Origin of the sequence: Actinomadura rifamycini DSM 43936, from assembly GCF_000425065.1 — a bacterium.
Taxonomy (GTDB): domain Bacteria; phylum Actinomycetota; class Actinomycetes; order Streptosporangiales; family Streptosporangiaceae; genus Spirillospora; species Spirillospora rifamycini.
On the sequence record NZ_KE384300.1, the window covers coordinates 378,573 to 434,203 of the forward strand.

The 55,631-nt window shown below is 73.2% G+C and carries 55 protein-coding genes and 2 riboswitches (1 of these 57 only partly in view); of the genes, 31 read left to right on the forward strand and 24 right to left on the reverse strand.

The features are described 5' to 3' along the window. Both H505_RS0135140 and glnA read right to left on the reverse strand, forming a co-directional pair. On the reverse strand, positions 1-492 hold the 5' portion of the coding sequence (locus H505_RS0135140; RefSeq protein ID WP_084551164.1) for a phosphatase PAP2 family protein. The gene continues 312 nt to the left of window position 1, outside the view; only the first 492 of its 804 coding nucleotides appear in the window; it begins with the start codon at positions 490-492; its stop codon lies off the left edge, out of view. A 385-nt stretch (positions 493-877) separates the two neighbouring features. Beyond that, positions 878-2,302: a type I glutamate--ammonia ligase gene (gene glnA / locus H505_RS0135145; protein WP_026405681.1), complete on the reverse strand. Its 1,425-nt coding sequence runs from the start codon at positions 2,300-2,302 to the stop codon at positions 878-880. A gap of 165 nt (positions 2,303-2,467) precedes the next feature. On the opposite strand from glnA, the gene H505_RS0135150 reads away from it, so the two are divergent. Continuing rightward, on the forward strand, positions 2,468-2,938 hold the full coding sequence (locus H505_RS0135150) for an RDD family protein (protein ID WP_026405682.1): 471 nt from the start codon (positions 2,468-2,470) through the stop codon (positions 2,936-2,938). A gap of 95 nt (positions 2,939-3,033) precedes the next feature. On the opposite strand, the gene H505_RS0135155 is transcribed toward H505_RS0135150, so the two are convergent. Further along, complete coding sequence (locus tag H505_RS0135155) at positions 3,034-3,729, reverse strand: DUF4191 domain-containing protein (RefSeq protein WP_026405683.1); 696 nt, start codon at positions 3,727-3,729, stop codon at positions 3,034-3,036. 66 nt (positions 3,730-3,795) lie between these two features. After that, complete coding sequence (lipA, locus tag H505_RS0135160; protein WP_026405684.1) at positions 3,796-4,725, reverse strand: lipoyl synthase; 930 nt, start codon at positions 4,723-4,725, stop codon at positions 3,796-3,798. A 224-nt stretch (positions 4,726-4,949) separates the two neighbouring features. Here lipA and H505_RS0135165 point away from each other — a divergent pair, with 224 nt between their 5' ends. Further along, a complete protein-coding gene (locus H505_RS0135165; RefSeq protein WP_026405685.1) occupies positions 4,950-5,456 on the forward strand; it encodes a YfbM family protein in 507 nt (168 codons plus the stop codon). Positions 5,457-5,511: 55 nt separating this feature from the next. On the opposite strand, the gene H505_RS0135170 is transcribed toward H505_RS0135165, so the two are convergent. The 6 genes from H505_RS0135170 to H505_RS0135195 form a co-directional block, all read right to left on the reverse strand. Then, positions 5,512-6,249, reverse strand: coding sequence for a Type 1 glutamine amidotransferase-like domain-containing protein (locus tag H505_RS0135170; protein ID WP_026405686.1), 738 nt, complete (start codon positions 6,247-6,249; stop codon positions 5,512-5,514). A 159-nt stretch (positions 6,250-6,408) separates the two neighbouring features. Beyond that, positions 6,409-7,902: a 2-oxoglutarate dehydrogenase, E2 component, dihydrolipoamide succinyltransferase gene (gene sucB / locus H505_RS0135175; protein WP_026405687.1), complete on the reverse strand. Its 1,494-nt coding sequence runs from the start codon at positions 7,900-7,902 to the stop codon at positions 6,409-6,411. Positions 7,903-7,943: 41 nt separating this feature from the next. Then, a complete protein-coding gene (gene lpdA, locus H505_RS0135180) occupies positions 7,944-9,338 on the reverse strand; it encodes a dihydrolipoyl dehydrogenase (RefSeq protein WP_026405688.1) in 1,395 nt (464 codons plus the stop codon). Between the two features lie 134 nt (positions 9,339-9,472). Further along, positions 9,473-10,957: a leucyl aminopeptidase gene (locus tag H505_RS0135185; protein WP_026405689.1), complete on the reverse strand. Its 1,485-nt coding sequence runs from the start codon at positions 10,955-10,957 to the stop codon at positions 9,473-9,475. Between the two features lie 64 nt (positions 10,958-11,021). Next, positions 11,022-11,780, reverse strand: coding sequence for an adenosylcobinamide-GDP ribazoletransferase (locus H505_RS0135190; protein ID WP_026405690.1), 759 nt, complete (start codon positions 11,778-11,780; stop codon positions 11,022-11,024). Continuing rightward, a complete protein-coding gene (locus tag H505_RS0135195; protein WP_084551165.1) occupies positions 11,777-12,847 on the reverse strand; it encodes a bifunctional adenosylcobinamide kinase/adenosylcobinamide-phosphate guanylyltransferase in 1,071 nt (356 codons plus the stop codon). Before H505_RS0135195 ends, H505_RS0135190 begins: the two co-directional genes overlap by 4 nt. Before the next feature lie 139 nt (positions 12,848-12,986). Here H505_RS0135195 and H505_RS52585 point away from each other — a divergent pair, with 139 nt between their 5' ends. Then, positions 12,987-13,868: a DsbA family protein gene (locus tag H505_RS52585; protein WP_051301514.1), complete on the forward strand. Its 882-nt coding sequence runs from the start codon at positions 12,987-12,989 to the stop codon at positions 13,866-13,868. A 95-nt stretch (positions 13,869-13,963) separates the two neighbouring features. After that, positions 13,964-14,161 carry a hypothetical protein gene (locus H505_RS0135205; RefSeq protein WP_026405692.1) on the forward strand — a complete coding sequence of 66 codons (198 nt, stop codon included), beginning with the start codon at positions 13,964-13,966 and terminating at the stop codon, positions 14,159-14,161. Between the two features lie 73 nt (positions 14,162-14,234). On the opposite strand, the gene H505_RS0135210 is transcribed toward H505_RS0135205, so the two are convergent. Both H505_RS0135210 and H505_RS0135215 read right to left on the reverse strand, forming a co-directional pair. Next, entirely contained in the window at positions 14,235-15,236 is a 1,002-nt protein-coding gene (locus tag H505_RS0135210; RefSeq protein WP_026405693.1) for an aldo/keto reductase family protein, read from the reverse strand. Between the two features lie 52 nt (positions 15,237-15,288). After that, positions 15,289-15,864 (reverse strand): DUF3043 domain-containing protein, encoded by a 576-nt coding sequence (locus H505_RS0135215; protein ID WP_026405694.1) that lies wholly within the window; start codon positions 15,862-15,864, stop codon positions 15,289-15,291. A gap of 131 nt (positions 15,865-15,995) precedes the next feature. On the opposite strand from H505_RS0135215, the gene H505_RS0135220 reads away from it, so the two are divergent. The 4 genes from H505_RS0135220 to pspAB all read left to right on the forward strand — a co-directional run bounded on the left by H505_RS0135220 (position 15,996) and on the right by pspAB (position 18,674). Beyond that, on the forward strand, positions 15,996-16,799 hold the full coding sequence (locus tag H505_RS0135220; RefSeq protein WP_034521321.1) for a PspA/IM30 family protein: 804 nt from the start codon (positions 15,996-15,998) through the stop codon (positions 16,797-16,799). Next, on the forward strand, positions 16,796-17,074 hold the full coding sequence (pspAA, locus tag H505_RS0135225; RefSeq protein WP_026405696.1) for a PspA-associated protein PspAA: 279 nt from the start codon (positions 16,796-16,798) through the stop codon (positions 17,072-17,074). Before H505_RS0135220 ends, pspAA begins: the two co-directional genes overlap by 4 nt. Before the next feature lie 111 nt (positions 17,075-17,185). Continuing rightward, positions 17,186-18,103, forward strand: coding sequence for a zinc metalloprotease HtpX (gene htpX, locus H505_RS0135230; RefSeq protein ID WP_026405697.1), 918 nt, complete (start codon positions 17,186-17,188; stop codon positions 18,101-18,103). A 1-nt stretch (position 18,104) separates the two neighbouring features. After that, complete coding sequence (pspAB, locus tag H505_RS0135235) at positions 18,105-18,674, forward strand: PspA-associated protein PspAB (RefSeq protein ID WP_026405698.1); 570 nt, start codon at positions 18,105-18,107, stop codon at positions 18,672-18,674. Between the two features lie 73 nt (positions 18,675-18,747). On the opposite strand, the gene nadA is transcribed toward pspAB, so the two are convergent. Next, entirely contained in the window at positions 18,748-19,902 is a 1,155-nt protein-coding gene (nadA, locus tag H505_RS0135240; protein ID WP_026405699.1) for a quinolinate synthase NadA, read from the reverse strand. A gap of 250 nt (positions 19,903-20,152) precedes the next feature. Here nadA and H505_RS0135245 point away from each other — a divergent pair, with 250 nt between their 5' ends. Both H505_RS0135245 and H505_RS0135250 read left to right on the forward strand, forming a co-directional pair. Further along, positions 20,153-20,515: a HesB/IscA family protein gene (locus tag H505_RS0135245; protein ID WP_026405700.1), complete on the forward strand. Its 363-nt coding sequence runs from the start codon at positions 20,153-20,155 to the stop codon at positions 20,513-20,515. 184 nt (positions 20,516-20,699) lie between these two features. Further along, a complete protein-coding gene (locus tag H505_RS0135250; protein WP_026405701.1) occupies positions 20,700-21,686 on the forward strand; it encodes a carbohydrate kinase family protein in 987 nt (328 codons plus the stop codon). A gap of 87 nt (positions 21,687-21,773) precedes the next feature. On the opposite strand, the gene H505_RS0135255 is transcribed toward H505_RS0135250, so the two are convergent. Both H505_RS0135255 and H505_RS0135260 read right to left on the reverse strand, forming a co-directional pair. Then, positions 21,774-22,082: a sulfurtransferase TusA family protein gene (locus H505_RS0135255; RefSeq protein ID WP_084551167.1), complete on the reverse strand. Its 309-nt coding sequence runs from the start codon at positions 22,080-22,082 to the stop codon at positions 21,774-21,776. Between the two features lie 64 nt (positions 22,083-22,146). After that, on the reverse strand, positions 22,147-23,295 hold the full coding sequence (locus tag H505_RS0135260; protein WP_026405703.1) for a cysteine desulfurase family protein: 1,149 nt from the start codon (positions 23,293-23,295) through the stop codon (positions 22,147-22,149). Positions 23,296-23,458: 163 nt separating this feature from the next. Here H505_RS0135260 and ctaC point away from each other — a divergent pair, with 163 nt between their 5' ends. The 4 genes from ctaC (at position 23,459) to H505_RS46460 (ending at position 27,753) form a co-directional block, all read left to right on the forward strand. After that, positions 23,459-24,259, forward strand: coding sequence for an aa3-type cytochrome oxidase subunit II (gene ctaC / locus H505_RS46455; RefSeq protein ID WP_051301516.1), 801 nt, complete (start codon positions 23,459-23,461; stop codon positions 24,257-24,259). Further along, complete coding sequence (ctaD, locus tag H505_RS0135270; RefSeq protein ID WP_026405704.1) at positions 24,256-25,944, forward strand: aa3-type cytochrome oxidase subunit I; 1,689 nt, start codon at positions 24,256-24,258, stop codon at positions 25,942-25,944. Before ctaC ends, ctaD begins: the two co-directional genes overlap by 4 nt. A gap of 3 nt (positions 25,945-25,947) precedes the next feature. Then, a complete protein-coding gene (locus tag H505_RS0135275) occupies positions 25,948-26,358 on the forward strand; it encodes a cytochrome c oxidase subunit 4 (protein ID WP_026405705.1) in 411 nt (136 codons plus the stop codon). A gap of 135 nt (positions 26,359-26,493) precedes the next feature. Further along, complete coding sequence (locus H505_RS46460) at positions 26,494-27,753, forward strand: L,D-transpeptidase (RefSeq protein WP_245592714.1); 1,260 nt, start codon at positions 26,494-26,496, stop codon at positions 27,751-27,753. A gap of 5 nt (positions 27,754-27,758) precedes the next feature. Here H505_RS46460 and H505_RS0135285 read toward each other — a convergent pair whose 3' ends face one another. From H505_RS0135285 to H505_RS0135305, 5 genes are all read right to left on the reverse strand, one after another. Then, positions 27,759-29,162, reverse strand: a complete 1,404-nt coding sequence (locus tag H505_RS0135285; protein ID WP_026405706.1) for a M48 family metallopeptidase — start codon at positions 29,160-29,162, stop codon at positions 27,759-27,761. Next, on the reverse strand, positions 29,159-30,370 hold the full coding sequence (locus H505_RS46465; RefSeq protein ID WP_051301517.1) for a hypothetical protein: 1,212 nt from the start codon (positions 30,368-30,370) through the stop codon (positions 29,159-29,161). Before H505_RS46465 ends, H505_RS0135285 begins: the two co-directional genes overlap by 4 nt. Positions 30,371-30,453: 83 nt before the next feature. After that, positions 30,454-31,356, reverse strand: coding sequence for a CHAP domain-containing protein (locus tag H505_RS48390; RefSeq protein ID WP_051301518.1), 903 nt, complete (start codon positions 31,354-31,356; stop codon positions 30,454-30,456). A gap of 11 nt (positions 31,357-31,367) precedes the next feature. Continuing rightward, a riboswitch (cyclic di-AMP (ydaO/yuaA leader) is annotated at positions 31,368-31,496 on the reverse strand. A gap of 239 nt (positions 31,497-31,735) precedes the next feature. Beyond that, positions 31,736-31,926, reverse strand: a riboswitch (cyclic di-AMP (ydaO/yuaA leader). A 482-nt stretch (positions 31,927-32,408) separates the two neighbouring features. Then, positions 32,409-33,452 (reverse strand): C40 family peptidase, encoded by a 1,044-nt coding sequence (locus H505_RS0135300; protein ID WP_233617739.1) that lies wholly within the window; start codon positions 33,450-33,452, stop codon positions 32,409-32,411. Between the two features lie 188 nt (positions 33,453-33,640). Next, entirely contained in the window at positions 33,641-34,906 is a 1,266-nt protein-coding gene (locus H505_RS0135305; RefSeq protein WP_233617740.1) for an NYN domain-containing protein, read from the reverse strand. A 236-nt stretch (positions 34,907-35,142) separates the two neighbouring features. On the opposite strand from H505_RS0135305, the gene H505_RS46475 reads away from it, so the two are divergent. The 3 genes from H505_RS46475 (at position 35,143) to H505_RS0135320 (ending at position 38,150) form a co-directional block, all read left to right on the forward strand. After that, positions 35,143-36,987, forward strand: coding sequence for a DEDD exonuclease domain-containing protein (locus H505_RS46475; protein ID WP_051301519.1), 1,845 nt, complete (start codon positions 35,143-35,145; stop codon positions 36,985-36,987). Positions 36,988-37,027: 40 nt separating this feature from the next. After that, positions 37,028-37,774 (forward strand): rhomboid family intramembrane serine protease, encoded by a 747-nt coding sequence (locus tag H505_RS0135315; RefSeq protein ID WP_026405709.1) that lies wholly within the window; start codon positions 37,028-37,030, stop codon positions 37,772-37,774. A gap of 88 nt (positions 37,775-37,862) precedes the next feature. Further along, entirely contained in the window at positions 37,863-38,150 is a 288-nt protein-coding gene (locus H505_RS0135320) for an Lrp/AsnC family transcriptional regulator (protein ID WP_026405710.1), read from the forward strand. Positions 38,151-38,218: 68 nt separating this feature from the next. Here H505_RS0135320 and trpD read toward each other — a convergent pair whose 3' ends face one another. Together trpD and H505_RS0135330 are read right to left on the reverse strand one after the other, a co-directional pair. Next, positions 38,219-39,268: an anthranilate phosphoribosyltransferase gene (gene trpD / locus H505_RS0135325; protein ID WP_026405711.1), complete on the reverse strand. Its 1,050-nt coding sequence runs from the start codon at positions 39,266-39,268 to the stop codon at positions 38,219-38,221. A gap of 99 nt (positions 39,269-39,367) precedes the next feature. Then, complete coding sequence (locus H505_RS0135330; protein WP_026405712.1) at positions 39,368-39,790, reverse strand: response regulator transcription factor; 423 nt, start codon at positions 39,788-39,790, stop codon at positions 39,368-39,370. Positions 39,791-39,926: 136 nt separating this feature from the next. Here H505_RS0135330 and ctaE point away from each other — a divergent pair, with 136 nt between their 5' ends. From ctaE to H505_RS0135360, 6 genes are all read left to right on the forward strand, one after another. After that, positions 39,927-40,583, forward strand: coding sequence for an aa3-type cytochrome oxidase subunit III (gene ctaE / locus H505_RS0135335; RefSeq protein ID WP_325052939.1), 657 nt, complete (start codon positions 39,927-39,929; stop codon positions 40,581-40,583). A 51-nt stretch (positions 40,584-40,634) separates the two neighbouring features. After that, positions 40,635-41,549: a cytochrome bc1 complex diheme cytochrome c subunit gene (gene qcrC / locus H505_RS0135340; RefSeq protein ID WP_026405714.1), complete on the forward strand. Its 915-nt coding sequence runs from the start codon at positions 40,635-40,637 to the stop codon at positions 41,547-41,549. Further along, entirely contained in the window at positions 41,546-42,661 is a 1,116-nt protein-coding gene (qcrA, locus tag H505_RS0135345) for a cytochrome bc1 complex Rieske iron-sulfur subunit (RefSeq protein WP_026405715.1), read from the forward strand. The genes qcrC and qcrA overlap by 4 nt, the downstream gene beginning before the upstream one ends. Next, on the forward strand, positions 42,658-44,298 hold the full coding sequence (gene qcrB, locus H505_RS0135350) for a cytochrome bc1 complex cytochrome b subunit (protein ID WP_026405716.1): 1,641 nt from the start codon (positions 42,658-42,660) through the stop codon (positions 44,296-44,298). The genes qcrA and qcrB overlap by 4 nt, the downstream gene beginning before the upstream one ends. Before the next feature lie 168 nt (positions 44,299-44,466). Next, positions 44,467-45,639, forward strand: coding sequence for a glycosyltransferase family 4 protein (locus tag H505_RS46480; RefSeq protein ID WP_051301520.1), 1,173 nt, complete (start codon positions 44,467-44,469; stop codon positions 45,637-45,639). Positions 45,640-45,652: 13 nt separating this feature from the next. After that, entirely contained in the window at positions 45,653-46,459 is an 807-nt protein-coding gene (locus H505_RS0135360) for a hypothetical protein (protein WP_051301521.1), read from the forward strand. A gap of 21 nt (positions 46,460-46,480) precedes the next feature. On the opposite strand, the gene H505_RS0135365 is transcribed toward H505_RS0135360, so the two are convergent. Then, a complete protein-coding gene (locus H505_RS0135365; RefSeq protein WP_026405718.1) occupies positions 46,481-47,665 on the reverse strand; it encodes an MFS transporter in 1,185 nt (394 codons plus the stop codon). A 74-nt stretch (positions 47,666-47,739) separates the two neighbouring features. On the opposite strand from H505_RS0135365, the gene H505_RS0135370 reads away from it, so the two are divergent. Both H505_RS0135370 and H505_RS0135375 read left to right on the forward strand, forming a co-directional pair. Then, positions 47,740-48,333, forward strand: coding sequence for a TetR/AcrR family transcriptional regulator (locus tag H505_RS0135370; RefSeq protein ID WP_026405719.1), 594 nt, complete (start codon positions 47,740-47,742; stop codon positions 48,331-48,333). A 33-nt stretch (positions 48,334-48,366) separates the two neighbouring features. Next, positions 48,367-49,029: an NAD(P)H-binding protein gene (locus H505_RS0135375; RefSeq protein WP_026405720.1), complete on the forward strand. Its 663-nt coding sequence runs from the start codon at positions 48,367-48,369 to the stop codon at positions 49,027-49,029. Positions 49,030-49,032: 3 nt separating this feature from the next. Here the strand turns inward: H505_RS0135375 and H505_RS0135380 are convergent, their stop codons facing one another. Then, on the reverse strand, positions 49,033-50,826 hold the full coding sequence (locus H505_RS0135380; RefSeq protein ID WP_026405721.1) for an AMP-dependent synthetase/ligase: 1,794 nt from the start codon (positions 50,824-50,826) through the stop codon (positions 49,033-49,035). 205 nt (positions 50,827-51,031) lie between these two features. Between H505_RS0135380 and H505_RS0135385 the strand changes: the two genes are divergently transcribed. From H505_RS0135385 to H505_RS0135410, 6 genes are all read left to right on the forward strand, one after another. Further along, positions 51,032-51,730 carry a copper homeostasis protein CutC gene (locus H505_RS0135385; RefSeq protein WP_026405722.1) on the forward strand — a complete coding sequence of 233 codons (699 nt, stop codon included), beginning with the start codon at positions 51,032-51,034 and terminating at the stop codon, positions 51,728-51,730. An 87-nt stretch (positions 51,731-51,817) separates the two neighbouring features. Further along, complete coding sequence (locus tag H505_RS0135390) at positions 51,818-52,585, forward strand: metallophosphoesterase family protein (RefSeq protein WP_026405723.1); 768 nt, start codon at positions 51,818-51,820, stop codon at positions 52,583-52,585. A 101-nt stretch (positions 52,586-52,686) separates the two neighbouring features. Then, on the forward strand, positions 52,687-53,121 hold the full coding sequence (locus tag H505_RS0135395) for an SRPBCC family protein (protein ID WP_026405724.1): 435 nt from the start codon (positions 52,687-52,689) through the stop codon (positions 53,119-53,121). Positions 53,122-53,164: 43 nt separating this feature from the next. Next, on the forward strand, positions 53,165-53,785 hold the full coding sequence (locus tag H505_RS0135400) for a hypothetical protein (RefSeq protein WP_026405725.1): 621 nt from the start codon (positions 53,165-53,167) through the stop codon (positions 53,783-53,785). 54 nt (positions 53,786-53,839) lie between these two features. Then, positions 53,840-54,799 carry an ROK family glucokinase gene (locus tag H505_RS0135405; RefSeq protein ID WP_026405726.1) on the forward strand — a complete coding sequence of 320 codons (960 nt, stop codon included), beginning with the start codon at positions 53,840-53,842 and terminating at the stop codon, positions 54,797-54,799. Positions 54,800-54,884: 85 nt separating this feature from the next. Next, positions 54,885-55,571 (forward strand): endonuclease/exonuclease/phosphatase family protein, encoded by a 687-nt coding sequence (locus H505_RS0135410; protein WP_051301571.1) that lies wholly within the window; start codon positions 54,885-54,887, stop codon positions 55,569-55,571. Positions 55,572-55,631: the final 60 nt, after the last annotated feature.

A 55,631-nucleotide genomic window follows, 5' to 3' on the forward strand; every position in this document is an offset into this window, starting at 1 on the left:
CAGCGCCCAGCCCGCGTGCATCGACGGCATCGCCGCGTACTGGTTCGTCATCGTCGCGGACGCGTCGCTCGCGTACAGGCCGAACGACTGCAGCGCCGTCACCGGGTCGACGAACCCCGCCTCGTGCAGGAACCGCGGCGGCGCCAGCGGGTACAGCCAGAAGCCGAGCACCGCCACCCCGGTCGCGATCATCAGGGACGTCCGCAGCCACCGGTAGTCCTGCGGCCGGCGCAGGTACAGCCACAGCACCATGCCGAGCGTCACGGCGAAGTGCATCGTCGCGTAGAAGACGTTCGCCGCCTTCGCCAGCCACGGCAGGTCCAGCAGCGCGCGGTTGAGCGACAGCTCGACGTCGAGGCCCAGCGCCCCTTCGAACCGCAGGATCTGGTCCGCGTGGGCGAACGCGGACGCGGTGCCGTCCTGCACCAGCACGATGCGCGTCAGCGAGTAACCGGTGTAGAAGACGACGATCAGCAGCAGTTCGCGCCACACCGGGGGTACCGTGAACACCCGGCGCCGCGGCGGGGCGGCCTGCCGTCGCCGCTCACCGCGCGGGGCCGGGTGGGCCGGGACTCGGTGAGCGGCCGGGGGGGCGATCTGGGCCATACCGACCATCCTTCTCCGGCGGCCCAGATATGTGATCACCGCAGCGAACGGTCTTCACCTCAGACCTGAGTAGTACGACCCTGACCCCGTCTCCGGTCTTTGGGTGGAGTTAACCGAACCTTTCCGGTTGATTTCAGGTGACCCCGGCCACACCTCCGGGACCAGACCGCGCGCCCCGCCCGTCCGGCGTCGCGCCGTCGCCCGTCCGGCGGCACGACATCGCGCGGCCCCGGCGGAGAACCGCCGGGGCCGCGCGAATCGGTGGGGATCTTTAGATGTCGTAGTACATCTCGAACTCGTGGGGGTGCGGGCGGAGGCGGATCGGGTCGATCTCGAACTCGTTCTTCATCGAGATCCAGGTGTCGATGAGGTCCTGGGTGAAGACGCCGCCCTCGAGCAGGTAGTCGTGGTCGGCCTCGAGGGCCGCGAGGACCTCGGGGAGCGAGCCGGGGACCTGCGGGATCGCGCGGGCCTCCTCCGGCGGGAGCTCGTAGAGGTCCTTGTCGACCGGCTCGGCGGGCTCGATCTTGTTCTTGATGCCGTCCAGGCCGGCCATCAGCATCGCCGAGAAGGCCAGGTACGGGTTGCAGGACGGGTCCGGCACGCGGAACTCGACGCGCTTGGCCTTCGGGTTGGAGCCGGTGATCGGGATCCGGATGCAGGCCGAGCGGTTCCGCTGCGAGTAGACCAGGTTGACCGGGGCCTCGTAGCCGGGGACCAGGCGGTGGTAGGAGTTCACCGTCGGGTTGGTGAAGGCCAGCAGGGACGGCGCGTGCTTGAGCAGGCCGCCGATGTAGTAGCGGGCGTTGTCGGACAGGCCCGCGTACCCGACCTCGTCGTAGAAGAGCGGCGAGCCGTCCTTCCACAGCGACTGGTGGCAGTGCATGCCGGACCCGTTGTCACCGAAGATCGGCTTGGGCATGAACGTGACGGTCTTGCCCGCGGCGCGCGCGACGCTCTTGACGACGTACTTGTAGAGCAGGAGGTTGTCGGCGGCCTTCAGGAGGGTGTCGAACTTGACGCCGATCTCGGACTGGCCCGCGGTGCCGACCTCGTGGTGGTGCAGCTCGACGTTCAGGCCGACGTTCAGCAGCTGCGCGGACATCTCCGAGCGCAGGTCGGTGTAGTGGTCCATCGGCGGGACGGGGAAGTAGCCGCCCTTGTAGCCGGGCTTGGCGCCCAGGTTGCCGCCCGGCTCCTCGCGGCCGGTGTTCCACGCGCCCTCGATGGAGTCCAGGTGGTAGAAGCCGGCGTTCGGCGACGTCTGGAAGCGGACGTCGTCGAAGATGTAGAACTCCGCCTCGGGGCCGAAGTAGCAGGTGTCGGCGATGCCGGAACCGCGCAGGTAGTCCTGGGCCTTCTTCGCGACGTTGCGCGGGTCGCGGCTGTAGGGCTCCCCGGTCAGCGGGTCGTGCACGAAGAAGTTCAGGTTCAGCGTCTTGTGCTGCCGGAACGGGTCGAGCACGGCGGTCGCCGGGTCGGGCAGCAGCAGCATGTCCGACTCGTGGATCTCCTGGAACCCGCGGACGGACGAGCCGTCGAACATCAGGCCCTCGGTGAAGATGCTCTCGTCGAAGCGCTCGACGGGGAACGTCAGGTGCTGCATCTTCCCCGGCAGGTCCACGAACCGGCAGTCGACGAACCGTACGTCCTCGTCCCTGATATAGCTCAGGATCTCTTCGGCGCTGCTGAACATCCGGCCTCCTTGGCACTCCTTGGCTATCCAAGAGGCTAGGCAGCCGCCGTTTCCCGGCCATGTCCCATATGTTTCGAGCGTGTTACGCGGGTCGCCCTTCCTGTGACGGACCGTCCGGGGCGAGGGCCCGTCGGAACCCGCCGGGGGAGCGGATAGCGTAGGGACATGAGCAGTGGCAAGGGCCCGCGCTGGACGCAGACGTGGCTGAGCGGCGCGCGCGCGGCAGGGGCCGACCTCGGGGACCCCGGGGAGCGGTTCGGTTTTCCGGAGAGCGGCAGCGGCGCCGTCGCGAGCTACCCGCGCAGGATCGGCGCGCTGTTCGTCGACTGGGGGCTGTCGATGCTGGTCGCGAGCATGCTGGCGCGCACCCTCGACTGGGGGCCGCCCGAGCGCAGCACCTGGACGCTCGTCGTCTTCGGCATCCAGGCGTGGCTGCTCACCTCGATGATCGGCATGACGATCGGCAAGCGGCTGTGCGGGATCCGGGTGATCCGGCTGGACGGGCGTCCGGTGGGGCTCGGCTGGGGCCTCGCGCGCACGCTCCTGCTGCTCCTCGTCGTCCCGGCCCTGCTCTGGGACCGCGACTACCGCGGACTGCACGACCGGGCGGCCAACACCGCCGTCGTGAACATCTGACCCGCGCCCGCCCACGCGCACCCCGACCACGCGCACACCCCGACCATGCGAAGCGCCCCCTCCCGTCCGGGAGGGGGCGCTTCGCCGTTCCGTCGTCAGCGCATCCGGGGCTTGGGGCCCTTGGGCATCTTCGCGCCCTTCGGGATCGGGCCCTTCGGCATCTGCATGGCGCGGGGCAGCGCCTGCAGCCGGTCGTTCAGCTCCGCGACCTGGCCCTTGCTCAGGTTGCGCGGCAGCTTCATCAGGTGCCGCTGCAGCTTGTCCACCGGGATCTGCCCCTCGTCGTCGCCCACCTGGACGTCGTAGATGGGGACCTGCTGGGCCGCGCGGGAGATGCGCTTCTTCTCCGCGCCGAGCAGGTGCCCGACCCGGTTGCGGGGCCCCTCGGAGACCAGCACGACCCCGGCGCGCCCGACCGCGCGGTGCACCATGTCGAGGTTGCGGTTGCCGGCCACCGCCTCGGTGACGGTCCAGCCGCCGCGCATGTTCTTCAGGATCGCGGCGGCCGCGCCCGGCTGCCCCGCGATCACCTTGTACTGGGCGCGCTGCGCCAGCTGGCCGAACACGATCATGCCGACCGCGAACGCGGCCAGGATGCCCAGCGGGATGAAGAACCAGAGCTGGCCGAAGATCAGCCCGATGGCGACGAGGACGGCCAGCGTCCCGAGCGCCGAGGCGAAGACGATCGGGAGGGCCTTCGGGTTCGCCTGGTGCAGCACCTGGGCGACCATGCGGATCTGCTTGAGGCGGCCCGGACGCTCCTGGCCTCCGTCTGCGGGCTTTTTCGACATGGTTCCAAGGATAGTCGGGTCGGGGTCGTCACCGGACAGGCGATTCGTCCCCGAACGGCGTGCGCGTCAGGACTCCCGGGCCTCGATCGCCTGCTTGTAGAGGCGCCCGGCGCGGTAGCTGGACCGGACGAGCGGACCGGACATCACGCCCGCGTAGCCGATCTCCCGGGCCTCGTCCGCCAGCTCGACGAACTCCTCCGGCTTCACCCAGCGCTCGACCGGGTGGTGCCGCGGGGACGGCCGCAGGTACTGCGTGATCGTGATGAGTTCGCAACCGGCGTCGTGCAGGTCGCGCAGCGCGGTGGAGACCTCCTCGCGGGTCTCGCCCATGCCCAGGATCAGGTTCGACTTGGTGACCAGCCCGTCCTCGCGGGCCCTGGAGATCACCTCCAGGGAGCGCTCGTAGCGGAACCCGGGGCGGATCCGCTTGAAGATCCGCGGGACGGTCTCGACGTTGTGCGCGAGGACCTCCGGCCGCGACGAGAACACCTCGGCGAGCTGCTCGGGCACCGCGTTGAAGTCGGGGATGAGCAGCTCGACGCCGCAGCCGGGCACGGCCGCGTGGATCTGCCGCACCGTCTCCGCGTACAGCCAGGCGCCGCCGTCCTCCAGGTCGTCGCGGGCGACGCCCGTGACGGTGGCGTACTTCAGGCCCATCGTCACGACGGACTCGGCGACGCGGCGCGGCTCGTCCCGGTCGAGCGCGGCGGGCTTGCCCGTGTCGATGTTGCAGAAGTCGCAGCGCCGGGTGCACTGCTCCCCGCCGATGAGGAACGTGGCCTCGCGGTCCTCCCAGCATTCGAAGATGTTGGGACAGGCCGCCTCCTGGCACACCGTGTGCAGGCCCTCGGACTTCACCAGCCCGATGAGCTCCCTGTACTGCGGGCCCATCTTCAGCCGGGTCTTGATCCATTCGGGCTTGCGCTCGATCGGGGTCTGGCTGTTGCGTGCCTCAATGCGCAGGAGCTTGCGCCCCTCAGGTGTCACCGTTGTCACGCGTTCAGCCTACGTCGCGGTTCCAGGGATCGGCACACCGTGCGCGACCGCCCGCCCCCGGCCCGGCGTCGAAGCCGTATCGGGGGGATCTCGAACGAGTGACGTTAACGGCGGGGCGCCGCGGATTCGCGTGTTTCGGTCATCTCTTTCCCCGGACGTCTCTAGGGTGGCTCCCTGTCGTCACGAAGAGTCGTCACGGTCAGCGAGCGGACAGGAGGAGCGCGGTGGGTCTGGCAATGTCGTACCTCAGGGTGCCGCCCGTGCTGGAGGGGGAGTCGGACCCCGGCCGGATCGCCCGCCGCGTGTTCGGCGACCGCGAGTGGCGCTGCCGCGCCGCGTCCGCGCCCGTCGACCTCGGCGGCGCCTGGCAGGCGCTGCACTTCCTGCTGACGGGCGACGCGTGGGAGGGCCGCCAGCCCGAGGCGGACGTGGTGTGCGGCGGGCGGCTGCTCACCGAGGACGGCGCCGACGAGCTCGGCATGGACGTCGTCTACCTGGCCCCGGACCGCGTCAAGCCCGCCGCCGACCACCTCGCGGCGACGCCGTTCGCCGACGTCGCCGCCCGCTTCGACGCCGCCGCGATGCGCGCCGCGGGCGTCCAGGACGCGGAGGGCCTCGACGCCGCCGTCCTCGACGCGACGCTCGCGCCCGCCTACCGGGCGCTCACCGGGCTCTTCGGCGCGGCCGCCGACGAGGGCGAGGCCGTCTACAAGGTGATGCTCCCCACCTGACTCGCTTCCCACCGGACCTGCGCCCACCCGACCGGGGCCCGCGGATTCCGCGGGCTCAGAGCGAGGCGAGGAGCCGGGGCTCGAGGCGCGTCTCCTTCGCGGTGCCCGGACCGTCCGGCTCCACCCGGTAGGCGCCCGCCTCCTGCCGGAACGAGACGGCCTGGACGAACTCGGTGCCCACGTAGTGCAGGGCGACCGACTCGTCCGCCGCGTAGCCGCCGGGCAGGGTGCCCTCGCCCACGAGCTGCTGCAGCAGGGGGCGCCGCTGCGGGTCGCTGTCGTAGTGGACGCCGCAGGAGTACGGCAGGAGCCCGAGGCCGTCGGTCAGCGGGCGCAGCTGCGGGCCGAACGAGTCGGTGTTGCCGCCGACGTGCCAGCACAGCGCCCCCGCGCTCTGCCCGGACAGCACGACGCCCGCCTCCCACGCCTCCCGCATGATCGCGTCGAGGCCGTGCAGCCGCCACAGCGCGAGCAGGTTGGCGACGCTCCCGCCCGACACGTACACGAGGTCCTGGGTGAGCAGGTGCGCCCGCATGTCCGCCACGTTCGGCATGGGGAACAGCGCCAGGTGGCTCACCTCCGCGTCCAGGGCCGCGAACGCGGCGTAGAAGCGGGACACGTACTCGGCGCCGTCGCCGAGGGCGGTGGTGAGGAAGCAGACGCGGGGCCGGTCCTGCCCGGTGAGGTCGACGGCGTAGCGCAGCAGCGGGCTCGGCGCGAGCCCCTCCCGGCCGTCGGGGACGAACGACCCGCCGCCGATCGCGAGAATGTGCGGCTGTCCGTCGGTGCTCATGCGCCCTCCTCCAGGCCGTCCGGCACGGCCGTTCGCTGTCGCTGTCACCGTACGGCCACCGCGGACCGCGGGCCGCGACTTTGACGAATCTTGGGCGCGACGCGCGGAACCCCCGCCGGGCCGGTGGGGCGGCGGGGGTTCCGGTGACCGGGACGAGGGTCAGAGGCCGAGCTCGGCCTCGAAGTTGCCCTCCTCCAGACGGTGCTTGACGGTGCCCAGGAAGCGGGCGGCGTCGGCGCCGTCGATGAGCCGGTGGTCGTAGGTCAGGGCCAGGTAGACCATGGACCGGACGGCGATGACCTCGCCCAGCTCGGGGTCGTCGATGACGGCGGGGCGCTTGACGACCGCGCCCGTGCCGAGCATCCCGACCTGCGGCTGGTTGAGGATCGGGGTGTCGAACAGGGCGCCGCGGCTGCCGGTGTTGGTCAGCGTGAACGTGCCGCCGGCGAGCTCGTCCGGGCTGAGGTTGCCGGTGCGGGTCCGCTCGGCGAGGTCGGCGATCCGCTGCGCGAGCCCGGCCAGGTTGAGCTGGCCCGCGTTGTCGATCACCGGGACCATCAGGCCGCGCTCGGGCACGTCCACCGCGATGGCGAGGTTCTCGACGTCGTGGTAGGTGACCTCGTTCGTCTCGCTGTTGATGACGGCGTTCAGCTTCGGGTGCGCCTTGAGCGCCTCGACCGTCGCCATCGCGAAGAACGGCAGGAAGGACAGCTTGACGCCCTCGCGGGCCTCGAACTCGGCCTTGGCCTGGCCGCGCAGCCGCGCGATCTTCGTGACGTCCACCTCGACGACGGTGGTGAGCTGCGCCGACACCTGCAGCGATTCCACCATGCGGCGGGCGATCGTCTGCCGGATCCGCGACATCGGCTCGGTCTTGCCGCGCAGCGCGAGCTGGTCGGCGGGAGCGGCGGCGGGCGGCGGGGTCGCGGCGCGGGCGGACGGGCGCGCGGCCGGGGCCGCGGGCGCCGCCGGGGCGGCCGGGGCGGCGGCCTGCTGCGCCTGCCGCTCCTTGGCGGCGCGGGCCGCCTCCAGGACGTCCTGCTTGCGGATGCGGCCGCCGACGCCGGTGCCGTTGATCGACGCCAGGTCGACGCCGTGCTCGGTGGCGAGCTTGCGGACGAGCGGCGTCACGTACGGGCCGTCGGACGGCGCCCCGGCGGACGGCGCGGCCGGCTGCTCGGGCACCTGCGGCGCGGGCTGCTGCGGCGCCTGCTGCGGCTGCTGCGGCTGCTGGGCCTGCGGGGCGGGCTCCGGCGGCGCGGCGGGCTGCTGCTGCGCGGGCGGCGGCCACGCGGCGGGCGGCGGGGCCTGCTGCGCCTGCGGCTGGGCCGGCGGGGCCTGCTCCTGCTGCGCGGCGGGCGCCTCCTGCGGCTTCTCCTCGGCGGCCGGAGCGGCGCCGCCGGACGGCGCGTCGCCCTCGTCACCGATGATGGCGAGTTCGGCGCCGACCTCGACGGTCTCGTCCTCGGCGACGGTGATGCTGGTCAGGATGCCCGAGGCGGGCGAAGGGATCTCGGTGTCGACCTTGTCGGTCGACACTTCGAGAAGCGGCTCGTCGGTCTCGACGCGCTCACCCTCCTTCTTCAGCCAGCGGGTGACGGTGCCCTCGGTGACGCTCTCGCCGAGCTGGGGCATGGTGACGGAGACCGGCATGGCTCTCAGCGACTCCTTCGAAGAAATGAACCGTGCGGCGTTCAGCCGTGCACGTGCAATGGCTTGCCGGCGAGGGCGAGATGTGCCTCGCCGACGGCCTCGGATTGTGTCGGATGGGGGTGGATCAGCTGCGCGACCTCGTCGGGGAGGGCCTCCCAGTTGTAGATGAGCTGCCCCTCCGCGATGAGCTCGCCGACGCGCGCGCCGACCATGTGCAGGCCGAGGACGGGACCGTCCACGGCCGCGATCACCTTGACCTCGCCCTGCGTCCCCAGGATCTTGCTCTTGGGGTTGCCGGCCAGGTCGTAGGTGACCTCCTTGATCGCGTGCCCGCGCTCCCGCGCCGTCGCCGAGGTGATGCCGACGGAGGCGACCTCGGGGTCGGAGTAGGTGATGCGCGGGACGCCGTCGTAGTCGATCGGCGGCGGGGTGAGCCCGCCCAGCCGTTCGGCGACGAGGATCCCCTCGGCGAAGCCGACGTGGGCCAGCTGCGGCGTCCGGATCAGGTCGCCGACCGCCGAGATCGTGGGGACGCTGGTGCGGCAGTACTCGTCGACCTTGACGAAGCCGCGCTCGGTCTCGACGCCGGCCTCGGCGAGCCCGATGCCGTCCGAGACGGGGCCGCGGCCGACGGCGACGAGGAGCAGTTCCGCGTCGACCGTCTTGCCGTTGTCGAGCGACACCGAGACGCCGCCCTGCGTCGTCTTGGCGCCCTCGAACCGGGTGCCGAGCTCGAACTTGATGCCCCGCTTGCGGAACGCCCGCTCCAGCCGCTTGGAGCTGGACTCCTCCTCCAGCGGCAGCAGGTGCGGCAGGGCCTCCACGATCGTGACGTCGGCGCCGAACGAGCGCCACACGCTCGCGAACTCGACGCCGATGACGCCGCCGCCGAGGACGACGACGGAGCCGGGGACGTGCTCGAGCCGCAGCGCGTGGTCGCTGGAGATGACCCGCTCGCCGTCGATCTCCAGGCCGGGCAGCGACCGCGGCGCGGACCCGGTGGCGAGGACGACGTGCGCGCCCTCCAGCGCGCGGACCGTTCCGTCCTGCGCGGTGACCTCGACGGACGTCGGGCCGGTCAGCCGCCCGGTGCCGTGCACGACCTCGATGCCGCGGCCCTTGATGAGCCCGGTGAGGCCCTTGACGGTCGTCGAGACGACCTTGTCCTTGTAGGCGTTCACACCGGCGACGTCGATGCCCTCGAACGACGCCCGGACGCCGAAGCGGGCGGCCTCGCGGGTCTGGTCCGCCACCTCGGCCGCGTGCAGCAGCGCCTTGGTGGGGATGCAGCCCCGGTTGAGGCAGGTCCCGCCGAGGGACTCGTCCCGCTCGATGAGCGCGACCGACTTGCCGAGCTCGGCGGCGCGCAGCGCGCACGCGTATCCGCCGCTGCCGGCACCTAGGACCACGATGTCGAAGGGGCCGCTGTTGGCCACTGGACGCTCCCTTTCCCGGTTCTGGCGCCGCGTGGGCCGCGGCGCCGGGGGCGGGGCGGGGCGCTCCGGTAACGGGCCCCCACCGCCACGAGAAAACCTATTCGCTTGTTCGTCCCGGCCGCACCGGGTCGCCGTCAGAGGGTCCCTGCGGCGAGGTCCTCGGCGAGCTGCACCAGCGTGCGGGTCGCGGCGCCGGTGCCGCCCTTCGGGGTGTAGCCGTACGGCTCGCCCTTGTGGAACGACGGGCCCGCGATGTCCAGGTGCGCCCACTTGACGCCGTCCTGGACGAACTCCTGGAGGAACACGCCCGCGGTGAGCATGCCGCCCCAGCGGTCGCCGCTGATGTTGGCGAGGTCGGCGACCGCGGAGTCCAGGCCCTTGCGCAGCTCGGCGGGCAGCGGCATGCCCCAGGAGGGCTCGCCGGCGCGACCGGCCGCGTCCACCACCTTCTCACGGACGGCGTCGTCGTTGGCCATGACCCCGGTGGTCCGGGTGCCGAGCGCGACGAGCTGCGCGCCGGTGAGGGTGGCGACGTCGATGAGCAGGTCGGGGCCGTCCTCGGCCGCGCGGACCAGCGCGTCGGCGAGCACGAGGCGTCCCTCGGCGTCGGTGTTGAGGACCTCGACGGTCTTGCCGCCGTAGATGCGGATGACGTCGGACGGGCGCTGCGCGGTGCCGCTCGGCATGTTCTCGGCGGCGGCGAGGTAGCCGACGACGTTGACCTTCGGGCGGAGCCGGCCGATGGCGGCGAGCGCGCCGAGCACGGCGCCCGCGCCGCCCATGTCGGACTTCATCCAGTCCATGGCCTCGGACGGCTTGAGCGACAGGCCGCCGGAGTCGAAGGTGATGCCCTTGCCGACCAGCGCGAGCGTCTTGGCGGCCTCGGGGTGGGTGTAGGAGAGCCGGATCAGCCGCGGCGGGTTGGCCGAGCCCTGCCCGACCCCCACCAGGCCGCCGTAGCCGCCGTCCACGAGGGCCTTCTCGTCGAGCACCTCGATGGACAGGCCGGTCTCCCCGGCGATCCGCTCGGCCTCGCCCGCGAGGTCCTCGGGAGAGAGGTGCGACGGCGGGGTGTTGACCAGGTCGCGGACGAGCTTCACCGACTCGGCGAGGACGCGGGCGTGCTCGAGGGCCGCCTCGGCGCCGAACCCGCCGTCGGCGGCGAGGAGCGTGATCTCCTCGACCGGGCTCTTGTGCTCGCCGGTGCGGAAGGAGTCGAAGGAGTAGGCGCCGAGGAGCGCGCCCAGGGCGGCCGCCTCGAGCTGCTCGGCGTTCGCGACGGGCAGGGCGACGGCGGCGCGGGCGGAACCGGCGAGCGAGCGCAGGGCGGCCCCGGCGGCGCGGCGCAGGTCCTCGGCGGAGGGGTCCTCGCCGAGCCCGGCGGCGACGATCACGGGGGCGGGCACGGCGCCGAGGGTGGGCACGCGGGTGATCTCCCCGGCCTTGCCGGTCGCGCCCAGCGCGCCCAGCGCGGCGGCGAGCCGGCCGTCCAGGGCCCGGTCCAGCGCCTCGGCGCCGGCTGCCGGGGCGACTCCGTCCCCGCCGGGCGAGACGCCGATCACGATCGCGTCGACGTCGAGGCTGTCCGGGGCTGCGCTGTCAAGGCTGATGGTCGTCACGTAGCCCGATGTTAGTCCTCTCACGGGGCCGGTTCGTCCTCTGGGATCAAAGGTTCGTCCCGGTTCATCCCGCGGCGAGGACGATCAGCGCGCCCGTCCCCGCGATCTCCACGAGCGCGCCGAGGACGTCGCCGGTGACGCCGCCCAGCCGCCGGACCGCGTGCCGCAGCGCCGCGAGCGCGGCGCCGAGCCCGAACACCGCGGCGGCGGCCGCGAGCAGGGCGCCGTCCGTCCCGCCGGCCGCCGCCCCCGCACCGGCGGCCGCCGCGAGGACGGCGGCGGTGGCGGCGAGGGCCGCGCGCCCGGGCACGGTGCCCGCGACGAGCGCGCCCAGCCCGCCCGGACGGGCGGACGGCACGGACGCACGGCACGCCCACGGCAGCGCGAGCCGCCCGGCGACCCCCGCGACGAGCGCCGCGACCGCCGGATGCGGCGCCGACGCCAGCGCCGCGACCTGGACCAGCAGGGTCAGCAGCAGGGTGACGACGCCGAACGGGCCGATGTCGGACCGCTTCATGATCTCCAGCGCGGCCGCCGCCGGCTTCCGGCTGCCGAGCCCGTCGGCGAGGTCGGCGAGGCCGTCCAGGTGCAGCGCCCGGGTGACCGCCGCGCTCGCCGCGACCGCCAGCGCCGCGCACAGCGTCGGGGCGAGGCCGAGCGCGCCGCCCGCGAGCAGGACGAGCGCCGCCGCGCCCCCGGTGACGGCCCCGACGGCGGGGGCGAGCAGCATCGCGGTGCGCGCCGTAGCCCGGTCGAACCGGCCCTCCCCGGGGAACGGGACGACGGTGAGCAGCGTGACGGCCAGCCGCAGTCCCGCGATCACGGCAGCTCCGCGACGCGGCCCGCGACCACCAGCGCCGCCTCCTCCGATTCGGCGGCGAGCCGCTGGTTGAGCAGCCCGAGCGCGTCCCGGAACGCCCGTCCGGACGGGGTGTCCGGCACCAGCGACAGCCCCACCTCGTCGCTCACCGCCACGACCCGCGCCGCGGTGCCGCGCCACGCGGCGACCAGGGCGTCGACGCGGGGCAGGACCCGGCGGACGGCGTCCGCGGGCTCGTCCCACGCGCCCGCCTCGTCCATCGCCGCCGCGAGCCACGTCCCGAGGCCGTCCACCAGCACCGCGCCGGCCGCGGATTCCAGCACGCCCGCGACGTCGGTGGTCTCCGCGGTGCGCCACCGGGCGGGACGCCGCCGCCGGTGCGCCTCGACGCGCGCCGCCCACTCGGCGTCGCCGTCCCGCGCGCCGCCCGTCGCGACGTACGCGACCTCCGGGCAGGCGGCCAGCCGCAGCTCCGCCTCCGCCGACTTGCCCGACCGCGCCCCGCCCAGCAGCAGCGTGCGGTGCGGCCCTCCGGGCGGGCGGAGCCAGAACCCCAGGCGGCGCTCCAGCTCGGCCGGGGACCGGACGCGGTGGTCGACGTGGACGGCCGCGACGCGCGTCCCCTCCGCCACGGCGCCGACGCTCCGCAGGTACCCGAGGTGCTCGGGGGCTCCGACGAGGTCGAGGAGCGCCGCGTCGTACCGGACGTCCGGGGCGGGCTCGGGGCGCGCACCCGGCCCCGCCGCCACGAGCACCCGTTCCCCGGACGGCCCGCGCACGTCGTGGCCGCCGGGCACGTCCGTCCGGGCGCAGTCCGCCCACGGCACCCCGCCGACCGTCGCGGCGAACGGCGCGTACCGGACGCCGCGGGCGCGCAGCGCGCCGCACGACGCGCACCCGCACCCGTCCTCGGGCCACCCGCCCGCCGCGGCGGTTCCGCGGACCTCCACGCCGGCCCCGCCCGAGCCGCCCGCACCCCCGCCGCCCGTTCCCGTGGCGGGCGCGTTCTCGGCGGGCCCGCCGCCGGGGCCTTCGGGGGCGGGGGCGGGGGCGTTGACTTCGGTGTTCATGTCGGTGGACGACTCTACGGCGGGCCGGGCGCCGTTACCCTCGCGGGAGGGAGATCGCTTTCGTGACGAAGTCCCCGGAGATGTTCCCGGACGCGTGCGTCGCGCCGTCCGACCGATAAGTCGACCGAAGGAGACACGGGTGGGCCACCCCCCGAACTCGCCGTTCCCGCCGCCTCCGCCGCCCCCGCCCGGCGGGATGCCCCCGGGCGGGCCGCCGCCGGGCGGGCCGCCGCCCGGACCGGGCGCGCCCTGGCAGGGCGGACCGCCGGTTCCGCCGCCGTCCGGTGGCCGGGGCCCCGGCGCGGGACTGGTGATCGCGCTCGTCGGCGGCGGGCTGGCGGTCGTCCTCGTCGCGGTCGCGGCGGTGGTGTTCGCGGTCCGCGGCGCCGGGGAGGAGGGCGGCGGCGGGGGCCGCGGCGGCGAGGTGCGGCTGCAGGTCGGCGACATCGTCGGCGGGGCGAAGGCCACTCCCGCCGAGGACGGCAGCCTCGCGATGGCCCGTCCCGGCGTCTCGGCCCCCGTCGTGGACATCTACACCGACTTCGCCTGCCCGCACTGCGGCACCTTCGACAAGGCGAACGACCCGATGCTGAAGGAACTGGCCGTCGCCGGGGACGCCAAGGTCGTCTTCCACCCCATGGTGATCTTCAACGAGTCCATGCAGCCGGCGTACGGCAACGCGCTGCGGGCGGCGTCCGCGCTGCGCTGCGTCGGGAACGGCGCGCGGTGGCTGTCGTACCAGGACGCGCTCTACGAGCACCAGCCCGCGAACCTGCAGACCGAGGGGTACGCGGTCGGCGAGCTGGTGTCCGTCGGCGCCGAGGCGGGGGTCGCCGACGCCCGGTTCGAGGAGTGCGTGCGCGACCAGTGGTACGCGGGGGAGGTCAAGCGGGTCAGCCGGGGGTACGTCGACTCCGGGGTGGGCGGCACGCCGACCGTCCGGGTGAACGGCCGCACCCTCGACCAGGACGACATCGCCACGCCCGAGGCGCTCCGCGAAGCCATCGAGGCCGCCGCCTGACGGGTTACGCTCACGTCCACGGCGGTGGATCACTGCGCGGGCACGGCGGCAGGGTACGGCGACAGGCAAGAGCGGCACGAGGGAGAGACGGCGCGATGGCGTGGAGCTGGCGTTTGGAGACGGCCGACGGGCGCTCCGTGGGCGTGTCGGAGGAGACCTTCTCCACCCAGGCGGACGCGGAGAGCTGGCTGGGCGAGAACTGGCGGGCCCTGCTCGCCGGCGGCGCCGACAAGGTGACGCTGCTGGAGGGCGACACGGCCGTCTACGAGATGAGCCTGCACGAACCCGAGTGAGCGGCGGGACGGCGAAGGGCCGCGGCCCCCGGGAGACCGGGAGCGCCGCGGCCCTCGTGCGTGCGGCGGGGGCTCAGGGGCGGGTCTCGGGGCTGCGGGTCCGGGCCGGGTCGCGGATCACGACGGGGCCGAGCACGTCGTCGATCCGCTTGAGGACGTCCGCGTCCAGCTTCACCCCGGCGGCCTTCACGTTGTCGCGGACCTGCTCGGGGCGGCTCGCGCCCACGATCGCCGCCGACACGTTCGGGTTCTGCAGGGTCCACGCGATCGCGAGCTGCGCCATCGACAGCCCGAGGTCGTCGGCGATCGGCCGCAGCTCCTGCACCCGGGCCAGCAGGTCGTCGCTCAGGTAGCGCTTGATCATGTCGCTGCCGCCCTTGTCGTCGGTCGCCCGCGACCCCTCCGGCAGCGGCTGCCCCGGCTTGTACTTGCCGGTCAGCACGCCCTGCGCGATCGGCGACCACACGATCTGGCCGATGCCCTCCCGCTCGCACAGCGGGACGACCTCCTCCTCGATCACCCGCCACAGCATCGAGTACTGCGGCTGGCTCGAGACGATCCGGTCGAAGCCCATCTCGTCGGCGATCTTCAGCGCCCGCTCGATCTCCTCGGCCCGCCACTCCGACACGCCGACGTACAGGACCTTGCCCTGCCGGACGAGGTCGTCGAACGCGCGGAGCGTCTCCTCCAGCGGGGTCGCGTGGTCGAAGCGGTGCGCCTGGTAGAGGTCGACGTAGTCGGTGCCGAGCCGCCGCAGCGACCCGTTGACCGACTCCATGATGTGCTTGCGCGACAGGCCCCGGTCGTTCTGCCCGGGTCCGGTGGGCCAGAAGACCTTGGTGAAGATCTCCAGCCCCTCGCGGCGCTGCCCCTTCAGCGCCCGCCCGAGGACCTCCTCGGCGCGCGTGCCGGCGTAGACGTCGGCGGTGTCGAAGGTGGTGACGCCCTCGTCGAGCGCCGCGCGCACGCACGCGTTCGCGGCGTCCTCCTCGACCTGGGAACCGTGGGTGAGCCAGTTGCCGTAGGCGATCTCGCTGATCTTGAGACCGCTCCTGCCCAGGTGTCTGAACTCCATGCCCCAGACCCTAGCCCGCCGGGCGTTCCGGCGGACGCGGGTCACCGGGCGGTCAGATCTTGTCCTTCTCGCCGATCTTCACCTGGGCGGCGGGGACGCGCAGCCGGCGGATCTGCATCGCGCGCATCGCCGCGTACATCCCGACGCCCTTGTGGCTCTCGTCCGGGTACCGCTCGGCCGCCAGCCGCTTGATGCCGCGGCTGAGCAGCAGGCCCTCGCCGAACACCGCGAGGAGCAGCAGCGGCGGCGCGAACAGGACCAGCAGGCGCGCCGCCGGGATCGGGACGAGGCTGAGCAGGACGATCGCGAACATCGCGTACATCAGGTACGAGCCGACCGTCCGGCGCGAGTCGACGTAGTTGCGGGCGAGCCGGCGCACGGGGCCCTTGTCGCGCTTGAGCAGGTACTTCTCGTCGCCCCGCTGCATCCCTTCGCGGGCCTTGACGCGCTCGGCGGCCTGCCGCTCCCGGACCTTCTTGTACGCCTCTTTGCGGTTCGACGGGGCGGTGATCGGCTGCCGGTTCCGCTTCTCGGCGTCCCGCCGCTTGGGCGTGGGACGGCCCTTTCCTCCCGGCTTTACTACCTGAGGAGGATTCGGAGGGGCTTCCTGGGTACGACGCTTGAACACGGGATCAGCCTACCGGCTGCGAACGTCGTGACTGCCTCGCACGTTACCGCGTAGGGTGATAAGAACCCCACCAGTGGTCATTGAGCCCAGTTTGCGACTGAGCGACAGCACGAAGGGACCGGCGCCGCGCGATGAGCGTGATGAAGCGAATGTCGATGATCTTCAAGGCCAAGGCGAACAAAGCCCTGGACCGGGCCGAGGATCCTCGCGAGACGCTCGACTACTCCTACCAGCGACAGCTGGAGATGCTGCAGAAGGTCCGTCGGGGAGTCGCCGACGTCGCCACCTCCCGCAAGCGTCTCGAGCTGCAGATCAACCAGCTCGAACAGCAGCAGGAGAAGCTGACCGACCAGGGCCGCAAGGCGCTGCAGGTCGGCCGTGAGGACCTCGCCCGCACGGCGCTCGAGCGCCGCGCCGGGATCGAGGGCCAGTTGAACGACCTGCGTGCGCAGTACCAGCAGCTCCAGGGCGAGGAGGAGAAGCTCACGCTCGCCTCCCAGCGGCTGCAGGCCAAGGTCGACTCCTTCCGCACGCGCAAGGAGACCATCAAGGCCACCTACACCGCGGCCGAGGCGCAGACGAAGATCAACGAGGCGTTCTCCGGCATCTCCGAGGAGATGGGCGACGTCGGGCTGGCGATCCAGCGCGCCGAGGAGAAGACCGAGAACATGAAGGCCCGGGCCGGGGCGATCGACGAGCTCCTGGCGTCCGGCGCTCTGGAGGACTTCTCCGGTCCGAAGGACGACATCCAGGCCGAGCTGGACCGGATGGGTTCGAGCAGCGGCGTCGACCTGGAGCTGGAGCGCATGAAGGCCGAACTCGGCCAGGGGCCCGCTCCGAAGGAGCTGAACGAGGGCTCCCCGAGCGCGCAGCAGCAGCCGCAGGTGGACACCTCCAAGCAGGCGTGGCCGCAGCAGCCCGGGGGTGCCCAGTGATCGTCCGGCTGATGGGCGAGGGGCAGCTGGACGTCGCCGCCGAGGATCTGACGGCGCTCAACGCGCTGGACGACGAGCTCGAGGCGGCGATCGAGTCGGGCGACGAGACGACGTTCCGGGCGGCGCTGGTCGCGCTGCTGGACAACGTCCGCAAGGTCGGCAAGCCGCTGCCCGCCGACAGCCTGGCGCCGTCGGAGCTGATCCTGCCGCCCGCGGACGCGCACATCGACGAGGTGCGGTCCATGCTGGGCGACGAGGGCCTGATTCCGGACTAGTCGGGGAGAACGGGGAGCGATCACCCACAGCGAAAGGGACATCCGGCACAAAACACGCTGCTCGCGCGTTCTTCCTGGTGAACGGGGTTGACACCGGGGGGTGGTGAGCGCATGGCCAGGACACGGTACGCGCCCGACAGGGGGCTGACGTCCCGCATGCTCATGACCATGTTCCTGCTGGGACTGGTCTATGTCGTCTTCGTTTCGGCGTTCTTCGTGCTGGCGCCGGAATGGGGCGCTTTCGCGCTGGCGGTCGCGGTGGTGTTCCTGCTCGCGCAGTACTTCTTCTCCGACCGGATGACGCTGTTCGCCATGCACGGCCGGGTGGTGTCGCCGGAGCAGGCGCCGGAGCTGCACGGGGTGGTCGACCGGATCTGCGCGCTGTCGGACGCGCCCAAGCCCAAGGTCGCGATCGCCGACACCGACGTGCCGAACGCGTTCGCCACGGGCCGGAACCAGAAGAAGGCCGTCGTCTGCGTCACCACCGGGCTGCTGCGCCGGCTCGACCCGGTGGAGCTGGAGGGCGTCCTCGCGCACGAGATGGCGCACGTCGCGCACCGGGACGTCGCGGTCATGACGATCGCGTCGTTCCTCGGTGTCTGCGCGGGCCTCATCACCCGGTTCGGGCTGCAGTTCGGTCTGTGGGGCGGCTTCAACCGGCGGGGCAACGACCAGAACACCGGGCTCGTCCTGCTGGCCGTGGTGGGGGCGAGCGCGCTCGCCTACGCCATCAGCTTCCTGCTGACCCGCGCGCTGTCGCGGTACCGGGAGCTGTCGGCCGACCGGGCCGCCGCGCTGCTGACCGGGCGCCCGTCGGCGCTGGCGTCCGCGCTCACCAAGGTCAGCGGCGACATCGCCCGGATCCCGACGAACGACCTGCGGTCCGCGCAGCCGTTCAACGCGTTCTTCTTCACCCCGGCGCTCGGGCGCGGGGCCAGCGTGGCGGCGCTGTTCGCCACGCACCCGCCGCTGGACAAGCGGCTCGCCCAGCTCGGCAAGATCTCCGACCAGCTCAGCAGGGGGGCCTGACGTGGGTTTTCTGGACGCGCTGCTCGGCCGGTCCAAGCCGGCCCGCCCCGACCTCGACCGGATGTTCGCGCTGTCCACCGCCGCCGTCACGCTGGAGGCCGCGACGGGGTTCGTCCCGACCGGCCTCGGCTCGGTGTGCTTCCGGGCGGCGGAGGGCGGCGCGTTCGCCCGCCTGCAGCAGGACGTCCGGGAACTGCTGGACGCCGACGAGGGCCCGCCCGTCGCGCTGAGCAACGACTCCTACGGGTTCACGTGGCTGCTCGCCGAGCACCGCCCGGACGAGCTGCCCGACCTCGTCACCGACCTGCACGCGGTCAACGCGACCCTGGAGTCGAACGGGTTCGGCCCGCACCTGCTGTGCTCCCTGGCGGGCTTCCGCGGCCCGGACGGACGGCGGCTCGCGCTCGTCTACCTCTACAAGCGCGGCACCTTCTACCCGTTCGCCCCGCTTCCTGGCGACAAGCGGGACAACGCCCTCGAACTCCAGGTGCGGAGCGCGGTCGGCGCCGACCTGCCGTTCGAGGACGACCTGGGGCGCTGGTTCCCGGTCTGGGGCGCGCCCGGCCTGTGAGCCCGCGGGGGCGGGGCGCGACGGCCCCGCCCGTCCGCGTGCTCCGGCGGCCGGTGCTCCGGCGGCGCGCCGGCTAGGGCAGCGCGAGCATCTGGTCGAGGGCCACGCGGGCGTAGTGCGCGGTCTCCTCGTCGACCCGGATGACGTTCTCGACCTCGTCGCGGGCGAGCGACTCCAGCGACCGCACGAGGTGCGGCAGGTCGATGCGGTTCATCGTCGAGCAGTAGCAGACCGTCTTGTCCAGGAACATGACGTTCTTGTCCGGGTGGGCGTTCGCCAGCCGCCGGACGAGGTTCAGCTCCGTGCCCACCGCCCACGACGTCCCGGGCGCGGCCGCGTCGAGCGTCTTGATGATGAACTCCGTCGAGCCGATCAGGTCGGCGGACGTCACCACCTCGTGGCGGCACTCGGGGTGCACCAGCACGTTCACGCCCGGAACGCGCGCGCGGACGTCGTCCACGGACTCCTTGGTGAACCGGCCGTGCACCGAGCAGTGCCCGCGCCAAAGGATCATCTTGGCGTCCCGCAGCTGTCCGTGCGTGAGGCCGCCCTCCTTGCGGTGCGGGCTGTAGACGACGCAGTCGTCCAGCGAGAAGCCCATCTCCAGGACGGCGGTGTTGCGGCCGAGGTGCTGGTCCGGCAGGAACAGGACCTTCTTGCCCTTCGCGTACGCCCAGTCGAGCGCGCGCCTGGCGTTGGACGACGTGCAGACGACGCCGCCGTGCCGTCCGACGAACGCCTTGATGTCGGCCGAGGAGTTCATGTAGGTCACGGGGACCACGTCGTCGGCGACGCCCGCGTCCTCCAGGACGTCCCAGCAGTCCTCGACCTGGTCGAACGTGGCCATGTCCGCCATCGAGCACCCGGCGGCGAGGTCGGGCAGCACGACCCGCTGGTGGTCCGCGGTCAGGATGTCGGCGGACTCCGCCATGAAGTGGACGCCGCAGAACACCACGTACGGGGCCTGCGGGCGGGCCGCGGCCTCGCGGGCGAGCTTGAACGAGTCGCCGGTGACGTCGGCGAACCGGATGACCTCGTCGCGCTGGTAGTGGTGGCCGAGCACGAACACGCGGTCGCCGAGCGCGGCCTTCGCGGCGGCCGCCCGCTCGACGAGGGCCGGGTCGGAGGCCGGCGGAAGCTCGCCGGGACAGTCCACGCCGCGCTCGCTGGCCGGGTCGGCGCCGCTGCCGAGCAGCAGCAGGGGCAGGTCGCGCACCGGTGTGCTCACGAGGATCTCCCTCCAGGCGACGACACTTATCGTCGATGTGACGACTAATGATGGCACATCCGGCGGGGTGCGCCGATGTGACGTAGGCCGATGTGACGTAGAACGCACACCCGCGGGATGTTCAAGACGGCCCGGAAGCGGAATGGCCTTGTGGCGAGGTACGTTGTCCTACGGGAAGGGGCGTACGCGTCCTCACAGGACAAGCGGAAATCGCCGCAACGCGGCGCAGCGAGACCCGGGAGCTGAACACATGACGGTTTCAGGCGAGACCACGCAGGAGACCACGCAGCAGGGCGTCGTCCTCACCGACGCCGCCGCGGAGAAGGCCAAGGGCCTGCTCGAGCAGGAGGGCCGTGACGACCTTGCGCTGCGTGTCGCCGTGCAGCCGGGCGGCTGCTCCGGCCTGATCTACCAGCTCTTCTTCGACGAGCGCGAGATGGACGGCGACCAGATCCAGGACTTCGACGGCCTGTCGGTGCGCGTCGACCGGATGAGCGCGCCGTACCTCACCGGCGCCACCATCGACTTCGTCGACAGCATCGAGAAGCAGGGCTTCACGATCGACAACCCGAACGCCTCGGGTTCCTGCGCCTGCGGCGACTCCTTCAACTGAGGCGTCCGCCGCACGGCAGAGGCGCGCGCGGCCTGAGGGACGGCGCGGACGGTCTTCGCGACCGTCCGCGCCGTCCCTTTTCGTTCGCCCGTCGAGGTGGCCGGCCGCCGCTGCAAGTAGGCTTTCCCAGTCTGAAAAAGCCGGTGAACCAGCCGGACGACGACCTCGACGAGGAGAGCGACGCGTGCGCATCGCCGTGACCGGTTCCATTGCGACCGACCATCTGATGACCTTCCCGGGAAGGTTCACCGACCAGCTCCTTCCCGACCAGCTCGATCGGGTGTCGCTGTCGTTCCTGGTGGACGAACTGGAGATCCGCCGCGGCGGCGTCGCCGCGAACATCTGCTTCGGGATGGGCAGCCTCGGCAAGGAGTCGATCCTGGTCGGCTCGGTCGGCGACGACTTCGCCGACTACCGCTCCTGGCTCGACCGGCACGGCGTCGACACCGCCTCGGTGCACGTGTCCGAGCTGCACCACACCGCCCGGTTCCTGTGCAACACCGACCAGGACCAGAACCAGATCGCCACGTTCTACGCGGGCGCGATGAGCGAGGCCCGCAGCATCGAGCTGCAGCCGGTCGCCGACCGCGTCGGCGGCCTCGACCTGGTGCTGGTCAGCCCGAACGACCCCGAGGCGATGCTGCGGCACACCGACGAGTGCCGCGCCCGCGGGATCCCGTTCGCCGCGGACCCGTCCCAGCAGCTCGCCCGGATGGACGGCCCGGACGTGCGCCGCCTCATCGACGGCGCCGCGTACCTGTTCACCAACGAGTACGAGAAGGCGCTCTGCGAGGAGAAGACCGGCTGGTCCGGCGAGGAGATCCTCTCCCGCGTCGGCGTCCGCGTCACCACCCTCGGCGCCAAGGGCGTCGTCATCGACCGGGAGGGCCGGGAGGGGGTCCACGTGCCGTGCGTCTCCGTCGCCTCCATCGTCGACCCGACCGGCGTGGGCGACGCGTTCCGCGCCGGCTTCCTGTCGGCCCTCGCCTGGAACCTGCCGCTGGAGCGCGCCGCGCAGGTCGGCAACGCCATCGCCGCGCACGCCCTCGAAGCCGCCGGGCCGCAGGAGTACACGCTGTCCCGCCAGGCGTTCCTGGACCGCTTCGCCGCCGCCTACGGCCCGGAGGCGTCCGCCGAGGTGGCCCCGCACGTCACCTGCCCGAACCCGTAGCGTCCGCGCGCGACCGGCCGCGTCCCCGCGGGGGCGCGGCCTTCGCGCGTCCGGGGGCGGGCCGGGACCGGCGCCCGGGCGGCGCGGTCAGTACGTGCGGCGGATGTGGAAGCCCCAGCCGCCCTGCGCGAGGGTCTCCTCGCGGACGAAGTCCTGCGACTTCATCCGGCACCAGGCGGGGACGTCCGTGCGGGCCGCGGGATCGTCGGCGAGGACGGCGATGACCTCCCCGACCGGCACCTCGCGGATCCGCTCGGCCAGCATGATGATCGGGATCGGGCACTTGCGGCCCAGCGCGTCGATGACGAGCGCGGGCACCGGACCGGACGGCTCGGGCGCGGCGGGGACGGGCGCGGCCGCCGGCCGCCGGTGCTTGGCGCGGCCTCGGAACCTCATGGGCGGGACCGCCTCCCTGTCTCGGGGGTCGTGGGGGTGCGGGGGGATGGAGTCGCGGGGCAGGTCACGGCAGCGTCACTCCCAGGTCGCCGCGGAGCCGGGCGACGGTGCCGGGGAGCACCGACAGGAAGCGCTCGACGTCCGCCGCCTCGACGTCACGGGGCAGCGACACCCGCACGTTCCCATGGGTCAGCACTCCCATCGCCTCCAGCACATGACTGGGACGCAGCGTATCCGCCGTGCACGAGCTCCCCGACGAAACCGCGAAACCCAGCCGGTCCAGTTCGGTGAGCAGCGCCTCGCCCTCCACGTACAGGCAGGAGAAAGTGACCAGGTGGGGCAGCCGCCGGACCGGGTCGCCGACCACCTCGACGTCCGGGACGGTCCGCGCGACCTCGGCCCGGATCCGCTCCACGAGCGCCGACAGCCGCGCCGCGTCCGCCGCCATGTCCACGTGCCGCGCCTCCAGCGCAGCGGCGGCGGCGACCGCCCCGGGCACGTTCTCGAACCCCGGGACGCGGCGCGCCCCGCGCTCGTCGTCCGGCAGCGGGGAGCGCCACCGCGTCCCCTTGCGGATCACGAGCACCCCCACTCCGGCGGGCCCGCCCCACTTGTGCGCGCTGCCCGCCAGCAGCGACCAGCCCGGCGGGACGTCCGCGCGCCCGAGCGACTGCGCCGCGTCGGTGCACAGCGGGACGCGCGCCGCCCGGCAGTGCTCGGCGGCCTCGGCGAGCGGCTGCAGCGTGCCGACCTCGTGGTTGGCCGACTGGAGGCACGCCAGCGCGGTGTCCGGGCGCAGCGCCGCCGCGAACTCGGCGGGGTCGACGCGCCCGGCGCGGTCGACGCCGACGACCGTCACCTCGCCGCCGTCCCGCTCGTGCAGTTCGGCGGCGTGCAGGACGCTGGAGTGCTCGACGGCGCTCACCACCAGGTGGGAGCCGACCCGCCGCCGCGCGCGCAGCCCGCCGAGGACGGCCAGGTGGACGGCCTGCGTGCCGGACGACGTGAACGACACCTCGTCGGCCCGGACGCCGAGCACCCCCGCGACACGCGCGCGGGCGCGGTCGAGCAGGATGCGGGTGCCGCGCGCCGTACCGTAGAGACGCGCGGGGTCGGCCCAGGCCGAATCGAGCGCTTCCAGCAGCGCGGCACGCGCCGCGGGGTGCGGCGGTTCGGTGGAGGCGGCGTCGAGGTAGCCGCTGCTTCCGGCCATGGCGGAACACTAACCGGGCACCCGATCGGGGGTGCGCGCGACCCTCGCGCTAGGGTGTCCAACGCACGTGTAACAGCAGATCTACACCGCCCGGCCGACCGGGCTTCATCCGTGGGGAAGGCATTCCGTGAGTCCGACCCGCTCTAGGGAGCGGCGTACGCCTGTGCGCAGTCGCCGCGCAATCACAAGCGCCGGCGCGCTAGGGCTGCTGGCGCTGACCGCCACCGCGTGCAGCGGTGAGGCGGCCCGCCTCGGCATGCCCGAGCCGATCAGCATCCAGGGCGAACGCATGCTGAGGCTCTGGCAGGGCTCCTGGATCGCGGCGTTCGCCGTCGGGGCCGTGGTCTGGGGCCTGATCATCTGGGCTGTGGTGTTCCACCGCAAGCGTTCCGACGACCTGCCGCCGCAGGTCCGCTACAACATGCCGATCGAGATCCTCTACACGGCGGTCCCGTTCGTCATCATCGCGGTCCTGTTCTACTTCACGGCGCGCGATCAGAACTTCGTCGAGAAGACCACCGACGATCCGGACGTCGTCGTCGACGTCACGGCGTTCCAGTGGAGCTGGCAGTTCGACTACGTCGAGAACGGGAAGAGCGTCGCCACCGTGGTCGGCCAGCCGGTCGCCCCGAACGGCCCGGCGCCCGCCAAGCCCGTCATGACGGTCCCGGCGAACGAGAAGATCCGCGTCCGGCTGCACGCCAACGACGTCATCCACTCGTTCTGGGTCCCGGCGATGATCTACAAGAAGGACGTCATGCCGGGCTACACCAACGAGTTCGAGTTCACCGCGAACAAGCTCGGCACCTATGAGGGCCGCTGCGCCGAACTCTGCGGTGTCGACCACAGCCGGATGCTGTTCCAGCTCAAGGTCGTCACGCCGGAGCAGTACGACAAGTTCATCGCCGACGCCAAGGCCAAGAAGCAGGCCGCGTCGACCCAAGCCGCGGGGGGTGCCAATTGACGACGATCAGCAAGGCACCGAGCGCGCCGGTCTCCGCGTCGCGGACGAGCAAGGGGCGGATCATCGCCTCGTGGATGTCGTCCACCGACCACAAGACGATCGGCTACCTCTACCTGATCACGTCGTTCTTCATGTTCCTGATCGGCGGCGTGCTCGCCCTGGTCATGCGCGCCGAGCTGTACAAGCCGGGGCTCCAGGTCGTCAGCAACGAGCAGTTCAACCAGCTGTTCACCATGCATGGCACGATCATGCTGCTGATGTTCGCGACACCGCTGTTCGCCGGCTTCGCCAACGTGGTGATGCCGCTGCAGATCGGCGCGCCGGACGTCGCGTTCCCGCGCATGAACATGCTGGCGTACTGGCTGTTCCTGTTCGGCAGCCTGATCGTCCTCGCGGGGTTCCTGACCCCGAACGGCGCCGCCAGCTTCGGCTGGTTCGCCTACGCCCCGCTGTCGAACGCGGTCCGCTCGCCGGGCATCGGCGGCGACATGTGGGTGCTCGGCCTGGCGATGTCGGGCTTCGGCACCATCATGGGCGCGGTCAACTTCATCACCACGATCCTGTGCATGCGCGCGCCGGGCATGACCATGTTCCGGATGCCGATCTTCACCTGGAACGTCCTGCTGACCTCCATCCTGGTCCTGCTCGCGTTCCCGGTGCTGGCCGCCGCGCTGCTCGCCCTGGAGGCCGACCGGAAGTTCGGCGCGCACGTGTTCGACGCGTCGCACGGCGGTGCGCTGCTGTGGCAGCACCTCTTCTGGTTCTTCGGGCATCCAGAGGTGTACATCATCGCCTTGCCCTTCTTCGGGATCGTGACGGAGATCCTCCCGGTGTTCAGCCGTAAGCCGGTCTTCGGCTACATCGGCCTGGTGTTCGCCACCATCAGCATCGCGGGCCTTTCCATCACGGTCTGGGCGCACCACATGTACGTGACCGGCCAGGTGCTCCTGCCGTTCTTCTCCTTCATGACGTTCCTCATCGCCGTGCCGACAGGCGTGAAGTTCTTCAACTGGATCGGAACGATATGGAGAGGCCAACTAACGTTCGAGTCACCGATGCTGTGGTCTCTCGGCTTCCTCGTCACGTTCCTGTTCGGCGGCCTGACCGGCGTCATCCTCGCGTCGCCGCCGATGGACTTCCAGCTGTCCGACTCCTACTTCGTGGTGGCGCACTTCCACTACGTCGTGTTCGGCACCGTGGTGTTCGCGATGTTCGCGGGCTTCTACTTCTGGTGGCCGAAGTGGACCGGCAAGATGCTGAACGACCGCCTCGGCAAGGTGCACTTCTGGCTGCTGTTCATCGGCTTCCACGGCACCTTCCTGGTCCAGCACTGGCTGGGCGCCGCGGGCATGCCCCGCCGGTACGCCGACTACGCGGCCGAGTTCGAGGGACTGAACGTGGTCTCGACGATCTTCTCGTTCATCCTCGGCGCCTCGCTGCTCCCGTTCTTCTACAACGTCTACATCACGTGGAAGAAGGGCAAGCGCGTCGAGGTGGACGACCCGTGGGGCTACGGCGCGTCCCTGGAGTGGGCGACGTCGTGCCCGCCGCCGCGGCACAACTTCAACTCGATCCCGAAGATCCGGTCCGAGCGGCCCGCGTTCGACCTGCACCACCCGCATGTGGGCGCGAAGGGCGAACTGGCCGGCGCGTCCGGCGGCTCGGCCGTCTCGAAGGGAGACTGACCGATGCGCGTTCAGGCGTTCATGTTCTACGGATGCGCCATCTTCTTCCTCATCACCGACGTCGTGTACTGGTACTGGTCGAACGACTGGACGGGGACGACCGCGCTCGCGCTGTCCGTCGGCCTCGCCGGCCTGATCGGCTTCTACATCCACTTCACGGTGCGGCGCCTCGAGCGGGCCAACGCGGGCCCGCTGTACGAGGACGACCCGGAGGGTGAGATCGCGGACGCGGCCGGCGAGCTGGGCTTCTTCAGCCCGCACAGCTGGTGGCCGCTGTACATCGGCCTCTCGGCCGCGGCGATCACGCTGGGCCTGGTGTTCGGCTGGTGGCTCGTGATCATCGGTACGGTCGCCATCCTCATGTCGGTGATCGGCCTGGTCTTCGAGTACTACCGGGGTCATTTCGCCCACTGATCGGTAAAAACCGCCCATGAAGGGCCGGTATCCGGAATTTCCCGGGTACCGGCCCTTTCACATACTGGGCGTCGCTCCAGCGACCGGGCCGGAGCGGACGAAATGGGCGCCCAGGGACGACCGGGGGGTCCACCAGTGCGGTTTCGTTGCTCAGGACCGAGGGACCGGGGACGGCGGGCCGTCGCGCTGCTCGTCGGCGTCGGCGCGGCGGCGGCCGCGGGATGCACGGCCCAGGACGAGACGACGGCGCGGTCCGTCGAGCTCACGGTGTCGCCGCGCCAGGGCGGGACGGTGGCGCCGGACGCGCCGATCGCCGTCCGGGCGGAGCGCGGCACGATCGCCGACGTGAAGGTGACGACCGGCGGGACGGCCGTCGACGGGAGCCTGACCGAGGACGGGACGGCGTGGCGGTCCCGCTGGGCGCTCATGCCCGGGAAGACGTACACGGTCGCCGCCACGGCGCTCGGCGAGGACGGGCGGAGCCGGACGGTGCGGAGCGAGTTCACCACCGCGGCGGCGGAGAAGACGAACCCGATGACGCTCGGGGCGCCGTTCGACGGGGAGACCGTCGGCGTCGGCATCCCGATCGTCATGAACTTCGAGGAGCCGGTCGAGAACAAGGCCGCGGTCGAGCGGGCGCTGGTGGTGCGCGCGAGCAAGCCCGTCGAGGGCGCCTGGCACTGGGTCGACGACGAGCAGGTCGTCTTCCGGCCGAAGCAGTACTGGCCCGCGCAGACCAAGGTGACGTTCCAGGCGCACCTGGCCGGGGTGAGCACGAGCAAGGGCGTCTACGGCGGCAAGAACCAGCGCATCGCCTTCACCGTCGGGGACTCCCAGGTCAGCACCGCCGACGAGGACTCCCACAAGATGGTCGTGAAGGTCAACGGCAAGAAGGTGCGCACGATCCCGACCAGCATGGGCGACGGGTCGGAGCGCAGGTTCACCACCACCAACGGCATCCACCTGGCGATGCAAAAGGACGACCCCGTCACGATGACGTCCTCGTGGATGGGGATCGCACCGGGCAGCGCGGGCGGGTACAGCCTCGTCGTGGACGACGCCGTGCGCATCTCCGACAGCGGCGAGTACGTGCACAGCGCGCCCTGGTCCGTCGGCAGCCAGGGGAGCTCGAACGTCAGCCACGGCTGCATCAACGTGAGCCCGTCCAACGCCGAGTGGTTCTACGAGATGACGATGCGCGGCGACCCGATCGTCGTCACCGGCACCGACCGGGAGCTGGAGCCCTACAACGGGTGGAGCTACTGGCAGATGGACTGGAAGAAGTGGGTGAAGGGCGGCGCGCTGAAGCGGTCCGTGAAGATCGGGCCGAACGCCGATCCGGCGAACCTGGCGGCGCAGGCCGACCGGCCCGCCGGGCAGCCGGCCGGGAGCTGACCGGGTCAGCCGCCGGACCGCGGCGGCGGGACCCGGACGCCGTGCAGGCGCGCCCAGTCGCGCGCCATCGCGATCCGCTCGGGTCCCGCCGGGTGCGACATCCACAGGAACCGCTCGACGGGGTTCGGGCTCAGGTCGGAGATGTTGCGCACCGTCAGCTCGTGCTGCATCGACACGAACGTCGCCGGGTCCCGGGTGAGGTCGAGGGCGTGGACGTCCGCCCGCGCCTCGATCCGGCGGCTGACGAGGTTCTGCACGGGGGCGGCGAGCTGCATCGCGACCGCCAGCAGCGCCACGACGAGCGCGACCGACCGCGGGTCCGCGGCCCCGCCGCCCCGCGCGGCGGCGCCCGCGGTGGCGCCGGCGCCGGCGCTCTCGTCCGCGCCGGTGTCCGCTTCGGGGGCGCTTCCGCCGCGCGGGACGACCCCGGCGCGGCGCAGCAGCCGCGGCGACGTCATCAGCGGGTACAGCAGGCACACGCCGCCCGCGACGGCGAGCGCCCCCACGAGCGTCCCCCACAGCACGTCCCCGTCGTCGGCGTGGCCGAGCTCGTGCCCGACGATGGACTCCACCCGCTCCGGCGGCGACTCCAGCAGCGTGTCGTACAGGACGATCCGGCGCGTCGAGCCGAACCCGGACACGTAGGCGTTCAGCGAGGTCGTCCGGCGGGACGCGTCCGCGACGAGGACGTCCTCGACCGGGACGCCGTCGCGTTCGGCCATCGCCAGCAGGTCGGTGCGCAGCCGCCCCTCGGGCAGCGAGTGGAACCGGTTGAAGACCGGCTCCACCACCACCGGGTACGCGAACGACGCCGCGACGACGAGCGTGAAGCCGCCGGCGGCGGCGCCCGTCCACCAGTAGCGGGGGAAGCGGCGCACCGCCGCGTACAGGAGCAGCAGCACGAGGCCGTAGACGACCCACGTGAGGCCGAGCGACTTCAGCTCGTCCGCGAACCACGCGGACCAGCTCTGCGTGGAGAGCCCGTAGGTGCGCAGCACCGTCTCGCCCCAGACGTCGAACGGCAGTCCGGCGAGCCACAGCAGCGTCGTCACCGCCGCGGCGGCGGCGAGGACGCGCAGCGGGCGGCGCGGCACGCGCGCCGTCGCGAACCGGATGAGTCGCGCGCCCAGCGGCGTCAGGCCGAGGAGGAGCACCACCGCGAGCCCGGCGGCGAGCCCCGCGTACGCGGGCGGGTTGAGCGCGGAGTCGAACGCGGCGCTGCGGGCGACCTCGGCGGGGGAGTGGTCCGCGGCCGGGTCGGGGGCCGTGCGGCCGCCGGGGACCGGGCCGGGCAGCGGGTTCCACGGGGTGGTCAGCGCCAGGACGGTCCCGACCGCGGCGAACAGCGCGGCGGCGGCGACGGTCGCGGCGATCCGGGGGCGCCGCAGCCGCCCGTCCTGCTGGCTCACGTGAGCTCCTTCGTCAGGTAGGCGCGCCACCGCGCGGTGAAGCGGTCCGGGGCGAGGCCCAGCTCCTCGCGCAGCGCGGTCTCCAGGGGGGTGCGCCCGGCGGCCCGGTAGAGCCGGACGAGCGTCGCCTCACCGTACCGCTCCGCGATCATCCGGCAGGCGAGCCAGGACTCCTGGTACGCCTGCGACAGCCGCCGCGCGTCGCCGGCGAAGTCGTCCGGCGCGGGCAGTCCCGCGGGGACCCGCCCGGCCGCCACCTCGCGGCGCAGCTCGGCGGCGGCGTCGCGGACGCCGATGCCCGCGCCGCGGTACCCGACGTAGTCGGCGAACCCCTCGATGAGCCACAGCGGGGTCGTGTCGTCGCGGGCGCCGCCGGTCGCGACGTGGGTCAGCTCGTGCGTGAGGACGACCCGGCGGCCGAGGTCGTTGAGGCGGCCGAACGGCGCGGGCGAGACGACGACGCGGTCCCGCCCGCCCTTCCCGCCGGGGCCGGGGGTGACGGCGGCGAGCGCGGCGAACGACGCGACGTCCGTCCCCGGCCCGGCGAGCTCCGCGGCCAGGGCGGGGTCGGCGGGCGCGAGCGCCACCGCGCGGCGCGCCCAGCCGGTGCCGACGACGTCGGTGACGGCCGGCACCGCGGCGTCGAGCAGCGCGGCGAGGCCGTCCAGCCCGGTCGTGTCGCCGATGACGAGGCTCGCGGCGCCCGCGGCGACGGCGAGCGGCCCGGCGTCCCAGATCGCGGCGTCGTCGGCGAACCCGCGGGCCGAGCCGTCGCCGGTCACGGCCCAGGCGCCGGAGCGCGGCGCGAACGTCAGCTGGCGGACGCGCGCGGCGTCGCCGTCGTCGAAGCCGCGGAACCGGTAGCGGGTCTCGACGCGGACGACCACCGCGTCGCCGTCCTCGTCGAGGCGGGGGTCGACGACCTCCTCGCGCCAGCGGCCGAGCGGGAGCCGGCGCAGGTTGTCGAAGCGGCGCGCCTCCGCGTCGCGGAACCCTTCGGGCGCGGCGGCGACGGTCGCGAGGAACGCGGCGCGGTCGCCGGTCCGGACCGCCTCGGCGCGGCGGGCGAGGACGGCCGCGGCCCGGCGGGCGCCGAGCAGGCCCGCGCCGCCCGCCGCGAGCAGCGCGGCCCCGCCCGCGCCGAGGGCGAGAACCCTGCGGCGCGAGACGGGGCCGCGCGCGCCGTCCGGGGCGGGGTCGTCCTTCATGGGCGCGATCCTATGCATCCGGACCTGTGCACCCGGACGCATGTACCCGGACGACCCGCCCGGACGGTGTCAATCCGGTCGTGTCACTTCTCGGCGTACTCGGGGTAGCCGTAGCCGACGATGGTCGAGGTCGAGCGCTCGCGGATCTTGACGGCGCTGTCGGTGTTGCCCTCCACCGTCTTGACGGTGCCGTCGTCGATCTTCTCGATCACCATGCCGACGTGGTCGATGGCGTCGATGGAGCTGCTGCCGCCCCAGTCGAAGAAGACGATGGCGCCCGGTTCGGGCTCGGTGCCCCAGCGGCCCTCGTCCTTGAACCACTGCGCGTGCGTGACGGTGTAGGCGTCGTGCCCGAACTGGTCGTCGGCCCCGATCTGGGAGCCGATCCACGAGATGAACATGCTGCACCAGGCGGCGTCGCTGTAGCCGGCGAGGGAACCGCCGTCCCGCTCGACCGTCTTCTTGGACCGTTCCGATTCGACGTACCAGTCGTTGAACTTCGTCTCGCCGTTGGCGTCCTCCTTGATGCCCACCTGCTTCTCCGCCATCGCGATGGCGTCCTGCGCGGTGGGCTTGCTCTTCTTCTTCTCCTCCGACCCGCCGTCCCCGGACGCGCCGGACCCGGCGTCGCCGGAGCCGCCGCCGGACCCGGAGCCGGAACCGGCGCCCGCGTCGTCCCCGCCGGGCTCCCCGGCGTCGTCGGACGCCGCGGAGCCGCCGGAGCCCCGGTCGCCGCCGTCCTGCACGACCGCGAACTCGGCCGCGGTCTTGGCGGTTCCGGAGTCGAACTGCAGGACCGACGCCTGCGCGGTCGCCGCGGCGGTGCCGAGGACGGCCGCGCCGACGACGACGCCGCCGGTGGTGCGCCACGAGAGGGGAATGGCGCTCCACGACCGGGGGGACCTCCGCAGGGCGGAGGGGAGGGGGTTGGAAAGGGGGAACGGGCCGGGCGTGCGTCGCCTGGCGGCCCGGTGCTTGCCTGCCACGGGGATTGCTCCTTGGCTTCCATTCCGCCTACCGGGTTAGCTGACGGGTTCGGGCGTGGAAGCCGCCCTACGGCCTGGGGGCAGGCCGATTCACCCCGAAAGAACTGGTGGGTCCCCGGCTCCGCGGGCGGCCGTGCGCGGCCGCGGCGGACTCGGCGGCGGCGCGCCCGGGGGCGGGCGCGCCGGTGCGGATGGTCGGCCTCCCGGGGCGCGGTGCCCGCGAAGGAGGCGGAGGGCGCGGCCGCCGGTCGGCCGGCGGCCGCGCCCTGGAATGCCGTTTCGGCTAGATGGTCCTCACATGTCCGTCAAAGGGAATGCGGGACGCGTCGAGAATCGTCTCCCGGCGAATTTCTGAGGGGATGTCGGACAGAATTCACACTCCGTTTCTTCCAGACGCCTACCGGGTTAGCTGACGGGTTCGGGCGGGAAGTGGCCCTACGGCCGTCCGCTGGACGTGTCCAGGGGACGGACCGATTCACCCCGGCGTCGGAATGCCCGTCCGGAACGGTCCGGACTCCGACGCGAATGGGTCCCCGGCTCCGCGCGAGGCGGATTCGGCGTGCCGCTGCGATCGAGCGGCGCTGCTGTTGTGATGACGGCGGGCCCTGTCCAGGGGAACCGCCCGGGCCGTGCCCTCACCTCGTGGAACGCTGACAGCTCCATGCACGCTGCCGCGTGCGCACGGGGCGGGTGGCCGGCCTGGTCTCGCGGAGGCGGGGCCTCGGCGGGACCGCCGCGGCACCGTCGCGGTGCCGCGGGCGGCACGGGGGACGTGCCGCCGGGGGGAGGCGACACGTGGGGCGTGCCGCCGGAAGGGGGAGACGGCGCGTGGGGCGCGCCGCCCGTCGCACGACCACTGGATGTGCCGTGCGGGCCGCGGCGTCTGGAGGGCGCCGCGAGTGAGGACAACGTACCAAAGCTTCAAGCGGAGGCAAATCCCCACTAAAACGACAACGGACCAGGTAGGACCTGGTCCGTCGTCTCCGGCGCCCGCTCCGGGACCTCGGCCGAGGCCCGCGTCGCGGGGCGCTCCTGGCACCCGGGGGTGTGTGTCAGGGGCGCCCGGCGCCGTAGTAGTTGTTCAGGTAGTAACCCGAGGTGATGCTCACGACCTCGACGTTCTTGCCGGTACGCGGCGCGTGGATCATCTGGCCGTTGCCGACGTACATGCCCACGTGCCCGAGACCGCTGAAGAACACCAGGTCGCCGGGCTGCAGGTCGCTCTTCGCGACCCGCTTGGTGGCGGCCCACTGCGAGTTCGTGGTGCGCGTGATGCTCACGCCCGCCGCGCCCCACGCCTTCATGGTGAGACCGGAGCAGTCGTAGGTGCTCGGGCCCTCGGCGCCGTACTCGTACGGCTTGCCGAGCTGGGCGTAGGCGAAGTCGAGCGCCGTGCCCGCAGCGCCGCTGGCGGGACCGTTGTAGGTACCGCCGACGCTGCCCGAACCGCTCGAGGAGGAGGTCGTGCCGCCGAGGCGGCGGACAAGCTTCTGCTGCTTGTCGATCTCCTTCTCGACCTTGGCCTTCTGCTTCTTGATCTCGTCGGACTTGGCCTTGACCTCCTCGTAGGCGGTCTTGGCCGCCGCCTGCTCCCGGCGGAGCCGCTGAGCGGTGGCGATGAACTGCGTGAGCTCGGAGCTGCGCTCGCGCGACAGCAGCGAGAAGACCGCGGACTGGTCGAGGATCGCCTGCGGGTCGTCGCTGCTGGCGAAGCTCGCCACGTTCGTGGCGTCGTCGCCGCCCTTCTTGTAGGCGTTGGCGGCCATCTGGGCGACGGTCCGGCGCTGCTCCTCGAACTTCGCCTGCTCTTCGGTCGCGCTCTTGTTCGCCGCCTGGTACTTCTTCTTGGCGATCTTGAGCTTCTCACCGATGTCGTTGTACTTCTCGACGTACTGGTCGACCTTCTTGTTCAGTTCGTCGAGCTTCTCCTGCGCCTCCGCGGCCGTGGGCTGCGGGTCGGCGTGCGCCGCCACCGGGGCGGACACCAGCGAGGTCGTCACGGCGAGGCAGGCGGCGACCGCCAGCCCGCGAAACGCTCTCGCCGTCCCGAGCCCGCCCTTGCGGCGCGTGGGCTCCCCGATGTGATCATCGGTCACGGTCGAAATCAGCCCCTCTCGTCGACGACACAATCAGCCGACGACAGTAGCGAGGCCCCACACCGCTCACAACCGGTTCATCACTATTTGCTTGCCTTCTCCGCCGAACACCCACTTTTGGTCACCACAAGATCACACAACGCCGGAGGCGGCGGCGTCCCGGCCCGCGGGCCTGGGAGATTTCTCACTCAGGAACGGCCGAGCCGCCGCAGCAGAAGCGTCGACGGGCAGGGCCGCGCATTCGCCCGCCGCGCCGCGTCGGCCACCTCGCGGTCCGACGAGACCACCACCACGGCCCGGCCCGGCGGCTCCGCCCGCACCAGCTCGCCGATCAGCTCGTCGGCCGTCTGCCCCGGGCTGCTGAACTTCACCCGGACGCCGCGCGGCGCGGCGATCGCCACCGGCCCGTCCAGCTCGGCGCCGTCGAACACGCACGTCACCTCGGCGCGGGTCTGCGCCGCGAGCCCGCCGAGCCCCGACACCAGCCGGCTGCGCTGGTCGGCCAGCGGCAGCTCCCCGTACCCCGTCTTCGTGACGTTGTAGCCGTCCACCACCAGATGCACCTGCGGCAGCGTCAGCAACCGGTCCAGCAGCTGCGGGTCGCTGTCCGACAGCGCCCGCCCCGGCAGCGTCCGGTGCGTCAGGGTGTCCGGCTCCATGCCGCCGACCGCGTCCGCCGGCCGCCCGATGGTGGACGGCAGCGCCAGCTCCCGCCGGACGCCCTGCGCCGCGTCCTGCAGCGCGTCGAGCAGCATCCGCAGCCGGACGTCGTCCACGTTGCGGCCCTCGCGGGCGGCGCGCTTCGCCGCCTCCGCCGCCGCCTCCGCCCGCTCCGCCCGCGACCGCAGCTTGCGCAGCTCCTTGTCGGACGCCGCCGCGCGCTCCCGCGCGGCCGTCAGCTCCCGCTCCGCGTCGGCGGTCACCTCGGCGGCGTGCTCCTGCGCGGCCCGCGCCTTCGCGCGCGCGTCGTGCAGCTTGCGGCGCAGCTCCGCGACCTCCGCCTTCGCCCCGCGCAGCTCCGCCCGCAGCTTGTCGAGCTCCCCGGAACGGGCCGTCCGGGCCGCCGCGACCTCCTCCTTCAGCGCGGCGACGCGCCGCTCGGCGTCCTGCTCCTGCGACGCCGTCGCGGACCGCTCCAACTCCTCCCGCGCCGCCTCGACGAGCGCCGTCCAGCCGGGCGGCCGCAGCAGGTACCCCAGCATCGCCACCCGCACCGGGTCGGCGGCGGGCGGGACGTCGCCGCCCTCGACCGCCTCGGCCAGCTCGGGCTGCGCCGCGCGCAGCGGCCCCGCGACGCTCGCCCGGAAGCCGGCGTCCTTCTCCAGCAGCGCCGCGATGTGCTGCCCGGCGAGCTTGGCGCGCTTGCGGCGCTCGAACCGCGCGAACCGGCGCAGCGGCATCGGAACCTCACCGGGCGGCAGCGCACCGAGCAGGTCGGCGGCCGTCTCCACCACGCCGTGCCGCACCGCCTCGGGCAGCGGCCGCTCCAGCCGCTCTTCGGGCCCGCTGTCGATGATCCCGCTCCTTCCGGGGTTCCGCCGGTGCGCTCTCCGGGAAAGACAGGTCTTCCCGGGCGCCCCGCACCCTAACCGGCGTCCCCCCGTCCGGCCGACCCCGCCACCCTAGCGGCACGGTCGCCCCCGGGTGGCGTCCTCGGTGACTGTCGGTGGCGTCCTCTACGGTCGCCGTCATGACGACTGCGCACGGGAACGATGTGCCGGACGTCGGGGTCCAGGGCACCCTGGACGACCTCGGGACGCCCCTGGCCGAGGTGACCTTCGTCGTGGTCGACCTCGAGACCACGGGCGGTTCCGCGGCCGACTCGGCCATCACCGAGATCGGCGCCGTGAAGGTGCGCGGCGGCGAACCGCTCGGCGAGTTCGGCACGCTGGTCGACCCCGGCGGCCCGGTCCCCCCGTTCATCACCGCCCTGACGGGCATCACCACCGCGATGGTGACGGCCGCGCCCAAGATGGACTCGGTGCTGCCCGCGTTCCTGGAGTTCGCGCAGGGCGCCGTCCTCGTCGCGCACAACGCGCCCTTCGACATCGGGTTCCTCAAGGCGGCGTGCGCCGCGCAGGGGCGCGCCTGGCCCGCCTTCCCCGTCGTCGACACCGTCGACCTCGCGCGCCGCGTCCTGTCCCGCGACGAGGTGCCCAACTGCAAGCTCGGCACGCTCGCCCGGTTCTTCCGCACCGCCACCGAGCCGACGCACCGCGCGCTCGCCGACGCCCGCGCCACCGTCGAGGTGCTGCACGGCCTCATCGAGCGGCTCGGCTCCTTCGGCGTCACCTCGCTGGAGGACATGCGCGGCTTCGCCAAGGCGCCCACCCCCGAGCAGCGCCGCAAGCGCCACCTCGCCGACGGCGTGCCGAGCGCCCCCGGCGTCTACCTGTTCGAGGACGGCTCCGGCGAGGTGCTGTACGTCGGCAAGAGCGGCGACCTGCGCTCCCGCGTGCGCAGCTACTTCACCGGCTCGGAGACCCGCCGCCGCGCCCGCGAGATGGTCGGCCTCGCCGAGAACGTCCGGACGATCCCGTGCGCCACCGGGCTGGAGGCCGAGGTCCGGGAGCTGCGGCTCATCGCCGAGCACAAGCCCCGCTACAACAAGCGGTCGAAGTTCCCCGAGCGGGCCATCTGGCTCAAGCTCACCGACGAGCCGTTCCCCCGGCTGTCCATCGTCCGCGAGTGCCGCGACGACGGCGCCTGCTACCTCGGCCCCGTCACGTCCCGCCACCAGGCCGAAGAGGCGCGCGCCGCACTGCACGAGGCCGTCCCGCTGCGGCAGTGCACCCAGCGGCTCACCCCGCGCCTCATCGACGCCGGACGGGCCCGCTCCTGCGCCCTCGCCGAGCTGGGCCGCTGCGGCGCCCCCTGCGAGGGGCGCGAGTCCGCCGCCGACTACGCCGCCCACGCCGACACCGCCCGCGCCGTCATGCGCGGCGACGTCCGCCCGGTGGTCGCCGCCGCGCGGGTCCGCATCGACCGGCTCGCCGCCGAGCTGCGCTACGAGGAGGCCGCCGCGCAGCGCGACCGGCTGCACGCGTTCGTCCGGGCCGCCGCCCGCGGGCAGCGGCTGGCCGCGCTCGCCGGCCTGCCCGAGCTCGTCGCGGCCCGGCCCGCGTTCGACGGCGGCTGGGAGCTGTCGGTCGTCCGGTACGGGCGGCTCGCCGCCGCCGGAACGGTGCCGCCGCAGGCCCGCCCCCGCCCCTACGTCGACGCGCTCATCGCCACCGCCGAGACGGTGTTCCCGCCGTCCGGCGGCGCGCCCGGCGGCGTCGCGCTCGGCGCGCCGCCGTCCACCGGCGCCACCGCCGAGGAGATGGAGTGCGTGCTGCGCTGGCTCGACCGGCCCGGCGTCCGCCTGGTCGAGGTCGGCGGGACGTGGACGTGCCCGGCGCACGGCGCCGAGGGGCAGCGCGAACGCCTCGACCGCGTCGTGAGCGAACGGACCGTCCGCGACCGCGCGTACGGCGACCACGCCCCCGGCGCGCTCGCGCCCGCGCCCCGGCGCCCCCCGCGCCGACCCCGCTAGAGTGACGTGATCGTCCGTACCCCGGGGGGACCACCCGCACATGGCACTGCCGCTCTACGACAGCCAGCCCGCGCGCCGCGTGCCCTGGGTGACGTACGTGCTGGTCGCGGCCAACGTCGTGGTCTTCCTGCTCACCCCCATGTCGAACTTCGCCACCTGGTACGGCGACGGCGAGGTCCGCGAGTGCAACGCCGCGCACTTCAGCTACGAGTACGGGGCGGTGCCGAAGGAGCTGACGACGGGGGAGCGGCAGCCGCTGCCGACGGACGTCCGGTACGAGTGCGGCCCCTCCGACCACGGCAAGATCCCCTGGACGTCGGCGTTCACCTCGATGTTCGTCCACTCGGACGCGCTGCACCTGCTCGGCAACGTCGTCGCGCTGTTCGTCATCGGGATGGGCCTGGAGGACCGCCTCGGACGGTGGCGGTACCTCGCCGCCTACCTGGTGTTCGGGCTCGCCGCCGTCTACGGCTTCGCCTACACCTCGCCGGACTCGACGGTGCCGCTCATCGGCGCGTCCGGCGCCATCGCCGGGGTGATGGGCGCCTACGTCATCCTCAACCCGCGGGGCCGCGTCGTCACCTGGGTGCTGCCCGTCATCGTGATGCGGCTGCCGGTGTGGGTCGTGCTCGGCTACTGGTTCGTCATGCAGTGGCTCTCGCTCGGCCAGGAGAGCAACGTCGCGTACGCCGCCCACATCTGCGGGTTCGTCGCGGGGGCGCTGTTCGCCGTCCTCGCGCGCCGCGCGGGCCCCGCCCGCCGGTTCGCCGCGCTGAGCCGCGGCTGACGGCCGCTCCGGCGCCGCCTCCGGCGCCGCGTCCGGCCGGCGGAACGTCCCGATAGAGTCGGGTCGTCACGCAACAGGGGAGGGTGCAGTGGTCACTGCGATCGTGTTCGTCAAGGCCGACGTCGCGCGCATCCACGAGGTGGCCGAGGCGATCGCCGCGCTGGACGGCGTCAGCGAGGTCTACTCCGTCACCGGGGACAGCGACCTCATGGCGATGGTCCGGGTCCGGCGGCACGAGGAGCTGAACGACGTCATCCCCGGGCGGCTCAACAAGGTCCCCGGCGTCGTCGGCACCGAGACGCACATCGCGTTCCGCACCTACTCCAAGCACGACATCGAGGCCGCGTTCTCCCTCGGCCTGCCCGACGCCGACTGACCCGACCGACGCCGGACGCGCGGGGCCCGGCCCGCCCGGAGGCGGGCCGGACGGCTCGGCCGGACCGCTCAGCTGCGCAGGCCCTGCGACACCTCGACCCAGCGCTCCAGCAGCTCGTTCGCCGCGCCCGAGTCGATCGCGCGCCCGGCCCGCTCGTACGCGGCGCCGAGCGCCCCGGTCAGCTCGTCGGCGGGCGGCGCGCCGTCGTAGGCCGTCATCAGCGCGGCCGCGTTCAGCAGCACCATGTCGCGGACCGGGCCGGCCGCGCCCGCGAACAGGTCCCGGGCGACGCGCCCGTTGAACGCCGCGTCGGCGCCGCGCAGGTCGTCCGGCACGGCGCGCGGGATGCCGAGGTCGGCCGGGTCGAACGTCGTCTCGGTCGCCGTGCCGTCGCGGACGACCCACACCGTCGAGGTGCCCGTGGTGGTCAGCTCGTCCAGGCCGTCGTCGCCGCGGAACACCAGCGAGGAGCAGCCGCGCGCCGCGAACACGCCCGCGATGACGCCCGCCATCCGCGGGTGGAACACCCCGACGGCCTGCGCGGTCGGCCGCGCCGGGTTCGTCAGCGGGCCGAGGAAGTTGAACACCGTGGGGGTGCCGAGCTCGCTGCGCGTCCGTCCGGCGTACTTCAGCGCGGGGTGGAACCGGGGCGCGAAGCAGAAGGTGATGCCGGTCTCCTCGACCACCCGGGCGGTGGCCCCGGGGGACAGGTCGATGGCGACGCCGAGGTGCTCCAGCAGGTCCGCGGACCCGCACGACGACGACGCCGCCCGGTTGCCGTGCTTGACGACGGTGACGCCCGCCGCCGCGGCGACCACCGCCGCCATCGTGGACACGTTCACCGTGTGGGCGCGGTCGCCGCCGGTCCCGACCAGGTCGGCGATGGGGCCCGGCACGTGGATCGGCGTGGCGTTGTCCATCATGCCCTCGGCGAGCCCGGCGACCTCCGCGACGGTCTCGCCCTTGGCGCGCATCGCGACGGCGAAGCCCGCGATCTGCGCGTCGGTGGCCTCCCCGGCCATGATCGTGTTCATGGCCCAGGACGTCTCCTCGCTCGTCAGCGACTCGCCGTCGAGCAGCGCGTTGAGCAGAGCGGGCCAGGTCGTGCGCGCGTCCATGTCTCCCCAGGGTGAGGTCGGTCACCGGGGGGATCGCGGTGCGGCTCCCGGCCGGGGTGTCGGGCCGGGGCTTCGCCCCGCCTCCCCGGCGAGCTGGTGTTACAGGGCCGGAAGGCGGTTCTCGAGGCGCCAGCGCATGAGGCCGGCGAGCGCGTTCGCCAGGGCCATCGGGTCCAGCGGCAGGCTCACGACGGCGTCGGCGCGCGACCAGGTCGCGAGCCAGCCGTCGTCCCGCCGGGCGATGATCGCCAGGACCGGAGGGCAGTCGAAGACCTCGTCCTTGGCCTGGCGGCACACGCCGAGCCCGCCCGCGGGCTGCGCCTCGCCGTCCACCACGAGGACGTCGATGCCGCCCTCGTCGAGCCGCCGCACCACGGCGGGCTGGGTCGCGCACTCGACGAACTCGACCCGCGGCACGTCCGCGGCGGGGCGGCGCCCGATCGCCGTCCGGATCTGGGCGCGGGTGTTCGCGTCGTCGCTGTAGACGAGAACCTTCATCGGGCTCTCCGGGGCGGTGCTCATGTCGACGAAGGGTACCCGCTCCGGGGCGCGCGCACGAGATCCCGGGCCGGTTTTCGGCGGTCGGACGGCCTCCCCGAACACGCCCGGGAACTCTAGGAGGGGGGTCATGCGTCACTCACGGGATGGGGGCGCAATAATGCTGCCCGTGACAGCATCCGCGATAGAGACAACACCTCACGCACGGGCGAACCGTCCCAATCTGGTCAGCGTGGGGACGATCGTTTGGCTGTCGTCCGAGCTGATGTTCTTCGCGGCGCTGTTCGCGATGTTCTTCACGATCCGCTCCGTGACGATCGGCCAGTCCGGGGAGGACGCCTGGCCGGGCGCCCATCTCAGCCTGCCGCTGGCGTCGATCAACACGACCATCCTGGTTCTGTCGTCCGTGACGTGCCAGATGGGCGTGTTCAAGGCGGAGGCCGGGAAGGTCGGCCGCGACGGCAGCCTCCTGAACTTCCGGCGCTGGGGCCTGCGCGAGTGGTACGTCCTCTCGTTCCTCATGGGCGCCTACTTCGTCGCCGGACAGGCATACGAGTACTACGAGCTCGTGGTGCACGAGGGACTGACGCTTTCGTCCTCCGCCTACGGGTCGGTCTTCTACCTGACCACCGGCTTCCACGGGTTGCACGTCACCGGCGGCCTCATCGCGTTCCTGTTCGTCCTCGGACGGACGTACGCCGCGAAGAGATGGACGCACGAGCAGGCCACCAGCGCGATCGTCGTGTCCTACTACTGGCACTTCGTCGACGTCGTGTGGATCGGCCTGTTCGCCGCGATCTACCTGCTCGACCTGTGACGACCCGACCCGACTGACCTACCAGACGACATGACCCGAACGGGGATTTCCGTGAAAAGGTTCACCGCATGGCGACGGCGCCCGTGGGCGGGCTACGCCGTCGTGCTGGCGGCCCTGGCGGCGATCGGCGTCATCTACGCCGGCTTCTCGCCGCAGACCGAGCGCGCCCAGGCGGCGGCGGGCAAGGCCCAGACCGCCGAGGACATCGAGCATGGCCAGCAGCTGTTCAACAAGAACTGCGCGAGCTGCCATGGGCTCAACGGCGAGGGCACCAAGGACGCCGAGGGCAACTGGATCGCTCCCAGCCTCATCGGGGTCGGCGCGGCTTCCGTCGACTTCCAGGTCAGCACGGGCCGCATGCCCGCGATGAACCCTGGGGCGCAGATCCCGCGCAAGGACCCGATCCCCGTGTTCGACACGACGATCTCGACGGACTACGAGGATCCGAAGGAGCGCGAGGAAGCCGAGAAGCGCAAGGCCGAAGCGGAGGACAACCTCCACGACCTGATCGCCTACGTCGACTCCCTGGGCGGCGGCCCGCCGATCCCGCCGGAGTCGGTCACCGACCCCGAGGGCGGTGACGCCGCGCTCGGCGGCAAGCTGTTCCGCACCAACTGCGCCCAGTGCCACAACTTCACCGGTCAGGGCGGCGCCCTCACCGGCGGGAAGTACGCGCCGCCGCTCTCCAAGAGCGACGTCACGCCCACGCAGATCTACGAGGCCATGCTGACCGGTCCGCAGGCGATGCCGGTGTTCAACGACACCACGCTCTCGCCGAAGGACAAGCAGGCCATCATCGCCTACCTGGTCGAGACCCGTGAGGAGCCGAACCCCGGTGGCTGGGGCCTCGGCCGCATGGGCCCGGTGAGCGAGGGCGTGGCCGGCTGGCTGTTCGGCATCGGCTTCCTGGTGCTGTCGGCCATGTGGATCACCGCGAAGAAGCCGAAGAAGCTGAAGAAGTCATGAGCGACGACAACAAGGAGACCGCGGGCTCCCCGAGCCCGCGCGAGGAAGGCGGGCCGCGCGAACGCGTGATCGGCACGCCGTCCCCGGCGAGGGACAAGGCGCTCCTCGCCGAGGACGACATCTCCGCGCCCGCGGGCAGCGGAGAGCAGCTGGACGAGCAGTCGGCGAGGCGCGCGGAGCGCGTCGTCGCCCTGCTCTTCCTGCTGGCGTTCGCGGCGAGCGTCGCCTTCATCGCGTACTACATCGGCTGGAGCGGCCGCGACGGCGGGATGCACGGCATCCTGCGCGCCCAGGAGTCGAACTTCTGGCTGGGCGGCACGATGGCCGCCGCGTTCCTGCTGATGGCGGCCGGCGTCACCCTCTGGGTGCGCCGCCTGATGACCAGCAAGCCGATCACGCAGGAGCGGCACGAGCTGGTCAGCGACGCGGAGACGCGCGCGGCGTTCACCCAGGACTTCCTGGAGGGCGCCGCCGACAGCGGCATCACCAAGCGGCCGCTGCTGCGCCGGACGCTGCTGCTGGCCGCCGCGCCGCTGGGCCTGGCCCCGCTGGTGCTGCTGCGCGACCTCGGCCCGCTGCCGGAGAAGCGGCTGCGCCACACGCACTGGGCCGCGGCCGTGGAGAAGGCGAAGCAGGAGGGCAAGAAGGGCGTCCGCCTGGTGGTGGACGGCACCCACAAGCCCCTCAAGGTCAGTGACTTCGCCACGCCCGGCTCGATGATCACGGTGCTGCCCGAGGGCCTCGAGGAGCAGGTCGACGAACACGACGTGCTCACCGAGGTCGCCAAGGCCGTCACCATCCTGATCAACGTGCCGGCGGGCGACTTCAAGCCCGCCGAGGGCCGGGAGAACTGGCACGTCAACGGGATCGTCGCGTACTCGAAGGTCTGCACGCACGTCGGCTGCCCGGCGGCCCTGTACGAGCAGACGACGCACCACATCCTGTGCCCGTGCCACCAGTCGACCTTCGACGCCACGGACGCGGCGAAGGTGGTCTTCGGCCCGGCCGCGCGGCCGCTGCCGCAGCTGCCGCTCAGCGTCGAGGACGGGTACATCATCGCGACGAGCGACTTCCCCGAGCCCGTCGGCCCGAGCTTCTGGGAGCGCGGATGAGCGACACGACGGCTCCGAAGGCGATCGAGGGCTCGCTCGGCTTCATCGACGAGCGCCTCGGCTCGACGAGCTTCTTCAGGCGGAACGTCAAGAAGGTCTTCCCGGACCACTGGTCGTTCATGCTGGGCGAGATCGCCCTGTACTCGTTCATCATCCTGCTGCTGACCGGGACGTTCCTGACGCTCTGGTTCAAGCCGAGCATGGTCGAGGTCGTCTACCACGGCTCTTACGAGCAGCTCCAGGGCGTCAAGATGTCCGAGGCGTACGCCTCGACGCTGCACATCAGCTTCGACGTCCGCGGCGGCCTGCTCATGCGGCAGATCCACCACTGGGCCGCGATCCTGTTCATGGCGTCGATCCTGGCGCACATGCTGCGGGTGTTCTTCACGGGCGCGTACCGCAAGCCGCGCGAGCTGAACTGGCTGATCGGCATCACCATGTTCATCCTGGGGATGCTGGAGGGCCTGTTCGGCTACTCGCTGCCGGACGACCTGCTGTCGGGCACCGGTCTGCGGATCACCCAGGGCGTCCTCGAGGCGATCCCGCTGGTCGGCACCTACGGGTACATGTTCCTGTTCGGCGGCGAGTTCCCGGGCACGGACATCGTCCCGCGGCTCTACATGCTGCACATCCTGCTGATCCCGGGCATCATCCTCGCCCTGGTGACCGCGCACATGATGATCATGTGGCACCAGAAGCACACCGCGATGCCGGTCAAGCACCAGACCGAGAAGCAGGTGTACGGCTACCCGTTCTACCCGGTCTTCATGGCCAAGACGGGCGCCTACTTCCTGTTCACGTTCGGTGTGCTGGCGCTGATGGGGGCGTTCTTCCAGATCAACCCGATCTGGCTGTTCGGCCCGTACGACCCGGGGGCGATCTCCGCCGGGTCGCAGCCCGACTGGTACATGGGCGTCCTGGAAGGCTCGCTGCGGCTCATGCCGGGGTGGGAGACCAGCGTGTGGGGCCACACGATCAGCTGGAACGTCCTGATCCCGGCGGCGCTGCCCCTCGGCATCGTGTTCGGCGGCGCGATGGCGTGGCCGTTCATCGAGCAGTGGGTGACCGGCGACCGCCGCAGCCACCACGTGAACGACCGTCCGCGCAACGCCCCGGTCCGCACCGGGATCGGCATGGCGGCCGTCACGTTCTACGGGATGTTCTGGCTGGCCGGCGCGAACGACGTCATCGCGGAGAAGTTCCACGTGTCGCTGTTCGCCACGACGTGGTTCTTCCGGGTCGCGATCTTCGTCGGGCCGGTGCTCGCGTACATCATCACGAAGCGGATCTGCCTCGGCCTGCAGCGCAAGGACGCCGACACCCTCGGGCACGGCGTGGAGAGCGGCATCATCACGATGTCGCCCGAGGGCAAGTTCGCCGAGCGGCACGAGCCCGCCAAGGAGGAGGAGCGCGCCAAGCTCCTCGCCAAGGAGAGCGCCCGTCCGCCGGCGCCGACGAAGGACGCGCAGGGCATTCCCGCGCCGGCCGCCAAGGGGCCGCTCGGGCACCTGCGCGCCCGCCTCAACCGGGCGTGGAACATCGACGACATCCCCGTCGAGGAGCACGGCCACGAGGAGAACGGCCACGGCGGCCACGCCGAGGTCGAGAGCGGCGAGGAGTCCAAGAGCTCCAAGTAGCCGGGCCGCCGCCCCGCGGCACCGCTGAGCGCTGAGGGCCCGCCACCGGACGACCGGTGGCGGGCCCTCGGCTTTTGTCGCGACTCGCCTTTTGGCGCGACTCGCCTTCGCCGCGCGGCGCCCGGCCGGTGACGTGCGGGGACCCGGCCGTCCCTATCCTTGGCAGCGATGACCAAGACCCTCGTCGTGACCAATGACTTCCCGCCCCGCCCCGGCGGCATCCAGGCGTTCGTGCACGCCCTGGCGCTGCGCCGCCCGCCCGGTTCGGTGGTGGTGTACGCGCCCGCGTGGGAGGGCGCCGCGCGCTTCGACGCCGAGCAGCCGTTCCCCGTCGTCCGCCATCCGGGCTCGCTGATGCTGCCGGAGCCGGGCGTGCTGCGGCGGGCGGCGGACCTGCTGCGCGCCGAGGACTGCGACTCCGTCGTGTTCGGCGCGGCTGCCCCGCTGGGGCTGCTGGCCCCGGCGCTGCGGCGGCGCGGCGCGCGTCGGCTGGTCGGCATCACGCACGGGCACGAGGCCGGCTGGGCGGCGCTGCCCGTCGCGCGGACCCTGCTCGGCCGGATCGGGGACGGCGTCGACACCCTCACGTACCTGGGGGAGTACACGCGGTCCCGGATGGAGCGGGCGCTGAGCCCGGCCGCGGCGGCGCGGATGGCGCACCTGGCGCCGGGCGTGGACGACACGGTGTTCCGGGCGGGGGCGGGCGGCGCGGACGTCCGCGACCGGTACGGGCTCGCCGGCCGCCCCGTGGCGGTGTGCGTGTCGCGGCTGGTGCCGCGCAAGGGGCAGGACGCGCTGGTCCACGCGTGGCCGCGGGTGCTGCGGCGGGTCCCGGACGCGGCGCTGCTGCTGGTGGGCGGCGGCCCGTACCGCGCCGAGCTGGAGCGGCTGGCGGCGTCCCTCGGGGTGTCCCGCTCGGTCGTCTTCACGGGGAGCGTGCCGTGGGAGGAGCTGCCCGCGCACTACGACGCGGGCGACGTCTTCGCGATGCCGTGCCGCACCCGCCGCCGCGGCCTGGACGTCGAGGGGCTCGGCATCGTGTACCTGGAGGCGTCCGCGACGGGGCTGCCGGTCGTGGCGGGCGACTCGGGCGGCGCGCCCGACGCCGTCCTGGACGGGGAGACGGGCGCGGTGGTGCCGGGGCGGTCGGTCGCCCGGGTCGCCGCCGCCGTCGCGGACCTCCTCGCCGACCCCGCGCGGGCCCGCGCGATGGGCGCGGCGGGGCGCGCGTGGGTCGAGCGGGAGTGGCGCTGGGAGATCCAGGCGGCGCGGCTGGGAACGCTGCTCGACGGCCGGGGAAATAGCGCCTCCGGGCGCGTACCGCGTCCGGGCCCCGGGTGACAGGATGCCTGATATGGAGAACGCGCACGTCGAGGACGCATGGGTCCGGGTTCCGGGGGCGGCCGCCCGCTGGCTGGAGCAGCTCGATCCCGAGCACGGGTACAGCGGGTTCCAGCCGCCGCGCCGTCCCGACGCGGCTTGGGTGCTGCACGCGATGTACGCGTGGGAGGAGGGGCTCGTCACCACGACGCACGACGACCTCCACAAGTCGATGGCCGAGGCCGGGCTGACGGGGGCGCCGCGGCTGCCGGAGCCGGTGAGCGACGTCAGCGAGCTGCTGCAGGGCGCGATCGACACCGGCACCGACCTCGGGCGCACGGGGCATCCGGGGGAGGGGTGGCGGCGGCTGCGGTGGCGGGAGCTGGCGCGCGGTTTCGGGGAGCCGGTCGTCCCGGAGGGGAAGCTGCCGGGGAACCGCTGCCTGCGGCAGGCGCACCCGGCGGGGAGCTGGTCGGCGGCGATCCGGCCGCCCGCCGAGGGCTGTTTGGACCGGGAGAGCTGGCAGCGGCTGATCGGGGTGCTGCTGCGGTACACGCCGTCGGGCGCGGGGACCCGCTGCCTGGCGTACTACTGCCCGCTCGTGACGAACGAGTGGGAGGAGGACACCGTGCTCGTCGGGCGGCTCGGGGACGCGGGCCCGCTGTACGACCACCCGTCCATGAACAGCTGCCCGTCCAACCTGTGGCCGGAGGACCGGTCCTGGATCGTGTACTGCGACTGGGACCTGTGGGGGACGAAGATCGTCGGTCCGGCCGCGCTGGTCGAGGCGGTGCTGGCCGATCCCGAGCTGGAGGGCGTCCGGCTGCCCTGGACGAGCTGAACCGCCGGCGTCCCGCCCGGGTCACGCGGGCCCGCGGCGGGACGCGGCGACCAGCAGGGCCCCGGCGGCGAGCAGCGCGGCGAGGACGAGCCCCAGCGCGCGCAGCCCGTGGCCGGTCAGCGCCGCGGCGAGCTGCGGCCCGAGGCTGGCGCCCGCGAACAGCAGCGCGCTGTGCAGCGAGACGGCCGGGGCCCGCGCGGCGCCCGCCCGCGCGACGACGATGTCGATGAGGCCGGGGGCGGCGACGGCGGTGCCCGCGGTGACGAGCATCAGCAGCAGCGCGAGCCCGAGGGTCCCGGGCTCCAGCAGGCCGACGAGCGCGACGCCGGCCGCCGCCAGCGCGAGCGCCGCGGCGGCCCGCACGGGCCCGGGGACGCGGGCGAGCCGGGCGGTGAGGAACGGGACCGCGAGGATGACGGGCAGCGCGCTCGCGCGCAGTTCCAGCAGCCCGGTGGTGCCGGTGAGCTGCAGCCCGGTGTAGACCGCGACGAACGGTCCGAGCACGACGGGGACGGCGAGGAACAGCGGCCACAGGCCGGGGGCGGGCAGCAGCCGCAGCATGGTGCGGTAGGCGGCGAGGGGCGAGCCTCCGCCGGACGGGCCGTCCGGCAGCAGGATCCGGGAGAGGGCGAAGGCCGCGGCGGCGAACGCGGCGCCGCCGGCGAGGAAGAACGCCCGCCAGCCGAACGCGGCGGCGAGGCCCTGCGCGGCGAGCTGGCCGACGACGGCGGCGGCGAGGAAGCCGGTGGTCATCGCGGTGACGGTGACGAGCCTGCGGTGCGGCGCGACGCGCTCGCCGACGTAGGCCATCGCGACGGGCGGGAACGCGCCGATGGTGACGCCCTGCAGGACGCGGAGCACGATGCCGATCCCGGCGGACGGCGCCGCGGCGACGAGCGCGGTGGTGACGGCGGTCGCCGCGACGCCGCCGACCATGACGCGGCGCCGTCCGAACCGGTCCGACAGCGGTCCGAACAGCAGGAACCCGGCGGCGTACCCGAACCCGAACACGCTGACGAGCCAGGTCAGGGACGCCGGGCCGGCGTTCCAGCCGGACGCGGCGCGGTCGAGCAGCGGGATCATCCCGTACAGCTGGCTCGTGGCGAGCAGCGCGGTGGCCGAGAGGACCGCCAGGGTCGCTCCGAACGGCGCGTGACCGGTGTCGGCCGCGGGCGAGGGGGGCGCGGTGGCGAGGGGGGAGGACATGCCCCGGGACGGTAGCCAACCAACTGGTTGGATGTCAACCAACCGGTTGGTGCAGAGTTCGGTACGATGCGCCCATGCCGAAGAACACCGCGACCACCACCAGGGACGCGCTGCTCGGCGCCGCCCGCGAGGAGTTCGCCGCGCACGGGATCGCCGGTGCGCGCGTCGACCGCATCGCCGTCCGCGCCGGCGTCAACAAGGAGCGGATCTACGGCTACTTCGGCAGCAAGGAGAAGCTGTTCGACGCCGTCATGAAGGTCGCGCTCGACGAGTTCGCCGAGATGAACGCCGAGCTCGGGGACGATCCGGTCGCGTACGTCGGCGAGGCGTTCGACCACTACCGCGAGCACCCCGACCTGCTGCGGCTGCTGATGTGGGAGGCGCTGTACGACCGCTCCGGCGCGCTGCCCGACCAGCCGTGGCGGGCGGAGCGCTGCGAGCGGAAGGCCGCGTCGCTCGCGGAGCGGCTGGGAGAGGAGCCGTCACCCGAGGTGGGGCGCGCGGTGCTGTCCCTGCTCGGGCTCGCGATGATGCCGCTGGCGATGCCGCAGCTCGCCGAGCTGCTCGGCGTGAAGCCGGACTCCCCCGAGGCGGTCGCGGCGATGCGCGAGCACGTCATGGGCTTCGCCCGCGCGGCGCTGGCGGGCCGCGGCGCCGCGTCCGGCTGAGGGCGCCGCCGCGGCCCGCCGTAGGATCGCCTCATGGACGTAGTGATCGCGGGCGGGCACGGGCAGATCGCGTTGCGGCTGTCCCGGCTGCTCGCCGCACGGGGGGACACGGTCCGGGGGCTGATCCGCAACCCGGACCACACGGACGACCTGAGGGAGGCCGGGGCGGAGCCGGTCGTGTGCGACCTGGAGGAGGCGGCCGTCGAAGAGGTCGCGGGCCTGCTCGACGGCGCGGACGCCGTCGTGTTCGCCGCCGGGGCCGGACCGGGCAGCGGGGCGGCGCGCAAGGACACCGTCGACCGGGCCGCCTCGGTGCTCGCGGCGGACGCGGCGGAGCGGGCCGGGGTCCGCGACTTCCTGCAGATCTCGGCGATGGGCGCGGGCGAGCCGACCGACCCGTCCCGCGGCGAGGTGTGGGCCGCCTACGCGAAGGCCAAGGGGGAGGCCGAGGACGACCTGCGCGCGCGGGACGCCCTCGACTGGCTGATCCTGCGCCCGGGCCGCCTCACCGACGACCCGGGCACCGGGCTGGTGCGCCTGGGGGAGCCGCCGATCGGGCACGGCGCCGTCACGCGCGACGACGTCGCCGCTGCCCTGGTGGCGCTGCTCGACGAGCCGCGCGTGCGGCGCCGCACCCTCGACCTGCTCAACGGCGGGACGGAGGTCGGCGCCGCCGTCGCGGACCTGCGCGGGTAGGGGTCAGGAGGCGTAGAGCGCGTCGATCTCGCCGGAGAAGTCCTTCATCACCACGTTGCGCTTGACCTTGAGGCTCGGGGTGAGGTGCCCGGCCTCCTCGGTGAAGTCGACGCCCAGCACCACGTGCTTCTTGATCGCTTCGGCGCGGCTGACGGACCGGTTGGCCTCGGCGACCGCGGCCTCGATCTCGGCGACGAGCTCGGGGTCGCGGCGCAGCTCGTCCACGGTCATCGCGGCGGGCTTGCCGTGCCGCTCCTTCCAGGGGGCGAGCGCCTCCTCGTCCAGCGTGATGAGCGCGCTGATGAACTTGCGGCCGTCCCCGACGACCAGGCACTGGCTGATCAGCGGGTGGGCGCGCAGCCGGTCCTCCAGCGGGGCGGGCGCGACGTTCTTGCCCGCGGCGGTGACCAGGATCTCCTTCTTCCGGCCGGTGATCTTCAGGAAGCCGTCGTCGTCGAGGGAGCCGAGGTCGCCGGTGTGGAGCCAGCCGTCCTCCAGGGCCTCCTTGGTGGCCGACTCGTTGTTCCAGTAGCCGCGCATGACGTTGACGCCGCGGAACAGGACCTCGCCGTCCTCGGCGATGCGGACGTCCACGCCCGGGATCGGCTGCCCGACGGTGCCGATCTTGATGGCGCTGGGCCGGTTCACCGCCGCCGGGGCGGTCGTCTCGGTGAGCCCGTAGCCCTCGAGGATCGTGATGCCGACGCCGCGGAAGAAGTGGCCGAGCCGCTCGCCGAGCGCGGCGCCGCCGGACACCGCGTACTCCACCCGCCCGCCGACGGCCGCGCGCAGCTTGCCGTAGACGAGCACGTTGAACACCGCGTGCCGGGCCTTGAGCGCGAGGCCCGGCCGGCCGCCGCCGTCCAGCGCCCGGCTGTAGGCGATCGCGGTGTCGGCCGCCGCCTTGAAGATCTTGCCCTTGCCCCCGGCGATCGCCTTCTGCTCGGCGCCGTTGTAGACCTTCTCGAACACGCGCGGGACGGCCAGCAGGAACGTCGGCCGGAACGAGGCGAGGTCGGGCAGCAGGTTCGGGATGTCGCTGTGCCCGAGGACGATCCCGCCCTCGATGCTCGCGACCTCGATCAGCCGCGCGAACACGTGCGCGAGCGGCAGGAACAGCAGCGTCGCGCTGCCGTCGACGGCGACCTCGGAGATCGCGCCCTGGACGGCGTTGCGGGCGGTCAGCACCAGGTTCCCGTGGGTGATCTCGCAGCCCTTCGGGCGCCCGGTGGTGCCGGAGGTGTAGACGAGCGTGGCGACGTCCGCCGCGCCGCGCGAGCGCCGCCGCTCGACCGCCGTGTCCGCGCCGACGTCCCGGCCCAGTTCGGTGACCTCGGCGACGCCGCCCGCCTCGATGCCCCAGACATGCGTCAGGTCCGGGAGCCCGTCCCGGACCTGCTCGATCGCCGCGGTGTGCGCGGCCGTCTCGGCGAACACGGCCTTGGCGCCGGAGTCGCCGAGGATCCACTCGATCTGCTCGGCGGACGACGTCTCGTAGATCGGCACGGCGACGGCGCCCGCCGCCCAGATGCCGTAGTCGAGGACGGTCCACTCGTACCGCGTCTTCGACAGCAGGCCGACCCGGTCGCCGGGTTCGATCCCGGCCGCGATCAGGCCCTTCGCGACGCCGGTCACCTCGTCGGCGAACTCGGCGGCGGTGACGGCGCTCCACGCGTCGCCGCGCTTGCGGCGCAGCACGATGGTGCCGGGGGCCTCGGCCGCCCGGTCGAACGGCGCGTCGGTCAGGTTGGCAGAGTCGGGGACCTCCACCATCGCGGGGACGCTGAACTCGCGCACGGCCTGCTCCTCGATCGATCTTGGTACTGCGGGAAACCGTCCGGCTTTCCCGGAACGGCATGATACCCACGGGTAGCAAAGGCGTTCGCCCGGTGAGTGCGCCACCCGGTCAACGGACGGCAAAGAGCGCGGCCGTCCCGTGGTGGACCGGGCCGGTTCCTCTACGCTGGGTCGGGTCTCACAGGAACCTGGCCGGGGGAGCCGCATGTCGCTGCTCGAAGTGATCGCGCTGACCGCCGCCGACGCGCGCGCCGCGCAGGAGGGCGGGGCCGACCGGCTCGAGGTCGTCGCCGACATGGCCGCCGACGGCCTCACGCCCGACCCCGACGAGCTCGCCGCGATCCGGGACGCCACCGACCTGCCGCTGCGGGTGATGCTGCGCGCCAACGCCGGGTTCGGGACCACCGGCGCCGAGCTGGACCGGCTCCGGCACGCCGCCGCCGGGCTCGCCGCGGCGGGCGCGGACGGCTTCGTCCTCGGCTTCCTCGACGCCTTCGGGCACGTCGACGCCGCCGCGACGGAGAAGCTCGCCGCGGCCGCGGACCCGCTGCCCTGGACGTTCCACCGCGCCCTCGACCGCGCCGCCGACCCCGCGGCCGCGTGGCGGGCCGTCCGCGGCTTCGGCGGCGGCCTCGACACGGTCCTGACCGCCGGTTCGGCGCGGGGCGTCGACGCGGGCGTGGAGGTCCTGGTGCGGCGCGCCGCCGAGGACGCCGCCGCGGCCGGGCTGATCATGGCGGGCGGCGGGCTGCGCCGCAAGCACGTCGCGGTGCTGGCGGCCGCGGGGATCACGTCGTTCCACGTCGGCACGGCCGTCCGCCCGGACGGCTCCTGGGACGTGCCCGTGGACGCGGCGCTCGTCGCCGAGTGGCGCTCGCTCGTCGCCGCGGCCGCCGGCGGCTAGACCGCCGGCCGGCGGGGGAGCGGGACCGCGCGGAGAGCGGGGCCGGGGGGTGTGTTCCGTCCGGGTTCGCCCCATTAGAGTCGGTTCATGAGGATCCACGTGGTGAGCGACGTCCATGGCCGCGCGGAGGCGCTCCGAACCGCGGCGGACGGCGCGGACGCCCTCATCTGCCTGGGCGACCTCATCCTGTTCGTCGACTACTCCGACCACGCGCAGGGCATCTTCGCCGACCTGTTCGGCCGCGCCAACGCCGACCGCTTCATCGAACTGCGCACCCGGAAGCGGTTCGACGAGGCGCGGGCGTTCTCCCGCGACCTGTGGGCGTCCCTGGAGGGCGACGCCTGGCCGCACATCGAGCGGGCCGTCGACCGCCAGTACGCCGAGCTGTTCGCGGCGATGCCGACCCCCGCCTACCTGACGTACGGGAACGTGGACGTCCCGCGCATGTGGGGCCCGCACCTGCGCGAGGGGCACCGCGTCCTGGACGGCGAGACCACCGAGATCGGCGGCCTGCGGTTCGGGTTCGTCGGCGGCGGGCTGCGCACCGAGTACCGCACGCCCTACGAACTGGACGACGAGGCGTTCGCGGCGAAGGTCGCGGCCGTCGGCGAGGTCGACGTGCTGTGCTGCCACATCCCGCCGGCCGTCCCCGACCTGCTGTACGACACGGTGGCGCGCCGGTTCGAGCGGGGCAGCGAGGCGGTCCTCGAGGCGATCCACCGGACGCAGCCGCGGTACGTCCTCTTCGGGCACGTGCACCAGCCGCTCGCGTCCCGCATCCGCATCGGACGGACGGAATGCGTGAACGTGGGTCATTTCCGTGCGCGCGGCGTGCCGTACGTCCTGACGGTGTGAAGGATACTGGCGGGGGCGTCCGCACGGGGTTCACGCGCCGTCCGCGCACCGTCCACCCGAATGAACGCACCGCGTCACGCAGAGCCGGAAGGGAAACGCAGATGGCGGACCGCACCAGTTCCTCCCTCGCCGTCCAGGCGGGCAAGGCCGAGATCATGGCGGTCATCGCCGATCTGGAGGCGTACCCGGAGTGGGCCAGCGGCGTCCGGGAGTTCACGGTGGAGGAGACGGACGCGGACGGCCGCGCCGAGCGCGCCCGGCTGACGTTCGACGGCGGCCCGTTCAGCGACACCGTCGGCCTCCTCTACACCTGGGAGGGCGACGATCGGGTGACGTGGCGGCTGGCGGACAAGGGGACGGTCGTGACCGGCCTCGACGGCGCCTACACCCTCGCGGACGACGCGGGCGGCACCCGCGTCACCTACGACCTGACGCTGGACGTCCGGGTGCGGGTGCCCGGGATGGTCAAGCGCAAGGCCGAGAAGCGCATCGTCGACACCGCGCTCAAGGGCCTCAAGAGCCGGGTGGAGCGCTGAACCGGATGCCCTCCCCCCGCGACGACGGATGGATGATGGAGTCATGAGCGACCAGCCTGGCGACATCCTGGACGAGGCGGGCCGGGTCTTCGACGCGCTGCTGCGGCGCGCGTCCCGCGCCGGCATCTTCGGCGTCCCCCGGCGACCGGACGCCCGGGACCGAGCCCCCGACCAAGAGCCGGCCCCCGACCAAGAGCCGGACCGCCCCGAGGCGGCCGAGCCCGGCGACGCGTGGGCGGCGGCGACCGCCGAACCCCCGCCCGCCGAACCGCCGCGCGCCGAACCGCCGCGCGCCGAGCGCGGCTCCCGCGCGCACGGCGGCGCGGAGGAGCCGCGCATCGCCACCGGCGCGCCCGAGTGCCGCGACTGCCCGGTCTGCCGGGCCATCGCGATCCGGCGCGAGGCGGGCGGCGACGCGGCCCGGCACCTGCGGGACGCCGGCGAGTCGCTGCTGGCGGCCGCCCTCGACGTGATCGCCGCCGCCGACCGCGCCCGGGACGGGCGCCCGCGCGGCGGCGCCGAGCGGGACGCCGATACGTTCCGGAAGCGGCCACGCCAGGAGTCGGCGGGCCGCCCGGCGGGTACCTCTGAGCGGTCGGAGGAGCGGCGCGACCGTCCGGAAGGCGACGCGTGGTCGGCCGCCACCGGCGGCTCCGGCGACTGACGTGCAGTGCGGGACGCGCCCCGTGCGGGGACGCGTGAAGAGGAGGATGCGTACATGGCCCTGACCATCGGCGTGGATGTGGGCGGAACGAAGGTGGCCGCGGGGGTCGTCGACGACCGTGGAACGATCCTGGAGAAGGTCCGGCGGCCGACGCCCTCGACCAACCCCAAGGAGACCGCCGAGGTCATCGCCGAGGTCGTCGAGCTGCTGAAGGGCAAGTACGCGGACGTCACCGCGGTCGGGCTCGGCACCGCGGGCTTCGTCGACGAGACCCGCTCCACCGTGCTGTTCGCGCCGAACCTCGCCTGGCGGGACGAGCCGATCAAGAAGAAGGTGGAGAGCCTCGTCGGGCTCCCGGTCGTGGTGGAGAACGACGGCAACGCCACCGCCTGGGGCGAGGCCCGCTTCGGCGCCGGGCGCGGCGAGGACCACCTCGTCCTCATCACGCTCGGCACCGGCATCGGCGGCGGCGTCGTCCTGAACGGCGAGCTGTACCGCGGCCGGTTCGGCATCGGCGCCGAGGTCGGCCACTTCCGGGTGGTCCCGGACGGGCGGCGCTGCGGCTGCGGCAACCGCGGCTGCTGGGAGCAGTACGCCAGCGGCAACGCGCTCGTCCACGAGGCCCGCGACCTGGCCCGGGTGGCGCCCGCGATGGCGGGGCGGCTGCTGGAACTGGCCGGCGGCACGCCGGAGGGCATCCGCGGGCCCGAGGTGACGCAGGCGGCGCGGGAGGGCGACCAGGCGGCGCTGGAGTGCTTCCGGACGGTCGCGCAGTGGGCCGGGCAGGGCCTGGCGGACCTCAGCGCCATCCTCGACCCCGGCGCGTTCATCATCGGCGGCGGCCTGTCGGACGCCGGCGACCTGCTGCTCGACCCGGTCCGCGCGTCGTTCGCGAAGGCGCTGACGGGGCGCGGCCACCGGCCGATGCCCGACATCCGCATCGCCGAGCTGGGCTCGGCCGCCGGGATCGTCGGCGCCGCCGACCTCGCCCGGGTGCCCGCCCCCGCCCCGTGACGGGCCCGTGGCGCGCGGCGTGACCGGGACGCCGGGGACGGCCGGGGACGGCCGGGGACGCGGCCCGGTGACGCCCCTGCGCGTGATGAGCTACAACGTCCGGTCGCTGCGCGACGACCCGGCCGCCGTGGCGCGGGTCGTCCGCGCGCTCCGCCCGGACGTGCTGTGCCTGCAGGAGGTCCCGCGGTTCTGGGGCTGGCGCGGCAAGCGGCGGCGGCTGGCCCGCGACTGCGGGACGGCCGTCGCGGCGGGCCGCCGCGCGTGCGGGCTCGCGGTGCTCGCGGCCCCCCACGTCCGCCGGGCGGCCCGCGAGTTCCACCTGCTCACCCCCGATCCGGACCTGCACCGGCGGGGGCTGGCCGTCGCGGTCCTGGAGGTCGGCGGGTCCCGGCTCGTCGCGGCGTCGACGCATCTCGACCTGGCGGCGGAGCCGCGCCGCCGGCACGTCCGGGAGATCCTGGACCTGCTGGACCGGGCGCGCGAGCGGTACAAGGCGCCGGTGGTGCTGGCCGGGGACGTCAACGAGGAGCCCGGCGGCCCCGCCTGGTCGCTGCTGGCGGGCCGCCTCCGGGACGGCCGCGCGGTCGCGCCGGCCGGGGAGGCCGCGACGTTCTCCGCCCGCTCCCCGCGCCGGCGCATCGACGGCGTCTTCGCCGACCCGGACGTGGAGGTCGTCGGGTGCGGCGTCCCCGCGGGCGAGGGGGCGCCCGCCGCGGACTACGCCGCCGCCACCGACCACCGCCCCGTGGTCGCCGATCTCCGCCTGCCCTGACTTACCGCCGGGCCACACATAATTAGCCGTGGAATTCGTCGGCACGAACATGCGTTGCCG

Excerpts from the sequence above, each read along its gene's own strand:
- H505_RS0135365 (WP_026405718.1), bottom strand. The coding sequence starts at position 47,665 with ATGTCCTCCCCCCTCGCCACCGCGCCCCCCTCGCCCGCGGCCGACACC.
- H505_RS0135170 (WP_026405686.1), bottom strand. The coding sequence starts at position 6,249 with ATGAGCACCGACGGACAGCCGCACATTCTCGCGATCGGCGGCGGGTCG.
- H505_RS0135255 (WP_084551167.1), bottom strand. The coding sequence starts at position 22,082 with ATGAGGTTCCGAGGCCGCGCCAAGCACCGGCGGCCGGCGGCCGCGCCC.
- H505_RS0135205 (WP_026405692.1), top strand. The coding sequence starts at position 13,964 with ATGGCGTGGAGCTGGCGTTTGGAGACGGCCGACGGGCGCTCCGTGGGC.
- H505_RS0135210 (WP_026405693.1), bottom strand. The coding sequence starts at position 15,236 with ATGGAGTTCAGACACCTGGGCAGGAGCGGTCTCAAGATCAGCGAGATC.
- H505_RS0135370 (WP_026405719.1), top strand. The coding sequence starts at position 47,740 with ATGCCGAAGAACACCGCGACCACCACCAGGGACGCGCTGCTCGGCGCC.
- H505_RS0135360 (WP_051301521.1), top strand. The coding sequence starts at position 45,653 with ATGGAGAACGCGCACGTCGAGGACGCATGGGTCCGGGTTCCGGGGGCG.
- qcrA (WP_026405715.1), top strand. The coding sequence starts at position 41,546 with ATGAGCGACGACAACAAGGAGACCGCGGGCTCCCCGAGCCCGCGCGAG.
- H505_RS0135315 (WP_026405709.1), top strand. The coding sequence starts at position 37,028 with ATGGCACTGCCGCTCTACGACAGCCAGCCCGCGCGCCGCGTGCCCTGG.
- H505_RS0135375 (WP_026405720.1), top strand. The coding sequence starts at position 48,367 with ATGGACGTAGTGATCGCGGGCGGGCACGGGCAGATCGCGTTGCGGCTG.
- H505_RS0135155 (WP_026405683.1), bottom strand. The coding sequence starts at position 3,729 with ATGTCGAAAAAGCCCGCAGACGGAGGCCAGGAGCGTCCGGGCCGCCTC.
- H505_RS0135385 (WP_026405722.1), top strand. The coding sequence starts at position 51,032 with ATGTCGCTGCTCGAAGTGATCGCGCTGACCGCCGCCGACGCGCGCGCC.
- htpX (WP_026405697.1), top strand. The coding sequence starts at position 17,186 with ATGGCCAGGACACGGTACGCGCCCGACAGGGGGCTGACGTCCCGCATG.
- sucB (WP_026405687.1), bottom strand. The coding sequence starts at position 7,902 with ATGCCGGTCTCCGTCACCATGCCCCAGCTCGGCGAGAGCGTCACCGAG.
- H505_RS0135405 (WP_026405726.1), top strand. The coding sequence starts at position 53,840 with ATGGCCCTGACCATCGGCGTGGATGTGGGCGGAACGAAGGTGGCCGCG.
- H505_RS0135400 (WP_026405725.1), top strand. The coding sequence starts at position 53,165 with ATGAGCGACCAGCCTGGCGACATCCTGGACGAGGCGGGCCGGGTCTTC.
- H505_RS46480 (WP_051301520.1), top strand. The coding sequence starts at position 44,467 with ATGACCAAGACCCTCGTCGTGACCAATGACTTCCCGCCCCGCCCCGGC.
- H505_RS0135260 (WP_026405703.1), bottom strand. The coding sequence starts at position 23,295 with ATGGCCGGAAGCAGCGGCTACCTCGACGCCGCCTCCACCGAACCGCCG.
- glnA (WP_026405681.1), bottom strand. The coding sequence starts at position 2,302 with ATGTTCAGCAGCGCCGAAGAGATCCTGAGCTATATCAGGGACGAGGAC.
- H505_RS0135245 (WP_026405700.1), top strand. The coding sequence starts at position 20,153 with ATGACGGTTTCAGGCGAGACCACGCAGGAGACCACGCAGCAGGGCGTC.
- H505_RS0135395 (WP_026405724.1), top strand. The coding sequence starts at position 52,687 with ATGGCGGACCGCACCAGTTCCTCCCTCGCCGTCCAGGCGGGCAAGGCC.
- qcrB (WP_026405716.1), top strand. The coding sequence starts at position 42,658 with ATGAGCGACACGACGGCTCCGAAGGCGATCGAGGGCTCGCTCGGCTTC.
- H505_RS0135220 (WP_034521321.1), top strand. The coding sequence starts at position 15,996 with ATGAGCGTGATGAAGCGAATGTCGATGATCTTCAAGGCCAAGGCGAAC.
- H505_RS46475 (WP_051301519.1), top strand. The coding sequence starts at position 35,143 with ATGACGACTGCGCACGGGAACGATGTGCCGGACGTCGGGGTCCAGGGC.
- H505_RS0135410 (WP_051301571.1), top strand. The coding sequence starts at position 54,885 with ATGAGCTACAACGTCCGGTCGCTGCGCGACGACCCGGCCGCCGTGGCG.
- H505_RS0135330 (WP_026405712.1), bottom strand. The coding sequence starts at position 39,790 with ATGAGCACCGCCCCGGAGAGCCCGATGAAGGTTCTCGTCTACAGCGAC.
- H505_RS46465 (WP_051301517.1), bottom strand. The coding sequence starts at position 30,370 with ATGAAGGACGACCCCGCCCCGGACGGCGCGCGCGGCCCCGTCTCGCGC.
- trpD (WP_026405711.1), bottom strand. The coding sequence starts at position 39,268 with ATGGACGCGCGCACGACCTGGCCCGCTCTGCTCAACGCGCTGCTCGAC.
- H505_RS0135195 (WP_084551165.1), bottom strand. The coding sequence starts at position 12,847 with ATGAACACCGAAGTCAACGCCCCCGCCCCCGCCCCCGAAGGCCCCGGC.
- ctaE (WP_325052939.1), top strand. The coding sequence starts at position 39,927 with ATGCTGCCCGTGACAGCATCCGCGATAGAGACAACACCTCACGCACGG.
- H505_RS0135275 (WP_026405705.1), top strand. The coding sequence starts at position 25,948 with ATGCGCGTTCAGGCGTTCATGTTCTACGGATGCGCCATCTTCTTCCTC.
- H505_RS0135150 (WP_026405682.1), top strand. The coding sequence starts at position 2,468 with ATGAGCAGTGGCAAGGGCCCGCGCTGGACGCAGACGTGGCTGAGCGGC.
- H505_RS0135390 (WP_026405723.1), top strand. The coding sequence starts at position 51,818 with ATGAGGATCCACGTGGTGAGCGACGTCCATGGCCGCGCGGAGGCGCTC.